The organism is Microbacterium sp. NPDC055357 (assembly GCF_053644835.1).
In genome coordinates this window covers 115,344-171,787 of sequence record NZ_JBSHLZ010000001.1, presented here as the reverse complement: position 1 = coordinate 171,787, position 56,444 = coordinate 115,344, and the positions used below count along the sequence as shown (strand labels likewise).

The following is a 56,444-nucleotide window of genomic DNA, read 5'->3' as shown; positions in this document are numbered from 1 at the left end:
CTCAGCGGTGCTCGTCGGAGCATGGATGCTGGCGCTCGCGCTCGCTGACACCCGCAGTCCACGAGTGATGGGCGTGGGAAGCACCGAGTACGTGCGCGTAGCCGACGCCAGCCTGCGGCTGTTCGGTCTCGTGGCGATCCTGGCCTTCCTGCTGCGGATCGACGTGGCCCGCGGCTTCCTGCTGATCAGCCTTCCCCTGGGTATCGTCGTGCTCACGCTCGAGCGCTGGCTGTGGCGCAAATGGCTCGTCGCCCATCGCGTGACGGGCCGATATTCGGCCCGCGTCGTGCTGGTCGGTTCCGAGGGGACCGTCGCGCAGGTCGGCCGGGAATTCGAGCGGTCGCCCGGCGCCGGTTATCGCGTGGTCGGCGCGTGCACCGCTTCCACACGACGAGGCGGCACCGTCGAAGGCACCTCGATCCCTCGGCTGGGCGACGTCGACGACCTCTTCGAGGTACTCACGAAGACCGGTGCCGACACGGTCGCGGTCACCAGCACCGACGATCTCCCCGCAGAGAAGGTCAAGCAGATCTCCTGGCGGTTGGAGAGCGGCCGGCAGCATCTGGTGCTGGCACCGAACATCCTCGACATCGCCGGTCCCCGCATCCACACCCGTCCCGTCGCGGGGCTGCCGCTCATCCACGTGGAGACACCGCGCTTCACTCGGGGACAGCGGGTGACGAAGCGCACGTTCGACGTCTGCGCGAGCCTCGGTCTCATCGTCGTGCTGTCGCCCCTGCTCGTCGCCGTCGCCGTCGCCGTCGCGGCGACGAGCGCAGGCGGAGTGCTCTATCGCCACCGCCGTGTCGGGATGCAGGGCCAGTCCTTCGACATGCTGAAGTTCCGGTCGATGCGAAAGGACGCCGACCGCGAGCTCGCACGCCTGCTCGCTCGTCAGGGCACGAGCGACCGGCCGCTCTTCAAAGTCACCGACGACCCCCGCATCACCGCGGTGGGCAGGTTCATCCGCAAGCACTCCCTCGACGAGCTCCCTCAGCTCTTCAACGTCCTCGGCGGGTCGATGAGCATCGTCGGCCCCCGACCGCAGATCGCGGCCGAGGTCGCCCTCTACAGCCCCAGTGCGCGTCGGCGACTGCTCGCACGGCCCGGGATGACGGGACTGTGGCAGGTCAACGGCCGCTCCGCGCTCTCTTGGGAGGAAGCCGTCCGCCTCGACCTGTACTACGTCGAGAACTGGTCGTTCCTGGGCGACCTCGCCATCCTCCTGCGGACGGTCAAAGAGGTGATCGCGCCCGGCGACAGGGCCCACTGAGTCACCCTGCCCTTCCCCATCCCCACTCGGAGAGCAATGTTGGACATCCTGACCATCGATCGATTCACCCTCCTCCCCCAGGTGACGGCGATCGCAGAGACGACCCGGCGGCACGGGCTCTCGAACGTCTTCAACGCCAGCACGGCGCAGCATGGCGGGTCGACCTATGTCGCCTTCCGCGCCGAAGCGACCCCGGGTGAGCGCCCATTCCGCGCCTATGTCGCCGAGTACGGGGACGACGGCGAGCGAGCGCTGATCGACCTCACCGATCTCGCCGCGGAGCACGGGATCGCGAAGACCGCCGACCCGAAGCTCGTCATCCTCTTCGGAGAGCTGTACGCGACCTACAACACCGGCAACGTGCACTCCGGGACGAACGACATCTTGCTGCAGAGACTGACCCCGCACGTCGGCCCACCGCAGCGCTGCCTGTATGCCGACCGCCGGATGGTGGAGAAGAACTGGGGCTTCGTCGAGCTCCCCGACGGATCGCTCGGCGCCCTGTACTCTCTCGCGCCGACGATCATCCTCCGCCACGTGGCGGGCGAACCGGGGTCATCGGGACCGTTGACCTTCGCCGCGGGCTCGAGACAAGCCCCCGCGGGACGGTTCCCCCGTCTGCACATCGGCTCACAGCCGTTCGCACGCTCCGCGACGACGGTCCTCGTCGCCGCCAACCAGCAGCGGCCGCTGCCGGGACTGCCGCGGAAGATCTACTTCGGTCGACTCGCCGAAGTGGATGTCGTCTCGGGTCGTCTGGCGCGACTCAGCCGGCGCGGCCTCATCCATTCGTGGCGTGCGATGCTGCCGCAGCGCACACGGCACAACCCCGGCCTGTTCTCGGCCACCTACTTCTCGGGACTCGGCATCGAGGGGGACCAGCTCACGTTGGCCTACGGGATCAACGACCTTTCGGTGGGAGTGGCACGCATGCCCGAGGATCTCGCGTGGAAGTAGTCAGGGAGTGAGCGCGGACAGTCTGGGGAGGCGCTTCGCCGGATCCGCTGGCTGGGTGCTCATCGAGCAGTGGTCGACCAAGGGGCTGTCGCTCCTGCTCTTCGCGATCCTCGCGCGGCTGCTGACTCCCGCCGACTTCGGTCTCGTCGCGCTCGCCACGGCGATCCTCGCGATCCTTCAGGTGCTCGTCAACTCGGGTTTCTCCAAGGCCCTCATTCAGAAGCGCGCTCTCGATCCCGAGGACGCATCGACAGCCTTCTGGACCTCTGCCCTCCTCGCCGTCGCGATGTACGGGCTCCTCGTGCTCATCGCCCCCCTCCTCGCCCGCGCGTTCGATCAACCCGACCTGCATGCCGTGCTCATCGTGCTCGGCGCGATCCTTCCGTTGTCGGCTCTGTCCCGGGTGCCGGCGGCTCTGCTGTCCCGCGAGTTCGCGTTCAAGACGCTGTCGCTGCGCACGATGATCGCAACCCTCGGCGGGGCGGTGATCGCGCTTCCGCTGGCGATCTGCGGCTTCGGCGTCTGGGCCCTGGTCGCGCAAGCGGTCGCCGAGGCGGCGATCGCGGTCGTCGTCCTGTGGACCTCGACGACGTGGCGCCCGCGCTGGGAGTTCTCGGTCCGGTCCCTGCGATCCCTGTGGCGCACAGGGATCAGCCTGCTCGGCATCGAGTTCCTCGATGTGATGCAGTCCCAGGTCGACAAGCTCGTCGTGGGTGCCCTCTTCTCCACCACCGAGCTCGGCATCTACTCGCTCGCGCAGCGCCTCGGCGTCATGATCCAGGAGCTCGTGAGCTCCGTCATCACACGAGTGTCACTGACCACCTTCTCGCGCACCCAGGACGACCTCGGCCGGGTGAACCGCATCTTCCGGCAGCTCACCTTCGCGACGGCGACCGTGAGCTTTCCCGTCTTCGCCATCGTCGCGGTCCTGGCGACGCAGATCGTGCCGTTCCTCTTCGGCAGCGGGTGGGATGCGGCGATCCCCCTGATCTGGATCATGGCGGGCGGGTGGGCCTTCGCCGCCGTCGCGATGTTCGACCGGTCCGCCTTGGTAGGGACCGGTCACGCCGACGCGGCCTTCTGGCTGGCGCTCGTGCAGAACGTCATCTCGATCGCACTCGTGTTCGCACTCGCCCCGTTCGGCGTTGTCGGGATCGCCTTCTCGCGCCTGGGTCGCATCCTCACCTGGCCGGTGCGACTGTGGACGCTGCGGCGACACATCGGCCTGGCGGTGTGGCGATATGTCGGGCAGGTATCGACGTCGGTCATCGCGGTCGCCCCCGCAGTCGCCGGCATCGGCGTCCTCCAGACGACCGCCTGGGCCGGCATGGACGGGTCCTTCTGGGTCTTCGCCCTACCCCTGGGCACCGTCGGATTCGCCGTGAGCATCGCCCTCGGCCTGATACTGGCCAGTCGCGAGAATCGGCGGGCCTTTCGCACTCAGATCACATCGATACGCAAAAGACGAGGAGACGCGCGTGCCTGACATCGTGCATTGGAACCCCCGGCGCTGGCGACGGCTCGGACGCGGCCCGGTCACCAGATGGATCCCCGCCCGACGTGGCTTCGGCAACTTCGGTGATCTGCTCGGGCCGTGGATCGTGCGGCGCATGGTCGGTCGGCTGGGTCTCGGACGTGCCCTGTCGCGCTCGCCGCGGCTCCTCGCGGTGGGCTCGATCATGCGGCTGGGCTTGGAAGGCGATGTCGTCTGGGGGGCGGGCATCAACGGCAAGACCGTTGACGGCGCCGTCTTCCCGCGCCTGGACGTCCGCGCCGTCCGCGGGCCGCTGACCGCCCGCGTGCTGCGGACGTTCGGCAACGACGTGCCCGAGGTCTTCGGCGACCCGGCACTGCTCATCCCCCATCTGTGGACCGACGACGAGCTCGGGATCCGGCGCCGGACGACCGGAGTCGTCCTGATGCCGAACTACAACGACATCCGGCATTGGCCTTCGCACGCGATCGATCCGCGCGGCGACGTTCTCGAGCGCGTCCGCCTGCTCGCCTCGGCCGAGCTCGTGGTCGCCAGCTCTCTGCATGCTGTCGTGATCGCTGAGGCGTATGGGGTGCCGGCTGTGCTCGTCACCTCCACGCGCGAGAAGCCCTTCAAATACGAGGACCATTACGAAGGGACGGGTCGACGCGCCCCTGCGCCGGCGCCGGACTGGGAGCAGGGGCTGCAGACCGCCCCCGCACCGCCGATCACCGGCTGGAGCCCCGCCCCGCTCATGGATGCCTTTCCGCGCGACCTCTGGCGGTCCAAGAGATGACCGATGCTGCGTCCCCCGCTCCCGCCGTCTTCGCCTGGATCACGGGCGAACGCACGAATCTCGGCGATTCGCTCCTGCGACGCCCGTACATCGCGGCCCTGCGTCGCATCGGTCCGACCCGCCTGTGGGTGAACCGCAGCGAACGCGACTTCCTGTCCGGCCTGGGCCTCGACGGCTCCGAAGTCTGTTTCGCCAGCTTCCCGCGCTGGTATGGCGGTCTCCTCGCCTCCGCGCTGCGTCGACGGACGATCCTGGTGCTGAACGCCGGGGAGTTCCGCGTCCACGCCAGTCGCGTCGCCCTGCTCATCGTGCTGCTCCTCGCCTCGGTGCTCGTGCGCATCCGTGGCGGCTCGACCGTCTGGATCGGTGTCTCGGTGCCGCCGACTCCTCATCGGATCCTGGGTGCGCCGGTTCGGTGGGCGGCGCGCTATCTGGACTATCTTCAGTGGCGCGACGACGTCTCGCGGTCGACGGGCGGGCCGCGGCAGGTCGGCCCCGACTGGGCGTTCGCCACGGGGACCCCGACTCCGCACTGGCCGAGCACCGACCGAACCCGCTGCGCTTTCGTCCTGCGCGGAGACCGAGCGGAGCCGTCCGCCGCCTGGATCACGTGGGCGAAGGGCTTCTGCGGAGACCATGGGCTCCAGCCGATCGCCGTGGTCCAGGTGCGACAGGACGAACTCCACGCCCGCCGGCTGGCGGCGGCACTCGGGGGCGAGGTCTTCGCGTGGCCACCTGAGTCGTCGCACGCGCAGCACGAGGACCAGCTGCGTGCTCTCTACCGCACCTGCCGCGTAGTCATCGGCGATCGTCTGCACGGCGTCGTCGTGGGTGCGACCGAGGGCGCTGTGCCGCTCGGGTGGGTCGAATCCTCTTCGGGGAAGATCGGCCGTCACCTCGGCGTGGTCGGGATCGACTATGCGGGCGAGCATGAAGGCCGCGGGGGCGTCGACCTGCCCCGGGTCCCCGTGGAGCTCACCGACCGACGAGCCTCCGGCCTCGCCGAGGCGATCGGCGGTGCCCGCATGCAACTGGCCGGTCTCACCGAGAGGCTCGGGTCGCTGCGAAGCGAGCAGCATCCCGCGTCGCTCACGGACCTGGGTGCTCCTCAGCGCTCCCGCGCACGGCGCCGGGCGGCACGGAACGCCTCGGAGTAGAGCCGCCCCACGTTCTCCCAGTCGCGGTCCTGCATGTGCGGGCGCTCCGCGCGCTCCGCGGCCCGCGCTCCGACCAGCGCCCGCCTGATCGCCGCGCCGTCGAGCTCGCCCTCGAAAGTCATCACCCACCCCGGCCCGACTTCGTCGGCGAGGGCGCGCGTCGACGGCGTGGCCGGCACGAGCACGGGTCGATCCAGCGACAGCGCAACGAGCAGGATGCCGGAATTGTGGAGGTCCCGATACGGGAGGCAGACGAGCTCGGCTGCGCTGACCTCCGCCACGAAGTCCTCGTCCGGCACGAACTCCAGTCGCGCGGAGATCCGTCCCCGCGAGGATGCCTCAGCTGTCTCGACGACGTCCCGCAGTGCCGCCGTCGGCTTCCCGACGACCCGGAGGTGGAGGTCATCCCCCGGGCATTCGGCGAAAGCGCGCAGGAGCACGTCCACCCCCTTGTACGGGCGGATGAGCCCGGCATAGATCAGCCGGCCGGGCACGACGTTCTGACGACGGTGGGGGGCGAACCGGTCCCGATAGTGACCGTGCGGGATGTAGTGGGCGCCGGCCGGCCTGCTCCCGGTCGTGTTGATCACGACGTAGAGGTCGGTCGCGGCGTCGAGACGGTGCAGCGAGCGCATGACGGCTGCGCTCTCGTCCTCATGCGGACGCTCGTTGTGCATCGTCCGGACGATCGCGGTCCCCCGGCGTCCGAGCACCCTCACCCAGGTGTCGAAGGCGAAGCACTTGAGCCTCTCGACGATGGTCCGTCTGCTGCGTACGACCATCTCCGGCCAGTGGAAGTGGGCGACGTCGTACCGACCGAACAGCATGTTCCGCAGCGAGATGAAGGAGAACTCCACGGTGGGGTCTGCGAAGGTCACGACCTGATCTATGTAGCGAGTGGAGCCGTCGGGTGCCTTCACGACCTCGAGCACCCGGAGCGTGCGATCACGAGTACTGGACGACATTGTTCTCCTGTCTACTCGTGCGAGGCTCCTGCGCTGGCGGGACGACCGCCCGCTGCGCGCCGATCAGATAGCCGACCGCGAAGAAGAGCAGTATCAGGTACTGCTCACGCAGCATCCCCCAGCCTGTTCCGGCGATCACGACGATCCCGGGGATCGCCCCGATCAGGACCACGCCGTACCCGCGCACCGCCGGCGCGCCCACAGCCGCGGACCTCGCCGAGACGGCGATCGCCCCGATGATCGGGATCAGCAGGAGAACGATGCACAGCAGACCAAGCTCCGCGAGTGCGAGGAGGAACGCGGAGTGCACGGGCAGCCCCCCCGCGGCGAGCGGGTCGTACCTGCCCACCACTTCGAGATAGCTGTTGGGCCCGACGCCGAACCACAGCGTCTCGCCGATCTGTCGCAGCGCAGTGGCCAGCAGCTGGGGCCTGGATCCGCCGTCAGGGTCGTACTCGTTGCGCAGAACGAGCAGATCGATGATCGGGAACGCGACGAGAAGCGCCACGGCGGGAATGAGCAGGCGCTTGGCCAATCCGATCCCCGGCCCCAGGATCAGCCACAGTCCGATCAGGATGGCGACGGCGACGGTGTTCGCACGACTGAAGCTGAGCCCGGTGAGCAGCGCCCCGGCGGCGATCGCCGCGAAGGCCCACCGGCGGGCGACACGGTCGGCGGAGCGGGTGACCGGAAGCAGCAGCATGATCACGACGAACATGATCTTGCCGAGATTCCCCGAGTGCCCGGCGACCCCGCTGGCACGCGTCACCTCGAGCGCACCGACCTCGATGGCGCTGACCGAGCGCAGACCGGCGAGCTGCAGCAGGACGGCAGCACCGTGCCAGCCGACGATGATCGCTCCTCCGAGGGCTATGACGCGCTCCGTCGGCTTGCCCTCCCCGCGTGCCGAGAGGGCGACCGCACCGCCGACACCCCATGCCAGGACGCTGCTCCACCACTGCAGCACACCGCTGGCCACGTGAGACGACCACAGGTCGCGCACCGAGACCAGCACGATGAGGGTGATGATGAAAAGCACGAACCACGGGGGCGTGCTGCGGATCGTCTGGAGCGGCAGCGCGAGCAGACCGGCCACAAGGGCCAGGTGGAAGGTCGCGACCGAGACGACAGCGGGCGCCGTCGCCGTCGGGACCAGGGACTGGCCGAACGTGAGCAGATCGATCGTCGGTGACGCGCACGCGAAGAGGACAGCGAGGAAGGCGGCTGTCCCGGCTCCCTTCCGCTGCCAGATGATGAAGAACGCGAGAACCGCGGCCCCGGTGAGGGCCAGTCCGGTCACGAGGCGGCCTTCGCGCCCGACCCGTCGTCGGCCCGGTCCATCGGGCCCGCACCCGCCGTCCGACGGGTCATGAGTCGCTCGAGGCGGTGACGCGGCATGAACCCGGCGAGCCCGAGCACGACGGGCCCCCAGGCGGGGAGCCGCCGGCGATCGAGAATGCTCCGAAGGATGCGGCGCACACCGACGGAGGATCGCGCGTTCAGCGCGTACCGCAGCGTCTGTCCGCTGACGAAGTCGACGAAGACGGCGTCGTCATCGAGGGCCTGCTCCGCCCAGGCGAGCGAGGTCTCCCAGTCCGCGCTGGCCGAGATCGAGCTACTGGATCCGGTCTGGATGCGCGTGACGACCGTCGGCGCTTGCACGAAGCAGATGCCGTCGACATCACCGAGCCGCACGAGCCAATCCCAGTCCTGGTGCCGGCGGAGGTCCTCCCGCCAGGGCACCTGCTCGGCGAGCGCACGATGGCACAGCAGCGTCGAAGTGTACATCGACGCTCGACCGATCGAGGGCCTGCGGCGTCGGAACAGGTACTCGGCGACGCCCTGCTGCGCGGCGATGAGTTCGACGGGACCGGGTGCGGAGGTCGTCGATGCATCCGGAGCCACGTGGACGTGCCTACCACCCACGACGACCCGTCGGTCGTCGGGTGCCTTCCGGGCGAGAGCGAGCTGGTCGTCCAGCTTGTTCGGCGTCCACTCATCATCGTCGTCCAGGAACGCCACGAAGCGTCCTGACGCCGACTGCACTCCGCGATTACGGGCATGACCGCCGCCGCGCCGTCCGCCCGTCCAGACGATGATGTCGGCGTCCACTCCGTCGGTGTCGTCCACGTCCGGACTGTCGTTGACGACGACGATCTCGACGGCATGATCGCCGTCCTGTCGACGTGCGCTCTGAACGGCTCGCGCGAGTTCGCGGCGACCGGTCGTCGGAATGACGACCGACACGGAGGGCAGGGAAGTCACCGCTCACCTTTCCATGACTGCATCCCTTGTGTCCGGTCGCATGATCTGGCGTACATACCGATCACGCGACCCCAGCCGGTCACGAGCGAAGTGGCTTCCGGACGACTCTACCGGAGGCGTCGGCCGCCGACGACGGCAAGCCGTGTCGGCCGCCCTGCGCATAGGCTGTGCGGGTGAGCGACTCCGCGACGACCCCACTCATGCGCAAAGTCGGGATCATCTTCGCTGTCACGCTCGGCGCGATCCTTGTCCTCGCACTACTCGCCGCCGCGTGGGTGGCCGTTCGAGGAGCGACCGCGTACGCGCACCTGCGCACGGCGCAGGACATCGCGCAGCACGCACGGGCAGACCTCGCCGATCCCGACGCCGCCGCCTCGCTCATCGCCGACCTGTCGAACCAGACGCGACAGGCCCGTTCACTCACGAGCGACCCGGTCTGGACCCTCGCGGAAGGTCTCCCCTGGGTGGGCCCGCAGTTGACCGCCGTGTCGGCTGTATCGCGCGCCGTCGACGAGACGGCCTCCACCGCACTCGCGCCACTCGTCGATGTCGCCGCCGCGTTCTCGCTCGACACGATCCGTCCCGTGGAGGGCCGGATAGACATCGAGGGATTCGTCCAGGTGCAGCGCGCATCGACGGCGGCGTCGGAGAGGATGACGCGCGCCGCGGCCTCGGTCCGGGAGCTCGACCGAACCGGTCTCCTGGCCCCGCTCCGCGAGGCCATCGATGACGTCGGCGGCCTTCTCGACGAAGCATCCGCCCTGGCCGGCGCGATCTCGCGCACCACGACGCTGTTGCCCGCGATGCTCGGAGCCGACGGACCCCGCGACTATCTCGTGCTGTTCCAGAACAATGCCGAATGGCGCTCGCTTGGCGGGATCCCCGGCGCGATGGCCCTCGTGCACACGCAGGACGGCGCTCTCGAACTCTCCGCTCAGGACTCCGCAGGCAGCTTCCCCCGGTACGACGAGCCCGTCCTCCCGCTCGACGCCGAGGTCGCCGCGCTCTTCGGCGACCGACCAGGGCGGTGGATGCAGAACGTCACCCAGGTGCCCGATTTCGGGGTATCCGCCGCGCTCGCTCGGGAGATGTGGCAGCGGCAGCACGGGCACGCCGTCGACGGAGTCGTGTCTGTCGATCCGGTCGCCCTGTCCTACCTCCTTGAGGCGACGGGACCGGTCGTGCTGGCCTCCGGCGACATCCTCGATGCCGAAAACGCCGTGAGCTTCCTGCTCAACGACGTCTATCTGCGCTTCCCGTCGCCCTCCGCTCAAGACGAGTACTTCGCGGATGCCGCGGCGGCCGTCTTCGCCGCCGTCGCGGGGGGCGCCGCCGAACCGCGCGCCCTCGTGGAGGCGCTCGCCCGTGGTGCAGCCGAGCGGCGGATCCTACTGTGGAGCGCGCACGAAGCCGAGCAGGCGCTCATCGCCGAGACCACACTCGCGGGCGGTCTTCCACCGACCGCCCGCGATGCAGCGCGCTTCGGCGTCTACCTCAACGATGCGACCGCGTCCAAGATGGACTACTACCTCGTGGCCGATACGAGTGTCGAGTGGGCTTCGTGCGCCTCAGGGCCGGCCGGCTATTCCGGCGATGCGCGGTTGACCGTGATGCTGACGAACACGGCACCAGCCGATGCCGGATCGCTTCCGATCTACATCACCGGTGGCGCGGGGCTCGACCTCGCTCCCGGCACGGCTCGCACGCTCGTATACGCGTACCTGCCACGCGGCTTCGAGCTCGTCGGCGCGAAACTGTCTGCGGGTGGCGGCTTCGGGGGTGGGATGCACGATGGTCGACGCGTCGTGAGCTTCACGGTCGACCTCGCTCCCGGCGAGTCGACGACCGCCACGGTAACCGCCCGGTCCGACGGCCGCTCCTCGGACACACTCGCCGTCCAGTCCACTCCGACGCTCCACGTCTCCGACGCGGTCGACGCCGTCTGCGGAACTTCGACGTCGCGCGGTTAGGATCGCTGGGTCACGCGACGTCGACGCGGCGCTGCTGCTCGGCGACCCGCGCCGTCACGAGGATGGGCAGATGGTCGCTGAGACCCTGCGGCAGTGTGCGCACGTGCTCGATCTCGAATCCGATCGACGTCGCGAAATCGTAGTGGCCGCGGAAGAAGCGATAGCGCGTGTAGGTGCGTGAGTCGCTCAGGCTCAGTTCGTACCCCTGCTCGCGCACCTGCTGGCCGAGGTTCTCCTTGAACACCGGGTAGTTGTAGTCGCCCACCATGAGTGCGGGAAGTCCCGCACCCAACTGCCCCAGCTCGGTCAGGGCTGTGCGGATCTGATGCCGGCGCAACGAGTTGAGCGCCGTGAGCGGTGCCGCGTGGAACGAGGCCACGATGATCTCGCGGCCGTCGTCGATGTCATGCAGCCTGACCCCCAGCATCCGCTCTTCGGCGGGCTTGAGCACGCGGTCGTGCAGCGACTTCTTCAGCGCCAGCGAGCGCACCTCGATCGCGCGATAGGTGTTCTCGCGGTAGTAGACGGCGAGCCCCAGGCGGTTGCGCGACGTCGCGTCGGCCAGACGCAGGCCGCCGATCGCGTCGGGGATGTCGGTCGTGTCGGCTTCCTGCAGGCAGAGGACGTCGGCGCCGTGGTGCTCGACGAGCTGCACGAGCTCACTCGCGGCGCGATGCTTGCGCAGGTTGTACGAGATCACCTTCATGACTGCTCCACCCTAGGCCCGGCACCTGAACAGCACGTGAGCGACGAGGACTTCCGCGTCATTCGCGGTCACGGCGGGCCCGGGTCTGCTCGGCACGCGTCGCAAGCAGGTCATCGGCGGGGTATCCGACCTCGGTCAGGGTCAGCCCGCGCGCGGCGAGCACCTTCACCTCGGGCACGCGCTCTCGGGCGTCGCGGATGTCCGCCACGTCCTCGACATCGAGCCTGCCCTCGCCGACCGCGACGCACGCCCCCACGAGGGCGCGCACCATGCTGTGGCAGAAGGCGTCCGCGCGAACGTGCGCGATGAGCACGCCGCGGTCATCTCGATGCCATCCGAACTCGAGCAGCGTGCGGATCGTGGTGGCCTCGTCACGGGGCTTGCAGTAGGCGGCGAAGTCGTGCAGCCCCAGGAGAGACCGGGCCGCGGCATCCATCTGCTGCTCGTCGAGCGCGGACCGCACGGTCGTCGTGCGCAATCGGTCGAGGGGGTCGTAGCCGGCCGTCCGATCGGCGATGCGGTACTCGTAGCGGCGCCACACGGCCGAGAACCGGGCGTCGAAGCCCACGGGAGCGAGCGTCGAGCGGTGCACGGCGACGTCGGAGTAGGCCCCCGTGACACCGGTGATCCTCGCCGCGAGGGCGTCGACGGGCGTCGTCGACGCGCGTCTCGCCTCGAGTCGCGCGCGCTGTGCGTCGTCGAGGTCGAGGTGCGCGACCTGGCCCGCGGCGTGGACGCCGGCGTCGGTGCGACCGGCGACCACGAGCCGCGGCTCGCCACCCAGGATGCGGGCGAGGGCGTCTTCGAGCGTGCCCTGAACGGTACGCAGACCCGGCTGCCGCGCCCACCCGCGGAAGTGGGTGCCGTCGTAGGCGATGTCGAGACGTATCCGCACGGGAATCAGCCTACTGACGCCCGGCGTTCTCCCGGCCTGCTGTCGGAGGCCGGACGTAGACTGTCCGTCTCGCCCGGAAGAAGTCATGACGTTCACTGCGCCCGCAACCGCCACCACCCGCTATGCGGGACTGGATGGGCTCCGTGCGATCGCGGTGGGGCTCGTCGTGGTCTACCACCTCTTCCCGCCACAGCTGCCGGGTGGATTCATCGGCGTCGACGTGTTCTTCGTCATCAGCGGCTTCCTCATCACGACGCTGCTGCTGCGCGAGCACGCGGCCGCCGGTCGCATCCGCCTGCGGGCCTTCTGGCGGCGTCGCGCCAGACGCCTGCTCCCCGCCCTCGCCCTCGTCGTGACGGTCTGCGCGACCGCCGCCTGGGTCATCGGCGGCGATGTGCTCGTGCGTCTGGGCGCCCAGGTCCTCGGAGCGTTCACCTTCAGCTACAACTGGCTGTCGATCGCGGGAGGCGACGGCTACTTCAGCGCCGCGGCGCCCGAACTCTTCCGCAACTTCTGGTCGCTCGCCGTCGAAGAGCAGTTCTACGTCCTGTGGCCGATCCTGCTGCCCCTGTTCCTGCTGATCCCGCGGGCCTGGGGGCGGATCGTCGCCGTCCTCGCCCTCGCCGCGGCCTCGGCCGTGTGGATGGGCGTCGTCGCATCGACCGGCGGCATCACCCGCGGCTACTTCGGGACCGACACGCACGCGTTCGGCATCCTGCTCGGCGTCGCCCTCGCCTTCGCGCTGTTCGGCGTCGTGCACCGAGCGAGGCCCACGCCGGCCGACGTGACGCTCGCGGACGGCTGGACCGTCGTGCAGCCCCGGATCGCCGGCCGTCGGATGCCGAGCCGCGCCGCCGTCGTCACCGCCGTCCTGGGCGGTGCGTCACTCATCGCAATCGCAGCGCTCGCGCTCGTGCCTCCGACCATGACCGCGGCAACCTTCCCCGGCGCCGTGCTGGCGGCGAGCCTGCTGAGCGTCATCGCCATCGCGGCGGGGATCTGGCCGGGCTCGGTCTTCGGTCCCGCGCTCGACCAGCCGGTGCTGCGCTGGATCGGCGACCGGTCGTACGGCATCTACCTCTGGCACTGGCCGCTGCTCGTCCTCGTCGTCGCCGGCGTGCAGGGCACGGCCCCCGACGCCGGCTTCTCGCCCTGGATCGGCGTGGGCGTGCTCGCCCTCACCCTGGCCTCAGCCGAATTGTCGTACCGCTTCGTCGAGACGCCGGTACGTCGCCACGGATTCCTCGGATCATTCCGGATGCTGCTCACCAGACTGCGCGGCACGCCCGCTGCCCGGCTCGGGGCACTCGCGACGATCGTCGCGGGAACGCTCGTGGTGGGCGGCACGTCGGCGGCGATCGCCATGGCGCCTCTGACCGCCACAGGCGAAGACGTCGTCGCGGCCGGAGCCGCGGCCCTCGAGCGAGCCAAGGAGGCGCCCGCTCCTGCGGCCACAGACGCGCCGACCCCCGCGCCCCCCGCCACTCCCCGACCCGTCGCCCCGCTCACCGCAGAACCGCAGCCCACCGTCGCACCGGTCGTGGTGACCGGCGACCAGGTGACCGCCGTCGGCGACTCCGTCATGCTCGCCTCCGCACCCGCGCTGCTCGAACGGCTGCCGGGCATCCACATCGACGCGGCCGTATCGCGCTCGGCGTGGGCGGGGCCCGGCATCCTCGAGACCCTCGCGGCGAGCGGCACGCTGCGCCCGTACGTCGTCATCGCGCTCGGCACCAACGGCCCCGTCGATCCGTCCTCGCTCGAGGGGATGGCCGCTGCCGCCGGCGACGACAGGCTCGTCGTTCTCGTGAACGCCTATGCTCCACGCGACTGGATCCCCGGCGTGAACGCCGACCTCGCCGCGTTCGCACAGGGGCGGCCCAACGTCGTCGTCGCCGACTGGTCGGCCGCGATCGCCGACCGCACGGACCTGCTCGCGGGCGACCACGTGCACCCCGGAACCGAGGGCAGCCGGATCTTCGCCGACGTCGCCGCCGGCACGATCGAGCAGGTGCTGCAGGAGCGCGCCGAGCGCCGCTACTCGATGAAGCAGCGCCTGTATGACGACCTCACCCCTCCGCCGTCGCCCCGCGTCCGCACGGACTGACGACAGCGGATGCCGCGACCACCGGCATCCGCTCGGGAAACGCCGAGACCCGCACACCCCAGGGGGTGTGCGGGTCTCGTGATGCGACTCGGTCGCGTCAGGCCTTGTCGGCCTCGACGGCGTCTTCGGCAGCAGCTTCGGCGGCGGCGCCCTCTTCGGGCGACTCCGCTCCGGCGTCGGCCGCGGCGTCCTCGGCGGGAGCCTCCTCGGCGACCTCGGCCTCGGCGGCGGGCGCCTCAGCGGCGGGGGCCTCGGCGGCAGCGGACTTCTTCGCCGACTTCGGCTTCTTGGTCACGGGCTCGAGGACGAGCTCGATCACGGCCATGGGTGCGTTGTCGCCCTTGCGGTTGCCGACCTTCGTGATGCGGGTGTAACCGCCCTCACGATCGGCGACGAGCGGTGCGATCTCGGCGAAGAGGACGTGCACGACCTCTTTGTCGCCGATGACCGACAGCACACGACGGCGCGCGTGCAGGTCGCCGCGCTTGGCGAACGTGATGAGGCGCTCCGCGAGCGGACGCAGGCGCTTGGCCTTGGTCTCGGTCGTCTTGATCGACTTGTGCGTGAAGAGCGCGGCGGCGAGGTTCGCAAGCAGCAGACGCTCGTGTGCGGGGCCGCCTCCGAGGCGGGGACCCTTCGTGGGCTTAGGCATTCTCAGTTACTCCAGGGTGAGTGTCGATCGATCAGACGGTTTCGTCTTCGTAGCCGCCGTAGAAGTGCGCGCCGTCGAACCCGGGAACCGAGTCCTTGAGCGACAGTCCGAGCGAGACGAGCTTGTCGCGCACCTCGTCGACCGACTTCTGGCCGAAGTTGCGGATGTTCATGAGCTGGGTCTCCGACAGGGCGACCAGCTCGGACACCGTGTTGATTCCCTCGCGCTTGAGGCAGTTGTACGAGCGGACCGACAGATCCAGGTCCTCGATCGGCATGGACAGCTCGTTCGAGAGGACCGTCTCGACCGGCGCGGGGCCGATCTCGATGCCCTCGGCCTCGACGTTCAGCTCGCGGGCGAGCCCGAACAGCTCGGTCAGCGTGCGACCGGCCGATGCCACCGCGTCACGCGGAGCGATCGACGGCTTCGCCTCGACGTCCAGGACGAGCTTGTCGAAGTCGGTGCGCTCCCCGGCACGCGTCGCGTCGACGCGGTACGAGACCTTCAGCACGGGCGAGTAGATCGAGTCGACCGGGATCTGGCCGGCCTCGGCGTACTCGTTGCGGTTCTGGGTCGCCGAGACGTAGCCGCGACCGCGCTCGATCGTCAGCTCGAGCTCGAACTTCGCGGTGTCGTTCAGCGTCGCGATGACCAGCTCGGGGTTGTGCACCTCGACACCGGCGGGCGCGGAGATGTCGGCGGCCGTGACCTCACCGGCGCCGGTCTTGCGCAGGTAGGCGGTGATGGGCTCGTCGCGCTCGCTCGAGACGACGAGCTGCTTGATGTTGAGGATGATCTCGGTGACATCCTCCTTGACCCCGGGGATGGTGCTGAACTCGTGCAGCACTCCGTCGATGCGGATCGACGTGACGGCGGCGCCGGGGATCGACGAGAGAAGGCTGCGACGCAGCGCGTTGCCGATCGTGTAGCCGAAGCCGGGCTCCAGCGGCTCGATGATGAAGCGGCTGCGGAACTCCCCGATCTTCTCCTCGGTCAGGGTGGGACGCTGTGCAATGAGCACTATGTGTTCCTTTCGATCACGTGCCCGCTATATGACACGTGCGGTGTGTGAGGTGTTGAGTTCTACTCGGGGGATGCCTGGGGCCCAGGCATCCGATGTCTCGAAGCGGCCGACGCGCGGCCTACTCGACAACCGGCACGGTGCGAGCAGGCCACGCGCGGCGCGTGAGTGGGATCAGACGCGGCGGCGCTTGGGCGGGCGGCACCCGTTGTGCGCCTGCGGAGTGACGTCCTGGATCGAACCGACCTCGAGACCAGCGGCGGTGAGCGAACGGATCGCCGTCTCGCGACCCGAGCCCGGGCCCTTCACGAAGACGTCGACCTTCTTGACGCCGTGCTCCTGCGCCTGACGGGCAGCAGCCTCGGCCGCCATGCCGGCGGCGTACGGCGTCGACTTGCGCGAGCCCTTGAAGCCCACGCCACCCGACGACGCCCAGCTGATGACGGCGCCCGACGGGTCGGTGATCGAGACGATCGTGTTGTTGAACGTCGACTTGATGTGGGCGTGGCCCAGCGCGATGTTCTTCTTCTCCTTGCGGCGCGGCTTGCGCGCGGCGGACTTGGCCTGTGCCATGTGCGTGTTCTCCTGAACCTTCGGGGCCGCGCTTAGCGCGCCTTCTTCTTGCCGGCGACCGTGCGCTTCGGACCCTTGCGGGTACGCGCGTTCGTCTTCGTGCGCTGCCCGCGCACCGGGAGGCCGCGGCGGTGACGCAGACCCTCGTAGGAGCCGATCTCGACCTTGCGGCGGATGTCGGCGGCCACCTCGCGGCGGAGGTCACCCTCGACCTTGTAGGTGCCCTCGATGTGGTCGCGGAGGGCGATGAGCTGGTCGTCGCTGAGGTCCTTGACGCGGACGTTCTCGTCGATGCCCGTCGCGGTGAGGATCTCGCTCGAGCGGGTACGGCCAACGCCGTAGATGTAGGTAAGGGCGATCACCACGCGCTTATCGCGCGGGATGTCGACGCCGGCAAGACGTGCCATGCGGCTCTCCTAAGGAGTAGGTGGAGGTATGGAGCAGGATCTGTGCTCGGGCCTCCGCCCGAGGTGTCCCCTGCGCCGAAGCGCCGGTTCCGAACCTGCCTGTGTGATGTGTTCAGTTGTGTGTCAGATCTCGATACGCGTCGCCTGCGGCGGCGCTACTCGATCTTGAGTCGAATCGCGTGAGTTCCGCTTCGCGAAAGTCACCCGACTCGACTCAACCCTGGCGCTGCTTGTGACGTGCGTTCGACTTGCAGATCACCATGACGCGACCGTGGCGACGGATGACCTTGCAGTGGTCGCAGATGGGCTTGACGGAGGGATTGACCTTCATGATTTCCTGTTTCGCTGTCTTCGCCGCGCGCGACCCTTCGACGAGCTCAGGGACGAGCGGGCGTTACTTCTCGACCGGTCTAGCGGTAGCGGTAGACGATGCGGCCGCGCGTGAGGTCGTAGGGCGAAAGCTCTACGACGACGCGGTCCTCGGGGATGATGCGGATGTAGTTCTGTCGCATCTTGCCCGAGATCGTGGCGAGGACCTTGTGTCCGTTGCTGAGCTCGACGCGGAACATCGCGTTGGGCAGAGCCTCGGAGATCACGCCCTCGATCTCGATGACACCGTCTTTCTTCGCCATACGCTCGCTAACACTCGCAGCAGACCGGTCGGTCTGCGGATGGATGGGATTGCGGTTCCCGACACGCCAATAAAGGCGCAAGGCACCAACACTCAAGCATACGTGATAGTGGGGCCGGCGGCAAACCGCGGTGCCGCGGCCCCGCGATCAGCGCAGCGGCGCGAGGAGGTCGGCCGCGGGGTCGCCCGTCAGGGTCACGAAATCGCCGTTGAGGACGATCGTCGGGGTGCCGGCGCCTCCGCCGGGGCCCTCGGGGATCGAGTTGGTCTGCTTCCGCACGAAGTCGACGTACTCGCGCTCTTCGACGCACGTGTCGATGCCCGTCGCTCCGGCCTTCTCGGCTTCGGAGATCAGCTGCTCGTCGGTGAGCCCTCCACCCGTGGGGCCTGCACCGAAGACGGCCTGCATGAAGGGGTAGGACGCGTCCGGTGCGGCCTCGGCGACGCAGTACATGGCGTTCGCCGAACGCTCCGAGAAGTCCGTTCCCGATGCGGCGTTGAGGTTCGCGAGCGCGACCGGGAAGAGGTTCGCGGTGATCGTGCCCTCGTCGAGCAGATCGTCGACCGTCGGGCCGTACGTCTTCTCGAAGTTCTGGCAGTGCGAGCAGTAGAAGTCGAACCACACATCGAGCTCGTCGGATCCGGTGCCGACCTGGATGGCGCCGGTCTCGGAGTTGATGCCCGAGCTCTCCGGCCGGGGACCCGGGGCGTTCGCGGTGTTGTTCATCCAGACGACCAGCACCGTCACGAGGATGAGCGCCACGACGACGCCGATGCTGATCCAGATCGCGAACGGGTTGACCTTGCGTGCCTGTGCCATGACTTCCTCTCCGGCCTCAGCCGATGGGTCGGGGGGTGATGCCGAATGGCGCGAGTCCCTCCGCGCCGCCGTCGGGTGCCGTCAGCACCCAGATGCCGTCGTCGTGCACCGCGACGCTGTGCTCCCAGTGCGAACCGGCGGTTCCGTCGAGGGTCGAGACGGTCCAGCCGTCATCTTCGATGAAGGTCTCCTGGTCGCCGATGACGACCATGGGCTCGATCGCGAGCACGAGTCCGGGGCGGACTTCGGGCCCGGGGTCGGAGACCCGGTAGTTGAACACCGACGGCGACTCGTGCATCTTCCGGCCGATGCCGTGCCCGACGTAATCGCGCAGGATGCCGTACCCGCCCTCGGGGGCGTTCGCCTCGATGTGGTCCTCGATCGCGGCGCCGATCTCACCGAGGTGCTTCGCTCCCGCGAGCGCGGCGATGCCGGCCCACAGCGACCCCTGCGTGACGTCGGACAGCCGCTGCCGCGCGGCGACGACGTCGGGTCGCGAGGGGTCGGGCAGCACGACGCTGAAGGCGGAGTCGCCGTTCCAGCCGCGGAACTGCGCGCCCGCGTCGACGGACAGGATGTCACCGGGCTGCAGAACGCGCTCGCCCGGGATGCCGTGCACGACCTCTTCGTTGACCGAGGCGCAGATCGTGTGGCGATAGCCCCGCACGAGCTGGAAGTTCGATTCCGCGCCGCGCTCGGTGATCGCAGCGGATGCCGCGGCATCCAGCTCGGCGGTCGTGACACCGGGTGCCACGAGCGCGCGAACGGCGTCGAGCGCAGCCGCCGTGATGCGACCGGGCTCGATCATCGCCCGCAGCTGGGCGGGCGTCTTGTAGATGGAGCGGCGCAGCACGTCAGGAAGCGGTCGGGACGATCCCGCGGGCGCGGAGCGCGCCGATGACGCGTGCCGTCACCTCGTCGAGCGAGCCGACGCCGTCGATCGAGTCGACGATGCCCCGGTCGCGGTAGACCTCGAGGATCGGTGCCGTCTCGCGCTCATAGATCGCCAGGCGGTTCTCGATGACCTCTTCCGTGTCATCCGTGCGGCCCTGTTCGAGCGCGCGACGGCGCAGGCGATCGACGCTCACGGCGCGCGCCACGCCCAGTTCGAGCACGGCGGTCAGCGGCTCGTCACGCGTGACGAGGTACTCGTCGAGCATGCCGAGCTGGCCGAGGTTGCGCGGAAATCCGTCGAGCAGGAAGCCGGTCGCCGCGTCGGGCTCACCCAGACGATCGCGCACGACCTCGAAGGTCAGCGCGTCGGACACCAGATCCCCCGCCTCGATGACGGCCTTCACCTGGCGACCGAGGTCGGTCTCGTCCTTGATGTTCTGACGGAAGACGTCACCGGTCGAGATCGCGGCGATGCCGAACAGCTCAGCGATGCGCGCGGCCTGCGTGCCCTTTCCCGAGCCCTGCGGACCCACCAGCACGAGTCGCGCCGGCTGAAGCGGCACCTCTTCGTCGCGGCGGTGCGCCGCGCCTTCGCGGTGCTGCTCGTGCTCGCCGAACGCGAGGTGTCCCTCGTGGCGGTCGTGGTGGGGGTGCTGAGGCGTGTTCGTCAACGGAGGAGCCCTTCGTAGTGACGCTGCTGGAGCTGAGCATCGATGTCCTTCACCGTCGCCAGTCCGACGCCGACGATGATGAGGATCGATGCGCCGCCGAACGGGAAGTTCTGGTTCGCGCCGACCGTCGACAGGGCGACAAGCGGAATGAGGGCGATGAGACCGAGGTACATCGAGCCGGGCGCGGTGATGCGCGTGAGCACGTAGTCCAGGTATTCGGCGGTCGGACGCCCGGCACGGATGCCGGGGATGAACCCGCCGTACTTCTTCATGTTGTCGGCGACCTCGACGGGGTTGAACGTGATCGCGACGTAGAAGTACGTGAAGCCGACGATGAGCAGGAAGTACAGCGCCATGTAGAGCGGGTGGTCGCCCGTGACGAGGTACTGCTGGATCCAGGTCACCCATGCCGGAACCTCTTCGCCCGGCTGCGGCTGGTTGAACTGCGCGATGAGCGCGGGGATGTACAGCAGCGACGAGGCGAAGATGACCGGCACGACGCCGGCCTGGTTGACCTTGATCGGGATGTACGTGTTCGTGCCGCCGTACGTGCGGCGCCCGACCATGCGCTTGGCGTACTGGACGGGGATGCGGCGCTGCGACTGCTCGACGTAGACGACGAGCGCCATGACGAGGATGCCGACGGCCAGCACGAGCAGGAAGACCTCGAAGCCACGCGCCTGTGCGATGGCCCACAGCGAACCGGGGAAGGTCGCCGCGATCGAGACGAAGATGAGCAGCGACATGCCGTTGCCGATGCCGCGCTCGGTGACGAGCTCGGCGAACCACATGATGAGGCCGGTGCCGGCGGTCATCGTGATGATCATGAGCAGCTGGGCCCACCACACGTCGTTCGTCAGCAGCTGCTCGCACTCGGGGATGCCGGTGAAGCCGAACAGCTGACCGCTGCGAGCCACGGTGACGAGAGTTGTCGACTGCAGCAGCGCGAGGGCGATCGTGAGGTAGCGGGTGTACTGCGTGAGCTTCGCCTGGCCCGCCTGGCCCTCCTTGTGGAGCGCCTCGAAGTGCGGGATGACGACGCGCAGGAGCTGCGTGATGATCGTCGCGGTGATGTAGGGCATGACGCCCAGCGCGAAGATCGACAGCTGCAGCAGGGCGCCGCCCGAGAACAGGTTCACGAGCGAGAGGAGGCCCTCGGTCCCCGCCGAATCTCTCAGGCAGGACTGCACGTTCGGGAAGTCCACGAACGGAGTCGGCACGTGCGCGCCGAGCCGATAGATGGCGATGATCGCGAGCGTGAAGGCGATCTTCCGCCGCAGGTCGGGTGTACGGAAGATCCGCGCAATGGCGCTGAACAAGACGATGCCTCCAGGGGGATGCCGGTGCGCTCGCAGCGCACACGAAACCCAGGTTAGCCCAGAGAGGGCCGGAGGATGTCCTCCGGCCCTCTCCGTGCGTGTTACTTGACGGTGCCGCCTGCCGCGACGATCTTCTGCTCGGCGGAACCCGAGACCTTGTCGACGGACACGGTGAGCTTGACCGAGATGTCGCCGGTGCCGAGCACCTTGACCTTCTCGTTCTTGCGGACGGCTCCCTTTGCGACGAGGTCGCTCACGGTGACGTCTCCACCGGACGGGTAGAGCTCGGCGAGCTTCTCGAGGTTCACGACCTGGTACTCGACGCGGAACGGGTTCTTGAACCCGCGCAGCTTCGGCGTACGCATGTGCAGCGGCATCTGGCCGCCCTCGAAGCCGACCCGCACGGTGTTGCGGGCCTTCGTGCCCTTGGTGCCGCGACCGGCTGTCTTGCCCTTCGAGCCCTCACCGCGACCCACACGGGTCTTGGCGGTGTGGGCGCCCGGGACGGGACGCAGGTGGTGCACCTTGAGGACGCCGGGCCGGGATGCCGGGGCATCCTTCTTCGGCGCGGCCTTGGTGGCGGCCGGCTTCTTGGCGGCAGCCTTCTTGGGCGCGGCCGTGACGGCCTCGTCCTTCTTCTCGGCCTTCTCAGCCATTAGTCGATCTCCTCAACCTTCACGAGGTGGGCGACGGTCTTGACGTAACCGCGCGTCTGCGCGTCGTCCGGACGGACGACCGAGTCGCCGATCCGCTTGAGACCGAGCGAACGCAGCGTGTCGCGCTGGTTCTGCTTCTCGCTCACCTTGGACTTGACCTGTGTGACCTTCAGACGTTCGGCCATCATGAACCTGCCTTCGCTGCCTCAGCGGCCTTGGCCTCGTTGCGGAGCAGGATCGCCGGTGCAACCTGGTCGTAGTCCAGGCCACGGCGCGCGGCGACCGCACGGGGTTCCTCGAGCATCTTCAGCGCCGTGACCGTCGCGTGCACGATGTTGATCGTGTTCGACGAGCCGAGCGACTTCGAGAGGACATCGTGGATGCCGGCGCACTCGAGCACGGCGCGCACGGGACCACCGGCGATGACACCGGTACCCGCGGCGGCGGGGCGAAGCAGCACGACGCCTGCGGCGGTCTCACCCTGCACGGGGTGCGGGATGGTCTTGCCGACGCGGGGCACGCGGAAGAAGTTGCGCTTGGCCTCTTCGACACCCTTCGAGATGGCCAGGGGCACTTCGCGGGCCTTGCCGTAGCCGACGCCCACGAGACCGTTGCCGTCACCCACGACGACGAGCGCCGTGAAGCTGAAGCGACGGCCGCCCTTGACGACCTTCGACACGCGGTTGATGGTGACGACGCGCTCGAGGAACTGGCTCTCGTTGCGGTCGCGACCACGGTCGCGCTGGTTCTGGTTGCGCTCACGTCCGCCGCGGCGCGGCTCGCGCTCGCGCTCGGCGGGCGCCTCCGTGGCGGGTGCCTCGGTGGCCGCAGCCGGCTCAGCGGTCGTGGTCACTTCGTTCTCCTTGTTCTCACTCACAGGTTCAGACCTCCCTCGCGGGCGCCGTCGGCGATCGCCGCGACCCGGCCCGCGTAGCGGTTGCCACCGCGGTCGAACACGACGTCTTCGACGCCGGCGGCCTTCGCACGCTCGGCGACGAGCTCGCCGACCTTGCGCGCCTTGGCGGTCTTGTCACCGTCGAACGAACGCAGATCGGTCTCGAGCGTCGACGCCGAGGCCACGGTGTGACCCTGGCTGTCGTCGACGAGCTGGACGAACACGTGACGCGAGGAACGCGTGACCACGAGGCGGGGACGCTCGGCAGTGCCGACGACCTTCTTGCGAAGGCGGGCGTGACGACGCGCGCGGGCGTCGGACTTCGACTTCACAGCCATGCTTACTTACCAGCCTTTCCGGCCTTGCGGCGGACGACCTCGCCCGCGTAACGCACACCCTTGCCCTTGTAGGGCTCGGGCTTGCGGATCTTGCGGATGTTCGCAGCCGCCTCACCGACGGCCTGCTTGTCGATGCCGGTCACGGTGACCTTGTTGTTGCCCTCGACCGAGAACGTGATCCCGGTGGGCGGGTCGACGAGCACGGGGTGCGAGAAGCCGAGTGCGAACTCGAGCGAGCTGCCCTTCTGCGCGACGCGGTAGCCCGTGCCGACGACTTCGAGGCCCTTCGAGTAGCCCTGCGTGACACCGATGATGTTGTTGTTGATCAGGGTGCGGGTCAGGCCGTGCAGCGAGCGCGATTCGCGCTCGTCGTCGGGCCGGGTCACGATGACCTGGTTCTCCTCGACCTTGACCTCGAGGGGGCGAGCCACGGCGAGCGTCAGCTCGCCCTTGGGGCCCTTGACGGTGACGTCCTGACCGGAGACCGAGACGGTCACGCCGGCGGGGATGTCGATGGGAAGGCGTCCGATACGCGACATGTCAGATCACCACACGTAGGCGAGAACTTCCCCGCCCACGCCCTTCTGCTCGGCCTGACGGTCCGTGAGAAGACCGGAGGAGGTGGACAGGATCGCGACGCCGAGACCACCGAGCACGGTGGGCAGCTCGGTCGAGCGTGCGTACACGCGCAGACCGGGCTTGGAGACGCGCTTGATGCCGGCGATCGACCGCTCGCGGTTGGGGCCGTACTTCAGCGAGATGGTGAGGGTCTGGCCGACGCGTGCGTCGCTGATCTCCCACCCCGCGATGTAGCCCTCTTTCGTGAGGATCTCGGCGATGTTCGTCTTGAGCTTCGAGTTGGGCATGGCCACGGAGTCGTGGTGTGCCGAGTTCGCGTTGCGCAGACGGGTCAGCATGTCTGCGACCGGGTCTGTCATCGTCATGGTTGTTTTCCTTTGTTCATGAGGTTTCGACACACCGTTACACGCCGGCCGACCTTCGATGATTCAGCAGTATTCAGTTGTGGGAACGGATGCCGCGGGCAGGCGCCGTGCGCCGAACCCGCGGCATCCGAAGATCAGGCCTGTGCGTTCTCGGTGCGGAACGGGAAGCCGAGGTGGCGCAGGAGTGCGCGGCCCTCGTCGTCCGTCTTCGCATCGGTGACGATCGTGATGTCGAAGCCGCGCACGCGATCGATCCGGTCCTGGTCGATCTCGTGGAACACGGACTGCTCCTGGAGACCGAACGTGTAGTTGCCGTGACCGTCGAACTGCTGGGGCGAAAGCCCGCGGAAGTCGCGGATACGCGGCAGCGCGAGGTTCACGAGGCGGTCGAGGAACTCCCACGCACGGTCACCGCGGAGGGTGACGTGTGCGCCGATGGGCTGGCCCTCGCGCAGCTTGAACTGAGCGATCGACTTGCGTGCCTTCGTGACGATCGGCTTCTGGCCGGTGATCTGGACGAGGTCCGAGACCGCGCCGTCGATCACCTTGCTGTCGCGCGCGGCTTCGCCGACGCCCGTGTTCACGACGATCTTCACGAGACCGGGGATCTGCATGACGTTCGCGTAGCCGAACTCTTCCTGCAGCTGCTTCTTGATCTCGTTCCGGTACTTCTGCTTCAGGCGGGGCTGGATCTTGCCAGCCTCCACGGCAGTGGCGTTGCTCATGTTCAGAGGTCCTTGCCTGACTTCTTCGCGTAACGCACGCGGACGGTGCGCTTGACGCCGTCCTTCGTCTGCTCCTCGACGCGGTGACCGACGCGGGTCGGCTTCTTGCTCGAGGGGTCGACGAGTGCGACGTTGGAGATGTGAATCGGGGCTTCCATCGTCTCGATGCCGCCCGTCTTGGCTCCGCGCTGGGTCTGGCCCACGCGGGTGTGCTTGGTGACGTAGTTCACGCCCTCGACGATGACGCGGTTCTGCTCGGACAGGATCTCGAGGACCTTGCCCTGCTTGCCGCGGTCGCCGCCGCGTTCGGGCTTGGCGCCCGTGATGACCTGAACCAGGTCGCCCTTCTTGATCTTCGCCATGATCAAATGACCTCCGGGGCGAGCGAGACGATCTTCATGAACTTCTTGTCACGAAGCTCACGACCGACCGGTCCGAAGATGCGGGTGCCGCGAGGCTCCCCGTCGCTCTTCAGGATGACGGCGGCGTTCTCGTCGAACTTGATGTAGGAACCGTCGGGACGACGGGTGGACTTGACGGTGCGGACGACGACAGCCTTGACGATGTCGCCCTTCTTGACGTTTCCGCCGGGGATCGCGTCCTTGACCGTCGCGACGATGATGTCGCCCACGCCGGCGTAGCGACGTGCGGAGCCGCCGAGCACGCGGATGGTGAGCAGCTCCTTCGCGCCGGTGTTGTCGGCGACCTTGATGCGGGATTCGTTCTGAATCACTTGGCCTTCTCCAGAATCTCCACGAGGCGCCAGCGCTTGGTGGCGCTCAGCGGGCGGGTCTCGTTGATGACGACCAGGTCGCCGATGCCGGCGGTGTTGCCCTCATCGTGTGCCTTGACCTTGGACGTGCGACGGATGACCTTGCCGTAGAGAGGGTGCTTCACGCGGTCCTCGACCTCGACGACGATCGTCTTGTCCATCTTGTCGCTCACGACGTAGCCGCGGCGCGACTTGCGGTAACCGCGGGCGTCCACGTCGCGCACGTCGTGCTCAGCCGATTCGTGACCGGTCACGACGGCTTCTTCAGCCTTCTTGGTGGCCATCACTCAGCCTCTTCCTTCGTCGCCTCGTCAGCGGCATCCGCCTTCTTGGCCTTGGTCTTCTTCGCCTTCGTCGCCGTCTCCAGCGGTGCGGGCGTGGCACGGATGCCGAGCTCGCGCTCACGGATGACGGTGTACAGCCGCGCGATGTCGCGCTTGACCGCACGGATGCGGCCGTGGCTCTCGAGCTGGCCGGTGGCCGACTGGAAGCGCAGGTTGAACAGCTCTTCCTTGGCCTTGCGCAGCTCTTCGACCAGGCGCTGGTCTTCGAACGTGTCGAGCTCGCTCGGGGCGAGCGTCTTGGTGCCGATCGCCATTACGCGTCGCCCTCCTCGCGCTTGATGATGCGTGCCTTGAGCGGCAGCTTGTGGATTGCCCGGGTGAGGGCTTCGCGAGCGAGTTCCTCGCTGACACCGGCGACCTCGAAGAGGACGCGGCCCGGCTTGACGTTCGCGACCCACCATTCCGGCGAGCCCTTACCCGAACCCATGCGGGTCTCGGCGGGCTTCTTGGTGAGCGGGCGGTCGGGGTAGATGTTGATCCACACCTTGCCGCCGCGCTTGATGTGACGGGTCATCGCGATACGAGCGGACTCGATCTGACGGTTCGTCACGTACGCGGGCGTGAGCGCCTGGATGCCGAACTCACCGAACGACACCTTGGTGCCGCCGGAGGCCTGGCCGGAGCGACCCGGGTGGTGCTGCTTGCGGTACTTGACCTTGCGGGGAATAAGCATCAGGCAGACGCTCCTTCTGCGACGGGGGCCTCGTTGCGGGGGCCACGGCGACGGTCGCCGCCACGGTCGTCACGACCGCGGGGTGCCTTCGGCGCATTCGCCTGCTCACGCGCGAGTTCCTTGTTGGTGAGGTCGCCCTTGTAGATCCAGACCTTCACGCCGATGCGGCCGAAGGTGGTCTTGGCCTCGTAGAAGCCGTAGTCGATGTTCGCGCGGAGCGTGTGCAGCGGCACACGGCCTTCGCGGTAGAACTCCGAACGGCTCATCTCGGCGCCGCCGAGACGGCCCGACACCTGGATGCGGACACCCTTGGCGCCGGCGCGCTGCGCGCCCTGCAGACCCTTGCGCATCGCGCGGCGGAACGCCACGCGAGCCGAGAGCTGCTCGGCCACGCCCTGGGCGACCAGCTGCGCGTCGGCCTCGGGGTTCTTGACCTCGAGGATGTTGAGCTGGATCTGCTTGCCGGTGAGCTTCTCGAGGTCGGCGCGGATGCGCTCGGCCTCGGCGCCGCGGCGGCCGATCACGATGCCCGGGCGGGCGGTGTGGATGTCGACGCGAACGCGGTCACGCGTGCGCTCGATCTCGATGTTGCTGACGCCCGCGCGGTCGAGGTTCTTCTGCAGCAGCTTGCGGATCTTGATGTCCTCGGCCACGTAGTCCGCGTAGCGCTGGCCGGGCTTCGTCGAGTCGGAAAACCAGCGCGACACGTGGTCGGTGGTGATGCCGAGGCGGAAGCCGTACGGGTTGACTTTCTGGCCCATTACTTGCTCGCCTTCTTCTTACCGGTCGTTGAGCTTGTCGACGCTGCCGGAGCCGCGTCTGCGACCTCGGGCGTGGAGAGCACGACCGTGATGTGGCTCGTGCGCTTCTTGATCTGGAAAGCGCGACCCTGAGCGCGGGGCTGGAAACGCTTGAGCGTCGTGCCCTCGTCGACGTACGCGTTGGCCACGTACAGGTCCTGCTCGTCCAGGAACTCGCCGTCCTTGTCCGCCTTCACGCGAGCATTCGCGATGGCAGCGGCGACGAGCTTGTAGATCGGCTCACTGGCGCCCTGCGGAGCGAACTTCAGGATGGCCAAGGCCTCCTGAGCCTGCTTGCCCTTGATGAGAGCGACGACACGGCGAGCCTTCTGAGGGGTCACGCGGATGTGCTTCACGCGTGCGATGGAATCCACCATTGCTTCTCCTCCTAATCTCTGTCGAGAGCGCCCCGCGTCAGCGGCGGCGACCCTTCTTGTCGTCCTTCTCGTGGCCGCGGAAGGTGCGGGTGGGCGCGAATTCGCCCAGTTTGTGACCGACCATGGTCTCGCTCACGAACACAGGGATGTGCTTGCGACCGTCGTGCACGGCGATCGTGTGACCCAGCATGGCCGGGATGATCATCGAGCGACGGGACCAGGTCTTGATGACGTTCTTGGAACCGGCTTCGTTCTGGGAGACGACCTTGCGAAGCAGGTGCTCGTCGACGAAGGGGCCCTTCTTAAGGCTGCGAGGCATCCTCTACTCCTACTTGCGCTTCTTGCCGGCGTTGCGACGGCGGACGATGTACTTGTCGCTCTCCTTGTTGGGGTGGCGGGTGCGACCCTCTGCCTGACCCCAGGGGGAGACGGGGTGGCGTCCACCGGACGTCTTGCCCTCGCCACCACCGTGCGGGTGGTCGACCGGGTTCATCGCGACACCGCGGACGGTCGGGCGGATGCCCTTCCAGCGGTTGCGGCCGGCCTTGCCCCAGTTGATGTTCGACTGCTCGGCGTTGCCGACCTCGCCGATCGTCGCACGGCAGCGCGCGTCGACGTTGCGGATCTCGCCCGACGGCAGACGAAGCTGCGCGTAGGGGCCGTCCTTGGCGACGAGACGCACCGACACACCGGCCGAACGCGCCATCTTCGCGCCGCCGCCGGGGCGGAGCTCGATCGCGTGGATCACGGTACCGGTGGGGATGTTGCGCAGCGGCAGGTTGTTGCCGGGCTTGATGTCGGCGCCGGCACCCGACTCGACGATGTCGCCCTGCTTCAGCTTGTTCGGCGCGAGGATGTAGCGCTTCTCGCCGTCGAAGTAGTGCAGCAGCGCGATGCGCGCGGTGCGGTTGGGGTCGTACTCGATGTGAGCGACCTTGGCGTTGACGCCGTCCTTGTCGTTGCGACGGAAGTCGATCAGTCGGTACTGGCGCTTGTGACCGCCACCGATGTGACGCGTCGTGATGCGGCCCTGGTTGTTGCGGCCACCGGTCTTGCTCAGCGGGCGAAGGAGCGACTTCTCAGGCGTCGATCGGGTGATCTCGGCGAAGTCAGCCACCGACGAGCCGCGGCGACCCGGGGTCGTGGGCTTGTACTTGCGAATAGCCATTGTTCTCTAGTCCTCTATCCCGACCGTCAGCCGACTGCCGTGAAGATGTCGATGGTGCCCGACTTGAGCGTCACGATGGCGCGCTTGGTGTCCTTGCGCTTGCCCGTGCCGAAGCGGGTGCGGCGGGACTTGCCGACGCGGTTGATCGTGTTGACCGCGGCGACCTTGACGCCGAAGATCTTCTCGATGGCGAGCTTGATCTCGGTCTTCGTCGAGCGGGGGTCCACGAGGAACGTGTACTTGCCCTCGTCGATGAGCCCGTAGCTCTTCTCGGAGACGACCGGCTTCAGGATGATGTCGCGCGGGTCCTTGTTCACGGTGCTCATGCCGAGACCTCCTCGGTGCTCACGGTGGTGGCGCCGGACTTCGCAGCGGCACTTGTGTCGAGCTTGGTCGAGACAAACGCGTCGAAGGCGGCCTTGGTGAAGACGATGTCGTCCGAGACGATCACGTCGTAGGCGTTCAGCTGGTCGAAGGTCAGCACGTGCACGTATGCGAGGTTGCGCAGGCTGCGGATGCTGAGCTCGTCGTCACGGTCGATGACGACCAGGACGTTCTTGGCCGCGCCGAAGCCGGCGAGGACGGCGGCAGCGGCCTTCGTCGAGGGGGCGCCTTCGATGCCGAAGGACTCCACGACGTGAAGACGCTCGCCGCGGACGCGGTCGCTCAGCGCACCGAGGAGCGCGGCGGCGATCATCTTCTTGGGCGTGCGCTGCGAGTAGTCACGCGGCTGCGGGCCGTGGACGGTGCCACCGCCGCGGTGCTGCGGCATGCGCACCGAACCCTGACGGGCGTTACCGGTGCCCTTCTGCTTGAACGGCTTGCGGCCCGAGCCCGAGACGTCGCCTCGGGTCTTGGTCGCGTGCGTGCCCTGGCGAGCCGCCGCGCGCTGCGCGACGACGACCTGGTGGATCAGCGGGATGTTCGTCTTGACGTCGAAGATCGCGGCGGGCAGCTCCACGGAGCCGGCCTTCTTGCCGTCGGACTTGCGCACGTCGAGCGCGAGAGTCGAGTCAGCCATGAGTTCAGGCACCCTTCACTGCGTTGCGGACGTAGACGATGCGGCCACGCGCGCCGGGGACGGCGCCCTTGACGAGCAGCAGACCCTTCTCGGCGTCGACGGCGTGCACCGTGAGGTTGAGGACGGTCACGCGCTCGCCACCCATACGGCCGGCCATGCGCATGCCCTTGAAGACACGGCTCGGGGTCGACGAGGCGCCGATCGAACCGGGCTTGCGGTGGTTGCGGTGTGCACCGTGAGATGCCGAGACGCCCTTGAAGTTGTGGCGCTTCATGACACCCGCGGTGCCCTTGCCCTTGCTCGTGCCGACGACGTCGACGAGCTGACCGGCTTCGAAGACACCGTCGACCGTGAGCTCCTGACCGAGTGAGTAGTCAGCAGCATCCGCCGTGCGGATCTCGGTGAGGTGGCGACGCGGCGTCACGCCGGCGGCCTCGAAGTGGGCGGTCTGCGGCTTGTTGACCTTGCGGGGGTCGATCTGGCCGTAGGCGATCTGGACGGCCTTGTAGCCGTCCTTCTCGGGCGTGCGCACCTGGGTGACGACGTTGGGTGCCACCTCGATGACGGTGACGGGAACGACCTTGCCGTTCTCGTCCCAAACCTGGGTCATGCCGAGCTTCGTGCCCAGCAGGCCCTTGGAAACCTTGGAGTTGATATCAGCCATGTCGACCTCAGAGCTTGATCTCGATGTTGACGTCGGCCGGGAGGTCGAGACGCATCAGCGAGTCGACGGCCTTGGGCGTCGGGTCGATGATGTCGATGAGGCGCTTGTGGGTGCGCATCTCGAAGTGCTCGCGGCTGTCCTTGTACTTGTGGGGCGACCGGATGACGCACACGACGTTCTTCTCGGTCGGAAGGGGCACGGGGCCCACGACGGTCGCGCCCGCACGGGTCACGGTGTCGACGATCTTGCGGGCCGACGAATCGAGGCCGGCGTGGTCGTACGACTTCAGGCGAATGCGGATCTTCTGTCCCGCCATTGTCTGCTCACTCTCTATCCGCGTCTTACCGGCCCGGGGACCCCGGGGGCATTGGACGCACTGCGGCGCTTGCACGCCCTGGCACTGGTGCACCACTGTTCTCGTGTCAAACCGGCGGCCTGCGCCTCCGGCTCCCTCCCCGACCGCACGCATACGTGCAGTTCGATCTCCGGGCATCCCGGTGCTCGAACCTGTCGAGGGAGTGGATTGGTGTTCTGCTGCCCGCGGCCTAGGACTCTGCGCTCTCGCGCCGCCTATGCACTGCCCTGGCAGTGATCCGACCTGCACAGCGAAGGCACGTCGGAATGTGGAACCTCACTAGTGTACGTGCAGCCCGGGCGTGTCGCAAACTCGGGCGTGTCGCGACAACAGGTGCGCGGCGCCCCGGTTCCCACGGCCCCCGAGTACCGTTCCGCGCGGGCGGGAAGTGGCATCCCTGCTCAGCGGAAGACCTCGTCCACGACAGCCGCCAGCATCTCATCGACGTCACCGAGACGGTGCCGCCCGTTCGCGACGAGGGGCCGGCCCGCGACGACGACGTCGCGCACGTCGGATGCCGCGGCGCTCAGCCAGACCTGATCCGGCAGAGCCCCCGCGGTGCGCACGCTCCGCGTGTCGATCGTCACGAGATCGCACACCGCGCCGCGCTCGATCCGGCCGCCGTTCCACCCCAGTGACGCGTAGCCGTTCGAGCCGCCGATGCGCTGCAGCTGCGACGGCGAGAAGTTGCTGCGTCTGCCCGAGGCGAGCCGCTCGTGGCCCTCGAGGGCGCGCAGCTCGTCGAAGGGATCGACGATGACGTGCTGGTCGCTGCCGATCGCGAGCCTGACCCCCGCCTCTACGAGCACGCGTGCGGGGCCGATGCCGTCGGCGAGGTCGCGCTCGGTGGTCGGACAGAAGCAGACCGTGCTCCCGCTCGACGCGAGCGCCTGCACATCCTCGTCGGTGAGGTGGGTCGCGTGGACGGCGGTGAAGGCGGGACCCAGGAGACCGGCTTCTTCGAGAGCCTGCACGGGCGTGCAGCCATACGCCGCGAGCGCCTGCTGGTTCTCCCGGGGCTGCTCGGAGACATGCGCGTGCACGGGACGCTGCTGCAACCGGGCGGCGATCCGTCCGAGTCCGCGCACATCCACGGCGCGGACGGAGTGGATCGCTGCGCCGATCTGCACGAGCGGACCCGCCGACAGCCCGTCATGTCGCGCGAACCATCCCTCGATATCGCGGTCCGAGAACCGGCGCTGCGCCGGCTCCAGCGGCACGGAACGGCCGTCCTCGTCGAGTCCTCCGCGCAAGTACATGGTGTCCAGGAGCGTGAGGCGGATCCCGGCATCCCGCGCGGCCTCGATGAGGGCGTGCCCCATCGCGTTGACGACGTCGTGCGGGCGCCCGTCGGGCCGATGGTGCACGTAGTGGAACTCGCCCACCACGGTGTAGCCGGCGAGCACCATCTCCGCGTAGACGGCCGTCGCCGTCCGCCGGTAGAGGTCGACATCCAGTCGCGTGACGGCGTGGTACATGAGCGTCCGCCAGCTCCAGAAGTCGCCGGCGTCGTGACTGAGGCGCCCCCGCAGGACGCGGTGGAACGCATGGGAGTGCGCGTTGGCGAACCCCGGCACGGTCAGACCGCGCAGCTGCGCATCCCCCTCGCGGGGGGATTCCTCCACGACGTGGTCGACGATGATGCCGTCCCGCTCGATCAGTCGCACGCCGGCGACGACGTCGTCGCCGATGGCCGCGTGCTCGAGCCAGAAGGTGCCCATCGTCTCAGGCGGCGCGCGCGGTCATGAGCGAACGCAGAGCCTGCACCGCGATCGCCGCGTCGGAGTCGTCCACGTGTTCTTCGGGCGAATGGGAGACACCCGTGACATTGCGCACGAGGATCATCGCCGTGGGGATGCCGGCGAGCGCGAGGACCCCCGCGTCGTGGCCCGCACCGGACGGCAGCCGGGGCAGCGCCCGCCCCACCGCGGCGTCGATCGTCTCCGCCACCCCCGGATCGAAGAAGACGACGGGCGTCCAGCTCTCTTCCACGACGGGCTCCCCCATGCGGTGCTGGATGCTGCGGGTGAGGGCGCGCACGCGCTCCGCATCCGCGCCCCGGGCGTCGATCCACAGCCGCGCACGCGACGCGATGGCGTTGACCGCGCCGGGCTCGACGTCGACGCGCCCCACCGTGGCGAGCACGCCGAGCTCCTCTGCCGCCGACCGGACGGCCAGGATGCCCTGCGCCATCTTGAGCACCGGGTCGGTGCGCGCGTCGAGCGGTGTCGTTCCCGCGTGATTGGCCACACCCGCGAGATCCATGCGCCAGCGGCCGTGGGGCCAGATCGCCGTGGCGATGCCGAGCGGCTGTCCGAGCGATGCGAGACCGGCGCCCCGCTCCGACTCCACGGGCATATGACCCTGCTCGACATGGACCTCCACGAATTCGCCGATCCTGGCGAGGAGGGCGTGGTCGGCTCCGATGTGCTCCGGCGTGTGCCCGTTCCTGCCGAGCACCTCGGCGAGCGTCGTCCCGTCGGCGTCCGAAAGTCGCAGCGCACGGTCGGCCGTGAGCGATCCGGTCATCAGGCGCGAGCCGAGGCATGCCGTTCCGAACCGTGAGCCCTCTTCGTCCGAGAACGCGACGACGGCGATCGGACGCCGCGGACGGATGCCGGAGGCCATCAGCTCGCCGACGGCGGCGAACGCCGCCGCGACACCGAGGGGGCCGTCCCACAGGCCACCTTCGGGAACGCTGTCGAGATGCGACCCGCACACGAAGGCCTTTCCGGGGAGGTGCGCATCCCACCACGCCCAGAGGTTTCCGTTGCGGTCGACGTCGACGTCGAGCCCGAGATCGCCCGCACGGCCGACGAACCACTCGCGTGCCGCGAGCTCGGATGGACCCCACGCGAATCTGTTGTAGCCGCCGGTCGCGCCGTTGCGGCCGAGCGGTGAGAGGTCGGAGAGCAGCACGCTGGTCCTTTCGTTTGGATGGAGCACGTAGATGGACGTCGGCGACGACGACGTGGGACGCGTCACGGCCCCATGAACACCCGCCGGGCGACGACGGACTCCTCGAAGGACTCCAGGCGGTGCTGAGTCGACTCCGGGCTGACCTCGACGATCGCCTCGAGCAACGACATGCACAGCATCGTCGGCACGACGTGGGAGTCGAACACGAGCTGATTGCCCACCGGTGCGACAAGTCGATCGTCGGCCAACTCGGTGAGGGCCGTGTACGGCGAGTCGGTGATCGCGAGCACACGGAGCCCGATGGATTTCGCGAAGCGCGCGACCTCGACGATCTCAGCCGGATAGCGCGGCAGCGCCAGCAGGATCGCCCACGTGGCGCCGGACATGCGGGCCTGTTCCAGCGAGTCCTGCGTCGCACTGTCGAAATGCGTGAAGACGCGGACGTCCGCGAGGACGATCGCCGCGAAGTATCCGAGCGTCTGCGCGAGTCCCGAGGACGCGCGCAGACCCACGACGACGAGGGGTCCGGAATCCACGAGTCGACCGGCGACCGCGCGGAGCGGCTCGGGGTTCGCGAGATCGTCGCGCAGTTTCAGGAGGTTGCGGACTTCGGCGCTCGCCGCGCGCTGGTAGATGTTGAGGTCTTCGCCGGCACCGGAGGCGGGCTCGGACGATGCCGTGCCGGCGCTGCGGCGCAGGAACTGCGAGAACTCCTGGAAGCTGCCGAAGCCGAGCGTCCGCACGAATCTGCTCACCGACGGCTGGCTGACATCCGCGAGGGCGGCGAGTTCGCTCGCGCTGCGGTAGGCGGCGTCGGTCCGGTCCGACATGATCCGGTGCGCGATGCGCCGCTGGATGGGAGTGAGTCGCCTGTCCTCGATGAGCGCCGCGAGCGCGTCGGCCGGTTTCGTCATCTTCCTCCCCCTTGATCGAGGCGGACGTGCCCCGGCCGTTGCCGGGACACGTCCGCCTCACTTCCCACCGCGATCAGTCCGCCGGATAGGCCGCATAGGACGCCTTCGCGACATTGACGGTGATCTCGCCGTTCATCTCGACGGTCGAGACGACCGTCGCCTCCCCGGCCGGGACCGCGTTCAGGCGCGAGTTGACCGAGACGGCGACCGTCGTGCCGGGCGCGACGTTCGTGAACGTCTTGCTCCCGTATGCGGTGGTGACCTTGATGTCGGCAGGCACCCGCGCGAAGTTCGTCGCCGACACCGACAGGTAGACCTTGCCGCCGAGCGCACGCGCCGTGGTCTCCGCGGTCACGGGGTCGGGTGCGCACTCGGCCATCTCGACCTCGGCGATCTGGCCCAGGTCGACGTTCACCTCGACGGTCTGCGTCGCACCGTCCGGAGTGGTGCAGGTCAGCAGCCACGGCTCATCCGTGACGAAGGCCTCTTCGGCCGGAAGCTGCGAGACGTCGCGCACTCCTTCGGCCGTGTAGGCACCGGCCGGCCGCACCGACGGGTTGACCGCCCAGGTGAAGGAGCCGTCCGCGTTCGTGACGACCATCTCGCTCGTGAGCGACTGCTCGAAGCTCACGGGGGCGACCGTGCCGTCGGGCTGTGCGTGGGGTCGCGTGTACATGGGGAACGCCTTGCTCAACTCGAGCGTCGTCCCGGGTACCGCGACGCCGGTGATCCTCGAGTGCTGAGCCGGGTTGGCGGTCTCGCGCAGCGCGACGAGCACGGCGTTCTTGAACGTCGGGTAGTAGTCGCCGACCTCGAGCTTGTAGTTGTGACGGCTGTTGTTCACGCCGGGGTGGCACGTCTCGGTCGTCACCGACAGGGCGCGGGTCGCGTAGTACGTCCAGTCGATCGCCTCGCCGTTGGTCTCGTAGTCCCATCCGGACGGAAGGGCCGTGTAGGTCGGGCCGAGGGCAGCGGCCATCTCGGCCGCGAGCGCGTGCAGACGGTCGTTGTCCTGGGTCAGGCCGGCGGCCTTGAGCAGGGGCGGGTAGAGCACGACCTGGATGCACGTGTGCTGCGTGTTGAACACCGTCGCCTGCCGCGTCGACATCAGCCACTGGATGTTGCGCGTCTCGGGCTCGGACCACGCCGCCGTGCCGTTGCCGGAGCCGCGGGCCGACGGGATCCAGCCGTAGCCGTAGTTGCGGTTCATGTCGACGCCGGTCTGCGTCGCGCGGGTGTGCGCTTCGAAGCCGTCCGGGTTCACGAGCGGAACGATGACGACGCGCGTCGAGTCCAGAAGGTCCGCGTACTCGGGAGAGTCGGCGTTGGTGAGCAGATCCCACGCGAACTCCCACGTGAGCTCCGTGCTCGTCCACTCGTTGCCGTGGTGGGTGCCGACCTGGACGAAGACCGGCTTGCCGTCGGGGACGTCGACGTCACGCGTGATCTCGAGCCCCCAGATCGGGGTGCCCTTCGACGATGGCTCCGGCAGCTCGACGACACGAGCGAGATCCGGATAGGTCGCCACGAGGTGGTCGCGCTCCGCGACGTACTCGGCGACGGTGGTCTTGTAGTCGTCGTTCCCGCTCGGAACGTCTGCGAGCGCAGGTGTGGCCCCGACGGCGAGAAGACTCACCGCGAGCGCGAACACCCCCGCGACACCAGCGCTCCGTCTGATGTGGTTCGGCATTGCTCTCCCCTTGCATTCGTAACTTCGCTGTGCCGCGGGCCGAACGACGGAACGACGTCATTCAGTTCCATTCATTGACCTAGGGCTTGAATGGCGCCAATCTAGGGGAGGGCCACAGGACGCACAAGCCCCTCTCTCCGGCAGGCTTCGGGAAGCCGCACCGGGAGTCGAGTGCGCGTGGCGCTCTGCGTCAGACTCCGCCGGCGTCCTTGCCGTCGTTGCCGATCATGCCGTCGAGCTTGTCGCGAACGCCGTCGACGTGCTGGTCGACGCTGTCCGGTGCGACCTTCTTGACGAAGTCTGCGGCGGCGCCGAGGGCGTTGTCGCTGACTTCTTCGGCCTTGTCGCTCTTCAGCGCGTCGCCGATCTTGTCCTTGTTCTGGTCGAGGAACTGCTTGCCCTGGTTGACGAGGTCATCGATGCCCATGCGCGGTCTCCTTCGAAGTGCTCGACGGGCCGGTGCCCGTCGAACTCATTGTGACGCGGATCCCCCGCCGTCGGAAGGTGCGGCGACGCGCGCTTCGGTCGGTGTCGCAGCGGCGCGGCGCGGCCGTGACATGACCCAGACGTAGGTGGAACCGGCGATGACGACGCCGCCGAAGACGAGTGCCCACCACGGGAATCCCGGCACTGAGGGATGCTGCCCCGCAGCCTCGATGTCGGCCAAGGGCGTCGGCAGGATGCGTTCGGCGGTGAGAAGGATGCGGTGACTGTTGATGCCGAGCGGCGTGCACGTCACGAGCGTGACGAGGTCCTCGCCGCGCGTCGGATACAGGGTCTCGGTCTGGTCGGGCTGCACGACCTTCTTGTCGCGCACCTGATAGGTCAGGACCTCGCCGAAGACCTCGATCGTGAAGGTGTCGCCGAGTTCGACCTCGTCGAGCCTCGTGAAGAGCTCGGCACCGGCGAGACCACGATGCCCCGTCAGGATGGAGTGCGAGTCAGTCCCGCCGACGGGGAGTGCGGTGCCCGCGAGGTGCCCGATCCCCCGCTCCAGGGTGTCGTCGCTCGTGCCGTGATAGATCGGCAGATCGAGGTCGATGACGGGGATCTTGATGCGCGCCATGAGCCCTTCCGCGTCGGCGCGGAGGAGCCGGTCGTAGTCGTCGGCGGCGGTGCCGCCTTCGGCCTGCGGCTTGCGCTCACCGGCGGCGACGACGGACGTGCCGTCGACGAGGGCGCTGTTGTAGGCGAGAGCATCCTGGATCGCCTGGTGACGCGACTCGGCGTTGAGATCGCGGACGGTGTTCGAGTAGCCGTCGATCCGCTGCGTCTGCTGGTACTGCGTGAGCCAGGCCGCGGCGCTCGGGTAGAGGAAGACCGCGACACCCAGGATGAAGCCCAGGGCGATGATGGCCGGCACCCAGGGAAACCTCCGCCGGGATCGGCGGTTCGAGCGGTCGCGCAGCGCGGGCGGGCGCGGATCGGCGGTGAGAGTCATGGCTGCTTCCGGTCACGTGAGACGACAGCGGCGGGGGACGCGATATCCCCCGCCGCTGCCTGGGTTCATCGCCGGGCGACGAACCCGGCGTATCAGGCCTGGGCCTTCTGGCGACGTGCCACGAGGACGGCCGCACCGGCTGCGACCGCGACGAGCGCGATTCCGCCGACGCCGAACCACAGGGCGCCGTCACCACCGGTCAGCGGCAGCTCCCACGCGGGAACCTGCTCGTTCTCGACCTCGACGTAGTTGACCGTCGTGGTGGTCGCACCGGCCACGATCGTGACCTCGCGCGGCGTCGCGTCGAGCACGTAGCCCGCGGGCGCCGCCGTCTCGACGAGCCAGTAGGTGCCCGGGCGCAGAGCCGGGATGCTCAGCAGGCCCTCGGCGTCGCTCGTCCACTCCGACTCGCCGGCGACCGTGACCGGCTGGGTCAGGTCGGCGTCGCGGTAGAGCGCGAAGGTCGCGCCCTCGAGCGGCTGCTGGGCGCCGCCCGCGGTCACGGCGTACTTGAACACACCGAGCTGACCCACGGTCGTGGTCGTGCTGGTCTCGTTCTCACCGTCGTTGACGACGCTCACGGCGTCGTTCGTCAGGATGCCGTCGGCCGGCACGGAAAGGACACGCGTGAGGACCGTGAAGGTCACCTGGCCGCCCTGGGCGGACGTCTCGAACGCAGCGCGGCCGGACTCGGTGAACGTGACCGTCAGCGTGTCGCCCGCTGCGGGGCTCGGAGTGATCGTGAAGTCCGTGCCCGCCGTCAGCGACACAGCGGCACCGGACGCGTCGGTCACGACGACCGTCGTGGGCTGGACACCCAGGTCGCCGGCCTCGGCGTCGGTGACGAACGCGAGCTGCGCGGAGTCGACGACGTCGCTCACCGTGAACGTGTCGAACGACTCGTCCGCGCCGAGGACGGGGACGTCGGCCTTGATCGCCCAGCGAACCAGGTCGCCGTGGGCGAGCTCACCCTCGGTCGGGGCGACGACGTCCTTCTCGAGGCCGGTGACGGCGTTCTTCGGGTAGACGTGGACGTCGTAGATCCACTCGTTCGGGTTCTGCGCGTCCGGGCCCGTCGGGAACGGGATCGTGACGAGGAACGGCGCGGCCACGCCGGTGATCGTCGACGGGGTGTTCGCGGTCGCGGTCTCGGTGACGAGGTAGAGCGCGTAGGGCAGAGTCGCGGTCGCGACGCCACCACCGGACGTCGTGACGCTTCCGGCCGCGGTGAGGCCCGCGGCGGTCGCAGCGGCGATGGGGTCGGCTGCGTCGGCGATCGCCTGGACGTCGTTCCACCCGCCCGCGGTCAGCAGCGAACCGGTCTGGACGCGCTGGATCGTGAAGGTCACGTCGTCGAGGCCCTCACCCGTGAAGCCGGGGATGGCCTGACCCGTGCCCGGGTCGAGCGGGCTGTCGACGGCGCGCTCGTACTTGTGGATCGTCAGCGTTCCCTGCGTGCCGGTGATGTTTCCGACGCCGTTGTCTGCAGCCGCCGGCGCCGAGATGGCGACCGCGCCGGTCAGACCGAGCGCAAGCGCGACCGCCCCTGCGGCGAGTCGTTTGGTGATGGATGTACTCATGTTTCCTTTTTCTCCCCCAGTTGTGTACTGCGTGGTGTGGCCGTTGATCCTGCTCGGCCGGGTCATGATGCGCTCTTCGCGCGTCGGGTCGCGTGCCAGACTCCGAGTCCCGCGAGGGCTGCCATGATGGCGGCGCCCAGCATCAGGAACATGTCGGCCGACGTGCCACCCGTGAGAGGAAGCACGACCGCCGGAATCCGGTCGTTGACGAAGCGGTAGGTGGCGTGCTCGCCGGGTGCGATCGTGATCGCGGCGGCGTCGACGTCGGTCCAGTCGGCGTCCACGGCCGGGTCGCCGCCCGGCGTGAGTCGCTGCAGCGCCAGGTTTCGGTAGGCGATCGTCGCGGAATCGGTCGACTCGGCGAGCGTGTACGCGTGATCGGGGCGGACCTCGAACGTGTCGGCATCCGCGATGGAGGCCGTGCCGCGAGTGATCACCGGCTCGAGCGCGGGGCCGGCGGCGGGTGTGGCGGTCAGCGTGAAGTCGGCCGGGTCGAGCTGCGATCCGTCGACGACGTGCTTGAGGATGGTGAGGCGCGCCGTGGCGTTCGTGATCGTGCAGGTGACCTGGTCGCCTGCCTCGCGGATCGTGACGGTGTCGCCGTCGACGGCGACGAGGACATCGTCCTGATCGAGACAGGTCCACTCCCCGTGTCGCACGTACGTCGCCACCGGGTCGTCCTCGGACAGCGCGTACGGGACGCCGGCCGTCACAGCGGCCGTCGCGGCGTCCGTTCCGGAGCTCCCGCTCGGGCCCGGGAGCGCACCCGACGGCGCGAGCGCCTGCGCCGTGAGCGTCCAGGTGGCGGGATCGGCGTCGCCCTCGACCTTCTTGACCAGTGTCAGCGAGGTCGGCTTGAGCCTGTTGACGTAGGCGCACTGGACCGTCGAGCCGGGTGCGACATCGCCGATCGCCTGGGCGGCTTCACTCGTCAGCGTGATGGTCGAGGATGCGCCCGACGGTGCAGTGACGGTGCACTGGCCGCTCACGAACTCGTGGCCGGCCTGCTGCGTCTCGGACACCGACAACGTCGCGCGCGCCGCGCTCGAGCCGTAGCGGAGGGTCCAGGATGCCGCGCCTGCGGCATTCGTCGTGCCTTCGGGGGTGTTGCCCGCGACCTTCGTCACGGTGCCGCCCGTCGCCGTCGCGGACAGACCCATCGTCCAGCCGGCACCCGGCCGCGGGTTCTCGCCGCGGTCGTCGAGGACCGTCTTGGTGATGGTCACGGGCGTCACCAGCGGAGCGTTGGTGAACACGCACGCCACGCTCGCGCCGTTGACGCTCGGGATCCTGATCGTGCCCGAGGCCCCCTGGCCGGATGCCACGACGGCGCCGTCGCGCGTGCAGGTCCAACTCGACGCGTAGTCGGTCGCCGAGCCCGAGGCCATCGTCTCGGCGATGCGGTACTCCGCCCCGGCGACGACCGGGATCGGACCAATCTGCTCGGATTGGATGCCCGTGCTGGTGCCGACGGTCGTCGCGGTCGCCACGACCGTGTTGCCGGAGCCGACCTCGAGCCGGAACTGGTCGGTGGGAGCGGCGCGGCCGACGACGTTCTTCTGCACCGTGAGGTTGGCGGGCGAGTTGCAGCCTGCGAGGTCCGTGCTGCTGCTCAGCGATGTCGTGACGCGCTGCAGACGCTGCCACGTGGTCGGGTTGTAGCGCTCGATCGTCGTGCCGTTACCGAGGTAGATCGTGCCGTCCGCCTCGAAGGCGATGCCGTTGACGGCCGAGATCTGGATGCCGTCCGATGCGTTCGTCTGCGACCGCGTGAGCAGTCCGCCCTGAGCAGCGGCGAGAGTCGCCGCCGTGACCGAGAAGATGTTCGTCGTGCCGGAGTCATCGCTGCGGACGACGTAGAGGTTGCCCGAGGAGTCGAAGGCCATGTCGCCGTTCTGCTGCCCGGTCGTGGCGCCGGTCCAGAAGTAGCCGAGCGTGCGATACGCCGTCGCGGGGTCCGCCGCATAGCGGACCGGGTCGAACTCGTAGAGCATGAAGCGGTACTCGTTGCGGAAGTACGGCATGCCGCGGTACTCCGAATCGAACCCGCCGATGAGGAAGCGGCCGTTGGAGAGGTTCACGGCACCGGCCACCAGCGACGTGCTGTTGCCGGTCGTGAGCCCCGTGTTCGGCAGCGTCTCCCAGACTCCGGTGGCCTGCGTGTAACGCAGGACGTTGAGGACGTCGGCGGCGTTGTTGTTCGCCGACCGGTTGATGGCGTACATGACGCTGCCGTTCGGGCCGATCGCGAGGCTGTTGACCCCCGTGAAGCTCCCCGGCCAGCTGCCGAAGGTGGTGACGGCGGCGGTGTTGTTCCCGCTGCCGTTGACGATCTGACGGACGGTGCCGGAGCTCGAGACCGAGTACACGTAGTTCGACTGGCACATCGGCATCGGTCCCGCAGCGAACGTGCTCACCGCGCCGGACGCGCCCGTCTTCGCGGCCGCGGCCTCGGGGGCGACCGCTTCGAGGTCGGTCTCGGGGACCACGGCGTCGTCCGTCGACTCGGCGATCGCCGCCTCGTCCGCCGCAATGGCGATGCCGGCGTCATCGGCGGGCGGCGCAGCCTCGGGCTGGGCCGCACCGGTGTCGGCGACCTCGAGGTCGGTGACAGTCGCGACCACCGGAGCCTGCTCGGGATCGAGCGTCGTCGCGATGGCCGGCGTGAAGCCGCCGGCGACCGTTCCCGCGACGACGACCGCCGCGAGGATCATGGCCGTCGTGTGGCGCGCGCGTCGATTGATCCGCGATCGCGTACGTCGCTGACGGCGCGTTGGAACCTCGTTGTGCATGCTGCTCCCCAAAAGCGCGTTGCACGGGAAGCAGGCCAAGACTCGATCCCACCCCCACGGTGGACGAGCTCTACTCCCCAGTGATGACCCTTCGACATCGTGCGGCGCCGGCCCCCCGGATCCGCGTCGACGAGACACTGACGATGACACTAGGACATCGAAGCGCAAACGCCAAATCGAGCGCCGGCGGGGATGCGAAAGGCCCCTCGGACCGGAGTCCGAGGGGCCTTTTACGGTGCTGCGACGTTACTTCAGGATCTTCGTGACCGTGCCGGCGCCGACGGTGCGGCCACCCTCACGGATCGCGAAGCCGAGGCCCTCTTCCATGGCGATCGGCTGGATCAGCTCGACCGACATGTCGGTGGTGTCGCCGGGCATGACCATCTCGGTGCCCTCGGGCAGCGTGATGACGCCGGTGACGTCCGTGGTGCGGAAGTAGAACTGGGGGCGGTAGTTCGTGAAGAACGGGTTGTGGCGGCCGCCCTCGTCCTTGGCGAGGATGTACGCCGTGCCCTCGAAGTTCGTGTGCGGGGTGACCGAACCGGGCTTCACGACGACCTGGCCGCGCTCGACGTCGTCACGCTTGGTGCCGCGCAGGAGCAGACCGCAGTTCTCGCCGGCCCAGGCCTCGTCGAGCTGCTTGTGGAACATCTCGATACCCGTGACGATCGTCTTCTGCGTCGGACGCAGACCGACGATCTCGACCTCGGAGTTGATCGCGAGCGTGCCACGCTCGGCGCGGCCGGTGACGACCGTTCCACGACCGGTGATCGTGAAGACGTCCTCGACGGGCATGAGGAAGGGCTTGTCGCGGTCACGCACCGGGTCGGGCACGTTCTCGTCGACGGCTTCCATGAGCTCGACGATCGACTGCGACCACTTCTCGTCGCCCTCGAGCGCCTTGAGCGCCGAGACGCGGATGACCGGCGCGTTGTCGCCGTCGAAGTCCTGGCTCGAGAGCAGCTCGCGGACCTCGAGCTCGACGAGCTCCAGGATCTCTTCGTCGTCGACGGCGTCGGACTTGTTCAGCGCGACGAGCAGGTACGGCACGCCGACCTGCTTGGCCAGCAGCACGTGCTCACGCGTCTGCGCCATGGGGCCGTCGGTCGCGGCGACCACGAGGATCGCGCCGTCCATCTGGGCGGCACCGGTGATCATGTTCTTGATGTAGTCGGCGTGACCGGGCGCATCGACGTGCGCGTAGTGACGCTTCGGGGTCTCGTACTCGATGTGCGAGATGTTGATCGTGATGCCACGCTGACGCTCTTCGGGAGCCGAGTCGATGGTGGCGAAGTCACGCTGCACGTTGGTGGCCGACGGGTACTTGTCAGCGAGCACCTTAGAGATCGCGGCCGACAGCGTGGTCTTGCCGTGGTCGACGTGCCCGATCGTTCCGATGTTGACGTGCGGCTTGGTCCGCTCGAACTTGGCCTTGGCCACTGGGTCCTCCTCAGGACGTTCATGTAGAGCGTCCGGGCACTGGTTTGCGACCGGTTCTCTACGGGGATGGTGATCAGTCTAATGACTGGTTCGATATGAAGTTGTGCGGATGCCGACCCGGCCCTTCGACGAGCTCAGGGACCGGGGCGGCATCCGTAGGGTTATTCGCCCTTGGTCTTCTGGACGATCTCGTCCATGACGTTGCGCGGAACCTCGGCGTAGCTGTCGAACTCCATCGAGTAGACGGCGCGGCCCGACGTCTTCGAACGCAGGTCGCCGATGTAGCCGAACATCTCGGACAGCGGCACCTGAGCGCGCACGACCTTGACGCCCGCGGCATCCTCCATCGACTGGATCTGGCCACGACGCGAGTTCAGGTCGCCGATGACGTCGCCCATGTACTCCTCGGGCGTGCGCACCTCGACGGCCATGATCGGCTCGAGGATGACGGGGTTCGCCTTGCGGATGGCCTCCTTGAAGCCCATCGACCCGGCGATCTTGAACGCCATCTCGGACGAGTCGACGTCGTGCGCGGCACCGTCCATGAGGGTCGCCTTGACGCCGACCATCGGGTAGCCCGCGAGCACGCCGACATTCATCGCGTCCTGGAAGCCCGCGTCGACCGAGGGGATGTACTCGCGCGGGATGCGGCCACCGGTGACCTTGTTCGCGAACTCGTACGTCTTCTCGGCCGTGACCTCGAGCGGCTCGATCGCGAACTGGATCTTGGCGAACTGGCCCGAGCCACCCGTCTGCTTCTTGTGGGTGTAGTCGTGACGCTCGACGGTCTTGCGGATCGTCTCGCGGTAGGCCACCTGCGGCTTGCCGACGTTGGCCTCGACCTTGAACTCCCGCTTCATGCGGTCGACCAGGATGTCCAGGTGCAGCTCGCCCATTCCCTTGATGACGGTCTGGCCGGTCTCGGCGTTCTGCTCGACGCGGAACGTCGGGTCCTCCTCAGCGAGCTTCTGGATCGCCAGACCCAGCTTCTCCTGGTCCGCCTTCGTCTTCGGCTCGATCGCGACCTCGAGCACGGGCTCGGGGAACGTCATCGACTCGAGGACGACCGGGTTCGCGGCATCCGAGAGCGTGTCACCGGTCGTCGTGTCCTTCAGACCGATGACGGCGTAGATGTGGCCTGCCGTGACGGAGTCGACCGGCATCTCCTTGTTGGCGTGCATCTGGAAGATCTTTCCGATGCGCTCCTTCTTGCCCTTGGTCGAGTTCACGACCGCGGCGCCGGAGTCGATCGCACCCGAGTACACGCGGATGTACGTGAGGCGGCCGAAGAAGGGGTGCACGGCGATCTTGAAGGCCAGCGCCGCGAACGGCTCGTCTTTGTTCGCGTGGCGCTCGATGACGATCTCTTCGTCCTTGGGGTCGTGCGCCTCGATGGCGGGCACGTCCAGGGGCGAGGGGAGGTAGTCGACGACGGCGTCGAGCATGGGCTGCACGCCGCGGTTCTTGAACGCCGAGCCGCACAGCACGGGGTAGATGTCGCCGGCGACGGTGAGCTTGCGGATCGCGCCCTTGATCTCGGCGAGCGTGAGCTCTTCGCCGCCGAAGTACTTCTCGAGCAGCGCGTCGTCGGTCTCGGCGACGGTCTCGAGCAGCTTCTGACGGTACTCGGCGGCCTTGTCAGCGAGGTCGGCGGGGATCTCCTGGACCTCGTACTTGGCGCCCATCGTCACGTCGCCCTTGGCGTCGCCGGGCCACACGAGCGCGCGCATCTCGACGAGGTCGACGACCCCGAGGAAGTCGCTCTCGGCGCCGATCGGCAGCTGCAGCACGAGGGGCTTCGCCTTGAGGCGGTTGATGATCGTGTCGACCGTGAAGTAGAAGTCGGCGCCCAGCTTGTCCATCTTGTTGACGAAGCAGATGCGCGGAACGTCGTACTTGTCGGCCTGACGCCACACGGTCTCGGACTGGGGCTCGACGCCCTCCTTGCCGTCGAAGACGGCGACGGCGCCGTCGAGCACGCGCAACGACCGCTCGACCTCGACCGTGAAGTCGACGTGGCCGGGGGTGTCGATGATGTTGATCTGGTTCTTGTTCCAGAAGCAGGTGACGGCGGCGGAGGTGATCGTGATGCCACGCTCCTGCTCCTGCTCCATCCAGTCGGTGGTCGCACCGCCGTCGTGCGTCTCACCCATCTTGTGGTTGACGCCCGTGTAGAACAGGATGCGCTCGGTCGTCGTCGTCTTGCCGGCATCGATGTGCGCCATGATGCCGATGTTGCGGACCTTGTTCAGGTCGGTGAGCACTTCTTGTGCCACGGGGTGTCCTTATCTTGTGGAGCGGTCGGGTTGTGTCGTGGAGTCCGACCCTTCGACGGGCTCGGAGCCGAACGGGTTGCGTCCGGCCCCGAGCCTGTCGAGGGTTTACCAGCGGTAGTGCGCGAACGCCCGGTTCGACTCGGCCATCTTGTGGGTGTCTTCGCGGCGCTTGACCGCGGCACCCAGGCCGTTCGAGGCGTCGAGGATCTCGTTCTGCAGACGCTCGGTCATCGTCTTCTCACGACGACCCTTCGCGTAGCTGACGAGCCAGCGCAGGGCGAGCGTGTTGGCACGGTGAGGCTTGACCTCGACCGGCACCTGGTAGGTCGAGCCGCCGACGCGACGCGACTTGACCTCGAGGGTCGGGCGGACGTTGTCGAGCGCCTTCTTGAGCGTCGCGACGGCGTCCTGGCTGTTCTTCGCCTCGACGCCGCGGAGGGCGTCGTAGACGATCGACTCGGCGAGCGACTTCTTGCCGTCGACGAGGATCTTGTTCACCAGCTGCGTGACGATCGGTGCACCGTAGACCGGATCGTTGACGACGGGGCGCTTCGGGGCGGGTCCCTTGCGAGGCATTTAACTCAACCCTTCTTCGCGCCGTAGCGGCTGCGAGCCTGCTTACGGTTCTTGACGGCCTGGGTGTCCAGGGCGCCGCGGACGATCTTGTAGCGCACGCCGGGAAGGTCCTTCACACGACCGCCGCGTACGAGCACGAGCGAGTGCTCCTGCAGGTTGTGGCCCTCGCCGGGGATGTAGGCGGTGACCTCGGTCCCGTTGCGGAGCTTGACACGGGCGACCTTGCGCATCGCCGAGTTCGGCTTCTTGGGGGTCGTGGTGTACACGCGGGTGCAGACACCCGCCTGCTGCGGGTTCGCCTTCAGCGCGGGAGCCTTGGTCTTCGAGACCTTCGGCGTCCGCCCCTTGCGAACCAACTGCTGAATGGTTGGCACGTTCTCTCCTTGTTGTGCTGCACGGTGACAGCGTCGTGGTCTCAACCCGCGGCATCCGGATCTTTCGATTCGTGACGCTGCGGACTCACGCGGACCCACCGCGCGCCAGAATGGTCTGACGCGAGTCGTTGGTGGATATGCCGTGGGGGCGACCTGTTCGCAGGTCGGTCCCTGAGATGCGGCACGTCACCCGCCGCCATCCGCGCCGAGGCACAGTGGACGGCGCGCAATGCGCACACCCGATCAATGATACGCGGGATGCCGGGGCTCGGCAAACAGCGATCTCAGTCGGCCTCCGCCTCGATGCGGAAGGACTCGGGCACGCTGTGCATCCCGCGCAAGGCCCAGGACCGTGCGCACCTCCTCGGGTGCGGCATCCGGCTTCGACTCCGTGTAGCGCTCGGTGACGTCGGCTTCCCGCTCCGCGACGTCCGGAAACCGGCTCGTGGGGAACCCCGTGGGAATGTGCAGCCGAATTCGCTGCTCGGCCCCGCAGACGATCCTCACGACGTGTGCCAGACGAGGGTCGAGACGATGGCGTCGGTCAGGTCGACCATCGGCCGCACGAACGGCGTCTCGAGGTCGACCGTGTCATCGGCCGGCGCGGCGACGACGGCGGTGAACTGCAGCGCTACGGTGCGCCGCCCACAGGGACGGGCGTGAGGTACGCCGGAGAGAACTGCTGGACATATCCCGCAACGTGCCCCAGGGTCGAACGGGAGCGTCACCGGACGGAGCGCTTGTCGTCAGCAGAGCGCCAGCTCGGTCTGCGCGGCGTCGGTGCGCACAACCGGCCTCCCTCCGCGCGCGTCGCCGACTCAGCCGGTCAGTTGCCGGCGAGTGCCTGGTCGGTGTCCTTGATGGCCTGCATCATCTTGCGCAGCGACTCGCCCATGTCGCTGATGCCCTCGATGGCCTTCTCCAGACCCGTCGTCAGCTCGTTATAACCCTCGCCGAACTTGCCCGACGCGTGCTCGGTCTTGAAGTCATCGCCCAGGAGACGATCGACATCGGCCTTCAGGCGACGCAGCACGTCGCCGATCTCCTCGCGACCGGTCTCGAGCTTGCCCGCCATCGAGTCCATCTCGCCATAAGAAGCCTTGAAATCAGCCATCATCCACCTTTTCGGTCACTGGGACCGAGCACCCCCCGGTCGACAATCAGGGTAACCGAGCTGCTCCCCCGTGCCCTATGGGGAGGAATCCCCATAGGGCTCAGTCGGTGACCAGCGGCAGCTGCACCGTGACGAAGCGTCCGTTCTCGACGAAGAGCCCCCGGCCGGGCGGGAACTCGTGACGCTGCACCTTCGGGAAGCCCACCTTGAAAAGCGACTCGCCGTCGTAGGTGTCCGGACGCAGGGCGATGCCGTGGCGCCCGGCCTTGAGCTCGCCGATGAGGCCGTACCCGCTGCTGAGCTGCGAGACGTCGCCGTCGGCGACGAGGAAGTGGTCGCTGCGGTTGATCGCCTGGAAGAGCTCCTTGAGGGGCCGCTCGGCATCGGTGTCGCCGAACTCCGTGACGTTCTCGACGACGATCGCGATGCGCGTGGGGATCGTCTCGTCGGAGACGACCTCTTTGAGCTCCTTCGCGAGAGTGCGCACGTCGTCGATCCCCGTCGCCGCGCGCCGCCACGGGCGGAACGATCGCAGCGCGGCTCGCCGGCCGCCGATGTGGAAGAGCTCGACCGCCGGGTCGAAGCGTTCCAGCGCCGCGACGATCCCGCGCAGGGCCGTCGTCTTTCCGCTCTGCGGGGGCCCGGCGACGACGAACGTGCCGACGGGCTCGAAGCCGGTGGGCCCCAGGGTGTCGTCGCCGATGCCGAGGGTCGGCAGCTCGCCGACGCGTTCGGGAAGCTCGGCCGCGTCGAGCTCGGTGGGCAGCGCCCCGATGTTCTTGGCCTCGGGCGCCCCCGCCTGCCGCAGCGCCGCCGCGAACGCCTCGGCCGCCGCGTTCTGCTCGGCGACGTTCGACGTGCCCCCGATGACGGCGACCTGCGTCTCGAGCCCGTCGACGATCGCGCGCCCGGGCGCGCTGCGCTCGTTGAGGACGTCCTTGGCGACGCCGAGGATGGCGTAGGCGCTCTCGTCGGACATGCGCAGGACGATGCGCTTGGTCACGTTCGCGCTCACCGCCGTCGGCACGGCGCCGTAGCGATCGGCCGTCGCGACGACGTGCACGCCGAGCGGGCGACCTTCGCCGAGGAGCCGCATGAAGATCGCGTAGAACGGCGCACGGGCCGACGTCGTCTCCCAGTCCTGCTTGAACACGCCGAAGCCGTCCAGCAGCAGGAAGATGCGCGGCTCGGCCACGTCGCCCGTGATCTGGCGGTATTCGGTGATCGTCGCGGCGTTGACGGCGGAATAGCGCTTGGCACGGTCGTCGAGGATGCCGCGCAGCGTGCGGAACAGTCGCTGCACACGCTCGGCGTCGTCACCCGAGACGATCGAGCCGACGTGCGGCATGATCTCGAGCGAGCGCAGCGCGCCGGTTCCGAAATCGATGCCGTACACGGCCGTGCGGGCCAGATCAGGACGCGCGCCCGCCGCGATCCCGACGGTGCGCAGCGCGGCGCTCTTGCCCGCGCCGCTCGTGCCGTACACGAGCATGTGCCCGTCGGTGTCCGGTGCGAAGAACACGGCCTCCTGCAGCTGCCGCTGCGGGATGTCCGCGAGGCCGAGGGGAATGCGCTCGTCGCCGTCGAGCGGCAGGTCCCGCAGGTCGATCGTCGTCGTGAGGTCGTCGAGCCATGGTCGACGCGGAACCGGGATGCCCGCCTCGGCGGCGCCGCGGACGAGGTTCGCGACGAGCCGCTTCTGGTCGTTGGGGCCGAGGTCTTCGTCGTGCGTGTCGGATTCGCCCTCGGCATCGGACTCCCACAGGGTGACCGAGCCGAAGCGCAGGTCGGCCACGCGCACCTGCGCGCGATCGGGCTCGTCGGTGGTCCAGCCTCCCGCGTATCCCGACTGGAAGGGCACGAGCCGGCCGGGTCCGGTCTTGGCGATGCCGCGCCCGGGGATCGAGGGATCGAAGGTCGACGCGACGACATCGCCGACGACGTCGTTCGAGTCCGCAGCATCCGCCATGCGAAGCGCCACGCGCAGGTTGGTGTTGGCGCGCAGGTTGTCCTTGATGACGCCCGCGGGCCGCTGCGTCGCCATGATCAGGTGGATGCCGAGCGAGCGACCGCGCTGGGCGATGTCGACGACGCCGTCGACGAACTCGGGAACCTCGGTCGCGAGGGCGGCGAACTCGTCGATGACCAGGACGAGGGCGGGGGGCGTCTCGGGGTCCTGGCGCTTCTCGAGCTCGAGCAGGTCCTTCGCCTTCTTACGGTTGAACAGGTGCTCGCGGTGATGCAGCTCGGCGCGCAGGCTCGTCAGCGCCCGCCGCACGAGGTGCGGGCTGAGGTCGGTCACGAGTCCCACCGTGTGGGGCAGCTCGACGCAGTCGGCGAACGCGGATCCGCCCTTGTAGTCCACGAACAGGAACGTGACGCGGTCGGGGCTGTATTCGGCCGCCATGCCGAGCACCCACGCCTGCAGGAACTCGGACTTCCCCGAGCCCGTCGTGCCGCCGACGAGGGCGTGCGGACCCTGCGTCCGCAGATCCAGCGTCATGGCGTCGGGGCTGCCCTGACCGACGTAGGCCTTCAGCGTGCCCGCGCGCTTCAGGCGCGGTCGCGGACCGCGCGTGCGGTCGATGATCGAGTTGTTCTGCCGCCAGCGCTCGACGACCGCCTGCGGCTCCTGTGCGAGGTCGCTCCCGATGAGCCGCAGCAGCGAGACGCTCGCCGGCAGGTCGGACGAGTCCGCCGCGACGGAACTGGAGTCGACGACGGGCGCGAGCCGCTTGGCGAAGATCTCGGCGTAGTCGCGCGAGACGCCCTCGATCTCGACGTCGACGGCGCGCTCACCCGCGCGCACCCAGCCGACGTGCGCGCGCTCGAGACCCTCGGTCACGTCGATGAACGTGCGACAGGCCGCCGGCAGGGATTCCACCGTCGGGGCGACGAAGATCGTGTACACGCCGGCATCCGGTCCGCGCTCGATCACCTGCGTCAGTCGCGGACGGTCGACGGGTGCGTCGTGCGTGACGAAGAGCACGAGCGACACGTCGCCGATCTTGTCCGATCCGCCGCTCTGCTCGCCGACGTGCTGACCGAGCGCCATCGACGTGTCCTTCGCCGAGAGCGGTCCGCGTCGCGTCGCCGAGCCCGAGAGCCGCTCGAGGATCGCCTCTTCGAGACCGTTCAGCAGCGCCGTGCCGGCGGACTGGCTGTCGGCGAGCGCCATCTCGGCGAACGGCGATCGCGGGCTCGTCGTGTGCGGGAGCCACTTCATCCACTCCATGTCGGCCGTCCAGCTCGGGTCGACGATCGCGGCCGTGATGACCTCGTTCGGCGCGTGCAGGCCGAACAGCTGCACGCCCAGGCCGCGCACGACGTCGGCCGCCAGTTCGCGCGTGCCGGCGATGCCGATGGCACCGGCCGACGGCAGCAGCTCGATGACGGGCACGTCGTCGATGCGCGCGAAGCGCTGCCGCACGACCTCGACCTGGTGCGAGTAGTGGGCGATCCCGCGCTGGTCGTTCGGCTGCCCGACGGTGTTGCGGCTGTCTCCCGTGCCGACGCCCAGCCGCAGGCCGAGGAAGTTCCAGTGCTCCGGACGACGCGTCCACAGCATGGGGCCGAGCGAGATCGCGTTCTCGTACACGGCCGCCGTCGCGGGGGCCTCGGCGCGCCGGCGCTCGCGTTCGACGAGCTCTTCGTCGGCGAGATTCTCGTCGAGCTCGTCGAGCTGCGTCTCGAAGGTCTCGATTTCGAGCTTGAGCTTCTTGCCCTGCTGCGTGCGCTGCCCGATGAAGTTGCCGAGCATCATGAGCGGCGCCATCGCGACGATGAGCAGCGACGTCGGACGCTGCGTCATGGCGTACATCGCGAGTCCCAGCAGCACGGGCGCCATGATCATCGGCCACGGGAACATCCGCGGGTCTGCTTCATTGGGGATGATCGGATGCCGGAACTCCTCGCCCGCGTAGCGGTCTTCGACGCGCGGGGAGCGGTTGAACATGAGCGCGCCGCCGCGCTCGAGCACGAGGGCGTCGTCGGTCGCGACGCGCTCGGCGAGCGTGAAGGACACGTCGGTCGCGCCGATCGTGATGCGCTGACCGGGGATGACCCGCACGCGCTGCACGAGGCCGCCGTCGACGATGAGGCCGTTGGCCGAGTTGAGGTCGACCAGCTCGATGCCCTGGTCGACGTCGACGCGCGCGTGGCGCTTGGACACGAGGGGATCGTCGAGCAGGAGCTCGGCGGGCGCCGCGCGGCCGATGACGGTGCTGCCGGCGGCGAGCGGCACGGTGCGTCCCGCGTCGGGTCCGTTCAGGATGTGCATGACCGCGGCCGTCGCGGTGCTGCCGTCGGCACCGGGCGCGGCCGGCACGACGGACGCCGCGAAGCCCGATCCGATCGGGGCGTCGCCGATGGGCGTCGCGGGGTCGAGGTGCACGGGCTCGCCGGCGGGCGGGGCGACGAGAAGCGTCGGCACGGCGCTCGCGTTGACGGCGCTTCCCTGGGCGAGCGAGTCGCCGTCGGAGAGCTCGCGCGCGACGTCCTGCACGGTCGCGGTGGAATCCGCCGTGACGAGCACGTCGACCGACGTGCCCACCCCGCGGCGCAGGCTGAGCTTGAGTTTCACGAATCGGCACCTCTCGCGACGACGTCGAATGTGCGTCCACCCACGTGCACGGTCCAGCCGAGCGGCACGCGCATGGCCTCGCCGACCGGCACCGGGACGGTGTCGCCCCCCGGCGAGCGCAGCTGCGTGCCGTTGCGCGACCCGCGATCGGCGATCCAGACGCCGTCGGCGTCCTGACCGAACGCGGCGTGCGTCTTGGACATGAGTCGCTCGGGATCGTCGAGCTGGACGATCGCGTCGACGTGCTCGCCCGCGGCGGCTTCGGGATCGCGGCCGATCAGCGCGAGCGCGGGGACCCGCATCGTCGAACCGTCGTCGAAGCGCACGGTCGGTCGCCCCCGACGACTGCCGACCGCCTCTGCGGCGGCGGGCGGAGCGGCAACGGGCGGCGTCGCGGCGGGGGGCGCCACGGCGGCCGAAGTCACGGCGGGCGAAGTCGCGACGGGCGGTGCCACGGCGGGCGAAGTCGTGACGGACGGCGCCGCGACGGCTCGGTCGCGGGACGGTTCGGCGGGCGCGGGCCGGGACACGTCGGGGACCGCGTCGATGACGCCGACCGGAGCCGAGTCCCGCGCCGCCCACTGCGCACCGGTGCTGCCCGAGCCCACGACGCCCGCGCGCGAGCGGGCCCCGAGGATCCGCAGCGCATCGGCGGCGCCGACTCCCGTGGCCATCGAGGGCAGATCCTCGCTGTCGTCGGGGCGCCCGCGCAGCGTGCGGCGCGCGTGACGCATCGCCTTGGCGTCGAACGGGTCGATGCCGGCGCGGGTGTCGACCACCCAGCATCCGCCGACACGATCCAGGATGCTGCGCCCGCGAGCCTGCGGATCCCACAGCGCGGACGCGAAGAGGATCGCGGGTCCGATGAGCACCGCGATGTTGCCGACGCACAGGACGAGCGCGCGCAGCACGACTCGCCAGAAACCGGGAGGACCGTAGTCGACGGCCGAAACCGAACGCAGGCGCAGCATGGCCTTGCCCGCGGTGACACCGCGACGCCCGTGCACGATGAGCTGGATGACGACGAAGAGCGTCGTGAGGAACCCGCCGGCGGCGAGCAGGATGATCGGCACGAGCGGCGCGGTCCCGGTCACCAGCAGCACCGCGCCGGCGACGGGAACCGCGGCGGGAATCGCCCACAGCGCGACGTCGATCGCGAAGGCGAGCGAGCGGATGCCGGCGCCGGCGGGCACGAGCCCGAGGGCCGCAGCGACGGCGGGATCGGAGTCGTCGAACTCGCCCGTGGGCACGTCAGCCTGTGTCATCGTCTTCCTCGCATCACGGCAGCATCAGGTCGCGGTGCGCACGATGCGGGCGCACGGACCGCCCCACACTCTCACGAAGCGCGCCGACTTCGGAAAACCGGCGGGCGGTCATCCCGCGCCCGCCAGCAGGATCACGCCCAGGGTGACGGCCGCGGCGAGTGCGACGAACCCCGCCACGACGATCGTCCCGACGAGACGTCGGCGTGCCAGACGCCGCCGCCGCGTCGTCAGCGAGTCGGTGTCGACGGGCTGCTGCGGGGTGCGCACGGGTGCCGCCGCGCGCGTCACGCGTGCGGGCTCCGCGGCGCGCGGACCGTACGTCACGGCAGGCGCGGTCTCCTCGCGGCGGGGCGCCGACCGGACGGCGCCTCCCGGCACGGACGGGCCGTGTCCACGTGTGAGCACGGTGTCCTCGATCGCCTCGTGGCCCGCTGCGGCGAGGTCGGCGCGACGCCGCGACTCGCGTCGCACGACGACGGTCGATCCCTCGTCGGGATCGACCTCGGGCAGGTCCCCGGCTGTCGTCCGCCGGGGGCCGGCGATCTCAGCCTCCGCACGCGCGGCGCGGCGCGAGAGCCGGGTCGCGTCATCGAGGTCGGTGTCCGCTCCGGCCTCTCCTGAATCGACCGGTGCGGCCGCTTCGGCCCCGCGCCGGGCGACCAGCCGTGTCGCCTCGAGGTCGTCCTCGGGATGCGCGTCCGGGCCCGTTCCGCGTCGCCGCGCGACGCGGGTCTGGTCGTCGGGTTCGTCGGTCACTCCACGCTCCGGGCCAGGCGGATCTCGGCATCGCCGAGCAGGAAGCGGTCACCCGCCTCGATCGCGACGCCCGGCGTCGCCTCGACCTCGGTGCCCAGGAGCGTCGCGAAGACCACGCCGTTCGTGGAGTTCAGGTCGGTCACCCACCACGTGTCGCCGCGCAGTTCGAGCCGCGCGTGCGTCTTGGAGACGGTTCCGTCGTCGATCGAGATGAGCTGAGCGCTCGGATGCCCGGGATCGGGCTGGGGACGCCTGCCCAGCAGCACGACCTCGGCGCCGATCGGGACGGGGTCGCCCGAAGGCGTGACGAGCGACCAGTCGGTGCGACGGCGTCGAGCGATGATCGTCTCATCGAACGCGTCGTCCGGGATCTGCGGGCGTCTGTTCTGCGCCGAGACCGACGACAGGGCCGACCGGGGGGAGCCCGCGTCGGGGGCGCCGGCGATCGCCGAGACCGCGCCGGAGCTGTCGGAGAAGGCGTCGGTGTCGAAGTGCGGCGACCGCGTGGGGGCCCACGGCTCGGGAGCCATCGGCTCGTCGTCCGCCGGGCCGGCGTCCGCCTGCTCGGGCTCGGGCCCGGGCGAGGGCCTGGCGGCCGCGGGCGCGCGCGTGACGGGCGCGGGGTCGGGCAGCGACCACGGTGCGGCCGGCATCGGTTCGGGCGCACCCGGGATCGCCCCCGTCACCTCGACGCTGTCCTCCGGGACGGGCGGCGGCCGCAGTCCGTCGAACTCGTCGCGACGGTGCGTTCGGCTCGCGTCGCCCGGGACCGACGGAGCCCAGCCGCCGGGGGGCGGCGAGACCGGCGACTCCGCACGACCGGCCACGGGGCCGACCGGCTCGTCCTCGTCGGGAGCCGTGCGCGCAGATGGGGCGAAGGGCGTCGGTCGTCCCGGGGCGGGCGCGGGCGGAGCGACCGCTTCGGATGACGTCGCGAACAGCGGATCTTCGGGCGCGACGAGCGTCGAGCGTCCGTGGAAGGTCTCATCGGCGCCGGGCATCGGCGGAATCGGGCCGGTCTGAGGGAACACCGGCGTCGCTTCGGGCGCAGGAACGCCGATCCGTCGCGGACCGGCTTCTTCTTCGCCGACCCAGCGTGCGCTGCCGAAACCCAGGATCGACGCCCACACGGGGAACACGAGTGCCGCCAGCACGGTCATCCCCGTGCCGAGCGTGAACGCGGCGTTGATGCGGTGGCACGCGATGATCTGCAGGATCCACACGGCGACGGCCCCCGCGCCCGGAACGAGATACAGCAGCAGGAGGAACGGCGAGACGCCGCCGAGGCGGAACAGCACGACCTGGTTGTAGACGGGAACCCATCCCGCCCACGCCGGCTCTCCCGACTTGCGGAACACCGCGGCGAGGGCGATCGCCGTCCAGACGTAGAGCGCGAGGGCGACGAGGGACCAGGTCAGGCCGGCGGCGGCGACGGCAGAG

60 protein-coding genes (2 of these 60 cut by a window edge) are annotated in these 56,444 nt (G+C 68.8%); 7 read left to right on the top strand and 53 right to left on the bottom strand.

Going from position 1 to position 56,444, the window contains the following annotated elements; translation table 11 throughout:
• The 5 genes in view from ACWICD_RS00795 to ACWICD_RS00775 are tightly spaced (at most 36 nt apart) and all read left to right on the top strand, a layout consistent with a single transcriptional unit that may run on beyond the window.
• Window positions 1–1,273, top strand: the 3' portion of a protein-coding gene (locus ACWICD_RS00795) for a sugar transferase (RefSeq protein ID WP_454139003.1). Its footprint begins 242 nt before the window's first position; only the last 1,273 of its 1,515 coding nucleotides appear in the window; its start codon lies beyond the left edge, outside the window; its stop codon occupies window positions 1,271–1,273.
• 36 nt (window positions 1,274–1,309) lie between these two features.
• On the top strand, window positions 1,310–2,230 hold the full coding sequence (locus ACWICD_RS00790) for a hypothetical protein (RefSeq protein ID WP_454139002.1): 921 nt from the start codon (window positions 1,310–1,312) through the stop codon (window positions 2,228–2,230).
• A 7-nt stretch (window positions 2,231–2,237) separates the two neighbouring features.
• Entirely contained in the window at window positions 2,238–3,716 is a 1,479-nt protein-coding gene (locus tag ACWICD_RS00785) for a lipopolysaccharide biosynthesis protein (RefSeq protein ID WP_454139001.1), read from the top strand.
• Window positions 3,709–4,500, top strand: coding sequence for a polysaccharide pyruvyl transferase family protein (locus ACWICD_RS00780; protein WP_454139000.1), 792 nt, complete (start codon window positions 3,709–3,711; stop codon window positions 4,498–4,500). Before ACWICD_RS00785 ends, ACWICD_RS00780 begins: the two co-directional genes overlap by 8 nt.
• Window positions 4,497–5,657, top strand: a complete 1,161-nt coding sequence (locus tag ACWICD_RS00775; protein WP_454138999.1) for a polysaccharide pyruvyl transferase family protein — start codon at window positions 4,497–4,499, stop codon at window positions 5,655–5,657. Before ACWICD_RS00780 ends, ACWICD_RS00775 begins: the two co-directional genes overlap by 4 nt.
• Here the strand turns inward: ACWICD_RS00775 and ACWICD_RS00770 are convergent.
• From ACWICD_RS00770 to ACWICD_RS00760, 3 genes are read right to left on the bottom strand one after another with little or no spacing between them, the layout of a single operon-like run.
• The gene (locus tag ACWICD_RS00770; protein ID WP_454138998.1) at window positions 5,609–6,622 is read right to left on the bottom strand and encodes a glycosyltransferase; all 1,014 of its coding nucleotides are present in this window, start codon (window positions 6,620–6,622) and stop codon (window positions 5,609–5,611) included. The genes ACWICD_RS00775 and ACWICD_RS00770 overlap by 49 nt on opposite strands.
• Window positions 6,603–7,922: an O-antigen ligase family protein gene (locus ACWICD_RS00765; protein ID WP_454138997.1), complete on the bottom strand. Its 1,320-nt coding sequence runs from the start codon at window positions 7,920–7,922 to the stop codon at window positions 6,603–6,605. The genes ACWICD_RS00770 and ACWICD_RS00765 overlap by 20 nt, the downstream gene beginning before the upstream one ends.
• Window positions 7,919–8,887 carry a glycosyltransferase family 2 protein gene (locus ACWICD_RS00760; protein ID WP_454138996.1) on the bottom strand — a complete coding sequence of 323 codons (969 nt, stop codon included), beginning with the start codon at window positions 8,885–8,887 and terminating at the stop codon, window positions 7,919–7,921. Before ACWICD_RS00760 ends, ACWICD_RS00765 begins: the two co-directional genes overlap by 4 nt.
• Window positions 8,888–9,060: 173 nt before the next feature.
• Between ACWICD_RS00760 and ACWICD_RS00755 the strand changes: the two genes are divergently transcribed.
• Window positions 9,061–10,857 (top strand): DUF4012 domain-containing protein, encoded by a 1,797-nt coding sequence (locus tag ACWICD_RS00755; protein WP_454138995.1) that lies wholly within the window; start codon window positions 9,061–9,063, stop codon window positions 10,855–10,857.
• Between the two features lie 10 nt (window positions 10,858–10,867).
• On the opposite strand, the gene ACWICD_RS00750 is transcribed toward ACWICD_RS00755, so the two are convergent.
• Together ACWICD_RS00750 and truA are read right to left on the bottom strand one after the other, a co-directional pair.
• Window positions 10,868–11,563 (bottom strand): endonuclease/exonuclease/phosphatase family protein, encoded by a 696-nt coding sequence (locus ACWICD_RS00750; protein WP_454138994.1) that lies wholly within the window; start codon window positions 11,561–11,563, stop codon window positions 10,868–10,870.
• Between the two features lie 58 nt (window positions 11,564–11,621).
• On the bottom strand, window positions 11,622–12,458 hold the full coding sequence (gene truA / locus ACWICD_RS00745) for a tRNA pseudouridine(38-40) synthase TruA (protein ID WP_454138993.1): 837 nt from the start codon (window positions 12,456–12,458) through the stop codon (window positions 11,622–11,624).
• 85 nt (window positions 12,459–12,543) lie between these two features.
• Here truA and ACWICD_RS00740 point away from each other — a divergent pair, with 85 nt between their 5' ends.
• Complete coding sequence (locus ACWICD_RS00740) at window positions 12,544–14,565, top strand: acyltransferase family protein (protein WP_454138992.1); 2,022 nt, start codon at window positions 12,544–12,546, stop codon at window positions 14,563–14,565.
• Between the two features lie 97 nt (window positions 14,566–14,662).
• On the opposite strand, the gene rplQ is transcribed toward ACWICD_RS00740, so the two are convergent.
• From rplQ to ACWICD_RS00500, 48 genes are all read right to left on the bottom strand, one after another.
• Window positions 14,663–15,217, bottom strand: a complete 555-nt coding sequence (rplQ, locus tag ACWICD_RS00735; RefSeq protein WP_376129453.1) for a 50S ribosomal protein L17 — start codon at window positions 15,215–15,217, stop codon at window positions 14,663–14,665.
• 31 nt (window positions 15,218–15,248) lie between these two features.
• Window positions 15,249–16,238, bottom strand: coding sequence for a DNA-directed RNA polymerase subunit alpha (locus tag ACWICD_RS00730; RefSeq protein WP_376129455.1), 990 nt, complete (start codon window positions 16,236–16,238; stop codon window positions 15,249–15,251).
• A 174-nt stretch (window positions 16,239–16,412) separates the two neighbouring features.
• On the bottom strand, window positions 16,413–16,811 hold the full coding sequence (gene rpsK, locus ACWICD_RS00725) for a 30S ribosomal protein S11 (RefSeq protein ID WP_376129457.1): 399 nt from the start codon (window positions 16,809–16,811) through the stop codon (window positions 16,413–16,415).
• Between the two features lie 32 nt (window positions 16,812–16,843).
• Window positions 16,844–17,218: a 30S ribosomal protein S13 gene (rpsM, locus tag ACWICD_RS00720; RefSeq protein ID WP_376129460.1), complete on the bottom strand. Its 375-nt coding sequence runs from the start codon at window positions 17,216–17,218 to the stop codon at window positions 16,844–16,846.
• A gap of 214 nt (window positions 17,219–17,432) precedes the next feature.
• Window positions 17,433–17,549, bottom strand: coding sequence for a 50S ribosomal protein L36 (gene rpmJ, locus ACWICD_RS00715; protein ID WP_376129462.1), 117 nt, complete (start codon window positions 17,547–17,549; stop codon window positions 17,433–17,435).
• Window positions 17,550–17,628: 79 nt separating this feature from the next.
• Entirely contained in the window at window positions 17,629–17,850 is a 222-nt protein-coding gene (gene infA, locus ACWICD_RS00710) for a translation initiation factor IF-1 (protein WP_017201569.1), read from the bottom strand.
• A 147-nt stretch (window positions 17,851–17,997) separates the two neighbouring features.
• On the bottom strand, window positions 17,998–18,669 hold the full coding sequence (locus ACWICD_RS00705; protein ID WP_376129465.1) for a DsbA family protein: 672 nt from the start codon (window positions 18,667–18,669) through the stop codon (window positions 17,998–18,000).
• Between the two features lie 16 nt (window positions 18,670–18,685).
• Window positions 18,686–19,522, bottom strand: a complete 837-nt coding sequence (gene map / locus ACWICD_RS00700; protein ID WP_376129468.1) for a type I methionyl aminopeptidase — start codon at window positions 19,520–19,522, stop codon at window positions 18,686–18,688.
• A gap of 1 nt (window position 19,523) precedes the next feature.
• Entirely contained in the window at window positions 19,524–20,126 is a 603-nt protein-coding gene (locus ACWICD_RS00695; protein WP_376129567.1) for an adenylate kinase, read from the bottom strand.
• Between the two features lie 104 nt (window positions 20,127–20,230).
• A complete protein-coding gene (gene secY / locus ACWICD_RS00690) occupies window positions 20,231–21,553 on the bottom strand; it encodes a preprotein translocase subunit SecY (RefSeq protein ID WP_376129471.1) in 1,323 nt (440 codons plus the stop codon).
• 101 nt (window positions 21,554–21,654) lie between these two features.
• Complete coding sequence (rplO, locus tag ACWICD_RS00685; RefSeq protein WP_376129474.1) at window positions 21,655–22,209, bottom strand: 50S ribosomal protein L15; 555 nt, start codon at window positions 22,207–22,209, stop codon at window positions 21,655–21,657.
• The gene (gene rpmD / locus ACWICD_RS00680) at window positions 22,209–22,394 is read right to left on the bottom strand and encodes a 50S ribosomal protein L30 (RefSeq protein ID WP_045275468.1); all 186 of its coding nucleotides are present in this window, start codon (window positions 22,392–22,394) and stop codon (window positions 22,209–22,211) included. Before rpmD ends, rplO begins: the two co-directional genes overlap by 1 nt.
• A complete protein-coding gene (gene rpsE, locus ACWICD_RS00675; protein WP_376129476.1) occupies window positions 22,394–23,086 on the bottom strand; it encodes a 30S ribosomal protein S5 in 693 nt (230 codons plus the stop codon). The genes rpmD and rpsE overlap by 1 nt, the downstream gene beginning before the upstream one ends.
• Window positions 23,083–23,442 (bottom strand): 50S ribosomal protein L18, encoded by a 360-nt coding sequence (rplR, locus tag ACWICD_RS00670; RefSeq protein WP_376129479.1) that lies wholly within the window; start codon window positions 23,440–23,442, stop codon window positions 23,083–23,085. The genes rpsE and rplR overlap by 4 nt, the downstream gene beginning before the upstream one ends.
• A gap of 2 nt (window positions 23,443–23,444) precedes the next feature.
• Window positions 23,445–23,981, bottom strand: a complete 537-nt coding sequence (rplF, locus tag ACWICD_RS00665; protein WP_376129482.1) for a 50S ribosomal protein L6 — start codon at window positions 23,979–23,981, stop codon at window positions 23,445–23,447.
• A 6-nt stretch (window positions 23,982–23,987) separates the two neighbouring features.
• Window positions 23,988–24,386: a 30S ribosomal protein S8 gene (gene rpsH, locus ACWICD_RS00660; protein ID WP_376129485.1), complete on the bottom strand. Its 399-nt coding sequence runs from the start codon at window positions 24,384–24,386 to the stop codon at window positions 23,988–23,990.
• Window positions 24,387–24,520: 134 nt separating this feature from the next.
• Complete coding sequence (rplE, locus tag ACWICD_RS00655) at window positions 24,521–25,111, bottom strand: 50S ribosomal protein L5 (protein WP_376129487.1); 591 nt, start codon at window positions 25,109–25,111, stop codon at window positions 24,521–24,523.
• Window positions 25,112–25,113: 2 nt separating this feature from the next.
• Complete coding sequence (gene rplX, locus ACWICD_RS00650; protein ID WP_376129489.1) at window positions 25,114–25,473, bottom strand: 50S ribosomal protein L24; 360 nt, start codon at window positions 25,471–25,473, stop codon at window positions 25,114–25,116.
• Window positions 25,474–25,475: 2 nt separating this feature from the next.
• On the bottom strand, window positions 25,476–25,844 hold the full coding sequence (rplN, locus tag ACWICD_RS00645) for a 50S ribosomal protein L14 (protein WP_376129491.1): 369 nt from the start codon (window positions 25,842–25,844) through the stop codon (window positions 25,476–25,478).
• The gene (rpsQ, locus tag ACWICD_RS00640; protein ID WP_376129494.1) at window positions 25,841–26,167 is read right to left on the bottom strand and encodes a 30S ribosomal protein S17; all 327 of its coding nucleotides are present in this window, start codon (window positions 26,165–26,167) and stop codon (window positions 25,841–25,843) included. The genes rplN and rpsQ overlap by 4 nt, the downstream gene beginning before the upstream one ends.
• Window positions 26,167–26,481 carry a 50S ribosomal protein L29 gene (gene rpmC, locus ACWICD_RS00635; protein ID WP_159846875.1) on the bottom strand — a complete coding sequence of 105 codons (315 nt, stop codon included), beginning with the start codon at window positions 26,479–26,481 and terminating at the stop codon, window positions 26,167–26,169. Before rpmC ends, rpsQ begins: the two co-directional genes overlap by 1 nt.
• Window positions 26,481–26,900 carry a 50S ribosomal protein L16 gene (rplP, locus tag ACWICD_RS00630; protein WP_376129497.1) on the bottom strand — a complete coding sequence of 140 codons (420 nt, stop codon included), beginning with the start codon at window positions 26,898–26,900 and terminating at the stop codon, window positions 26,481–26,483. Before rplP ends, rpmC begins: the two co-directional genes overlap by 1 nt.
• Window positions 26,900–27,661, bottom strand: coding sequence for a 30S ribosomal protein S3 (gene rpsC / locus ACWICD_RS00625; protein WP_376129499.1), 762 nt, complete (start codon window positions 27,659–27,661; stop codon window positions 26,900–26,902). Before rpsC ends, rplP begins: the two co-directional genes overlap by 1 nt.
• A complete protein-coding gene (rplV, locus tag ACWICD_RS00620; RefSeq protein WP_376129501.1) occupies window positions 27,661–28,077 on the bottom strand; it encodes a 50S ribosomal protein L22 in 417 nt (138 codons plus the stop codon). Before rplV ends, rpsC begins: the two co-directional genes overlap by 1 nt.
• A gap of 37 nt (window positions 28,078–28,114) precedes the next feature.
• Window positions 28,115–28,396, bottom strand: a complete 282-nt coding sequence (gene rpsS, locus ACWICD_RS00615; protein ID WP_248170013.1) for a 30S ribosomal protein S19 — start codon at window positions 28,394–28,396, stop codon at window positions 28,115–28,117.
• Between the two features lie 9 nt (window positions 28,397–28,405).
• Complete coding sequence (gene rplB / locus ACWICD_RS00610; protein WP_376129504.1) at window positions 28,406–29,245, bottom strand: 50S ribosomal protein L2; 840 nt, start codon at window positions 29,243–29,245, stop codon at window positions 28,406–28,408.
• 26 nt (window positions 29,246–29,271) lie between these two features.
• On the bottom strand, window positions 29,272–29,571 hold the full coding sequence (rplW, locus tag ACWICD_RS00605) for a 50S ribosomal protein L23 (RefSeq protein WP_454138991.1): 300 nt from the start codon (window positions 29,569–29,571) through the stop codon (window positions 29,272–29,274).
• Window positions 29,568–30,266, bottom strand: coding sequence for a 50S ribosomal protein L4 (rplD, locus tag ACWICD_RS00600; RefSeq protein WP_454138990.1), 699 nt, complete (start codon window positions 30,264–30,266; stop codon window positions 29,568–29,570). Before rplD ends, rplW begins: the two co-directional genes overlap by 4 nt.
• A 4-nt stretch (window positions 30,267–30,270) precedes the next feature.
• Window positions 30,271–30,930, bottom strand: a complete 660-nt coding sequence (rplC, locus tag ACWICD_RS00595) for a 50S ribosomal protein L3 (RefSeq protein WP_376129512.1) — start codon at window positions 30,928–30,930, stop codon at window positions 30,271–30,273.
• A 7-nt stretch (window positions 30,931–30,937) separates the two neighbouring features.
• On the bottom strand, window positions 30,938–31,246 hold the full coding sequence (gene rpsJ / locus ACWICD_RS00590; protein ID WP_013584016.1) for a 30S ribosomal protein S10: 309 nt from the start codon (window positions 31,244–31,246) through the stop codon (window positions 30,938–30,940).
• Between the two features lie 440 nt (window positions 31,247–31,686).
• Window positions 31,687–33,006 (bottom strand): formimidoylglutamate deiminase, encoded by a 1,320-nt coding sequence (locus ACWICD_RS00585; protein ID WP_454138989.1) that lies wholly within the window; start codon window positions 33,004–33,006, stop codon window positions 31,687–31,689.
• Window positions 33,007–33,010: 4 nt separating this feature from the next.
• Window positions 33,011–34,204, bottom strand: coding sequence for an allantoate amidohydrolase (locus tag ACWICD_RS00580; RefSeq protein ID WP_376129517.1), 1,194 nt, complete (start codon window positions 34,202–34,204; stop codon window positions 33,011–33,013).
• A gap of 62 nt (window positions 34,205–34,266) precedes the next feature.
• Window positions 34,267–35,118 carry a MurR/RpiR family transcriptional regulator gene (locus ACWICD_RS00575; protein ID WP_454138988.1) on the bottom strand — a complete coding sequence of 284 codons (852 nt, stop codon included), beginning with the start codon at window positions 35,116–35,118 and terminating at the stop codon, window positions 34,267–34,269.
• Window positions 35,119–35,191: 73 nt separating this feature from the next.
• Entirely contained in the window at window positions 35,192–36,808 is a 1,617-nt protein-coding gene (locus ACWICD_RS00570) for a M14 family zinc carboxypeptidase (protein ID WP_454138987.1), read from the bottom strand.
• 190 nt (window positions 36,809–36,998) lie between these two features.
• On the bottom strand, window positions 36,999–37,235 hold the full coding sequence (locus tag ACWICD_RS00565) for a hypothetical protein (protein ID WP_376129525.1): 237 nt from the start codon (window positions 37,233–37,235) through the stop codon (window positions 36,999–37,001).
• A gap of 45 nt (window positions 37,236–37,280) precedes the next feature.
• Entirely contained in the window at window positions 37,281–38,249 is a 969-nt protein-coding gene (locus tag ACWICD_RS00560) for a class C sortase (RefSeq protein WP_376129528.1), read from the bottom strand.
• Window positions 38,250–38,341: 92 nt separating this feature from the next.
• Complete coding sequence (locus tag ACWICD_RS00555) at window positions 38,342–39,829, bottom strand: SpaH/EbpB family LPXTG-anchored major pilin (RefSeq protein ID WP_454138986.1); 1,488 nt, start codon at window positions 39,827–39,829, stop codon at window positions 38,342–38,344.
• 62 nt (window positions 39,830–39,891) lie between these two features.
• Window positions 39,892–42,543, bottom strand: coding sequence for an LPXTG cell wall anchor domain-containing protein (locus ACWICD_RS00550; protein WP_454138985.1), 2,652 nt, complete (start codon window positions 42,541–42,543; stop codon window positions 39,892–39,894).
• Window positions 42,544–42,867: 324 nt separating this feature from the next.
• Entirely contained in the window at window positions 42,868–44,061 is a 1,194-nt protein-coding gene (gene tuf / locus ACWICD_RS00545) for an elongation factor Tu (RefSeq protein WP_376129536.1), read from the bottom strand.
• A gap of 161 nt (window positions 44,062–44,222) precedes the next feature.
• Window positions 44,223–46,337 (bottom strand): elongation factor G, encoded by a 2,115-nt coding sequence (fusA, locus tag ACWICD_RS00540; RefSeq protein ID WP_376129539.1) that lies wholly within the window; start codon window positions 46,335–46,337, stop codon window positions 44,223–44,225.
• A 105-nt stretch (window positions 46,338–46,442) separates the two neighbouring features.
• Window positions 46,443–46,913 carry a 30S ribosomal protein S7 gene (gene rpsG / locus ACWICD_RS00535; protein WP_150893261.1) on the bottom strand — a complete coding sequence of 157 codons (471 nt, stop codon included), beginning with the start codon at window positions 46,911–46,913 and terminating at the stop codon, window positions 46,443–46,445.
• A 5-nt stretch (window positions 46,914–46,918) separates the two neighbouring features.
• Window positions 46,919–47,287: a 30S ribosomal protein S12 gene (rpsL, locus tag ACWICD_RS00530; protein ID WP_067194597.1), complete on the bottom strand. Its 369-nt coding sequence runs from the start codon at window positions 47,285–47,287 to the stop codon at window positions 46,919–46,921.
• Between the two features lie 503 nt (window positions 47,288–47,790).
• Window positions 47,791–48,015, bottom strand: a complete 225-nt coding sequence (locus ACWICD_RS00525; RefSeq protein WP_454138984.1) for a hypothetical protein — start codon at window positions 48,013–48,015, stop codon at window positions 47,791–47,793.
• A gap of 98 nt (window positions 48,016–48,113) precedes the next feature.
• The gene (locus ACWICD_RS00520; protein WP_376129556.1) at window positions 48,114–48,401 is read right to left on the bottom strand and encodes a WXG100 family type VII secretion target; all 288 of its coding nucleotides are present in this window, start codon (window positions 48,399–48,401) and stop codon (window positions 48,114–48,116) included.
• A 100-nt stretch (window positions 48,402–48,501) separates the two neighbouring features.
• Window positions 48,502–52,983, bottom strand: coding sequence for an FtsK/SpoIIIE domain-containing protein (locus ACWICD_RS00515; protein ID WP_454138983.1), 4,482 nt, complete (start codon window positions 52,981–52,983; stop codon window positions 48,502–48,504).
• Complete coding sequence (locus ACWICD_RS00510) at window positions 52,980–54,248, bottom strand: RDD family protein (RefSeq protein WP_454138982.1); 1,269 nt, start codon at window positions 54,246–54,248, stop codon at window positions 52,980–52,982. Before ACWICD_RS00510 ends, ACWICD_RS00515 begins: the two co-directional genes overlap by 4 nt.
• A 108-nt stretch (window positions 54,249–54,356) precedes the next feature.
• Window positions 54,357–55,004: a hypothetical protein gene (locus tag ACWICD_RS00505; protein WP_454138981.1), complete on the bottom strand. Its 648-nt coding sequence runs from the start codon at window positions 55,002–55,004 to the stop codon at window positions 54,357–54,359.
• Window positions 55,001–56,444, bottom strand: the 3' portion of a protein-coding gene (locus tag ACWICD_RS00500) for a DUF5684 domain-containing protein (RefSeq protein ID WP_454138980.1). The gene runs 14 nt beyond the window's last position; 1,444 of the gene's 1,458 nt are visible here — the last part of the coding sequence; the start codon falls outside the window, past its right edge — the gene reads right to left on this strand; its stop codon occupies window positions 55,001–55,003. Before ACWICD_RS00500 ends, ACWICD_RS00505 begins: the two co-directional genes overlap by 4 nt.

Bases quoted from the DNA above. Each gene is read 5' to 3' on its own strand.
- rplP (WP_376129497.1), bottom strand. From the start codon at position 26,900: ATGCTTATTCCCCGCAAGGTCAAGTACCGCAAGCAGCACCACCCGGGT.
- rplC (WP_376129512.1), bottom strand. From the start codon at position 30,930: ATGGCTGATATCAACTCCAAGGTTTCCAAGGGCCTGCTGGGCACGAAG.
- ACWICD_RS00560 (WP_376129528.1), bottom strand. From the start codon at position 38,249: ATGACTCTCACCGCCGATCCGCGCCCGCCCGCGCTGCGCGACCGCTCG.
- ACWICD_RS00585 (WP_454138989.1), bottom strand. From the start codon at position 33,006: ATGGGCACCTTCTGGCTCGAGCACGCGGCCATCGGCGACGACGTCGTC.
- rplF (WP_376129482.1), bottom strand. From the start codon at position 23,981: ATGTCGCGTATCGGACGCCTTCCCATCGACATCCCCGCCGGCGTGACC.
- ACWICD_RS00705 (WP_376129465.1), bottom strand. From the start codon at position 18,669: ATGGCACAGGCACGCAAGGTCAACCCGTTCGCGATCTGGATCAGCATC.
- rplR (WP_376129479.1), bottom strand. From the start codon at position 23,442: ATGGCTGTGAAGTCGAAGTCCGACGCCCGCGCGCGTCGTCACGCCCGC.
- rplQ (WP_376129453.1), bottom strand. From the start codon at position 15,217: ATGCCTAAGCCCACGAAGGGTCCCCGCCTCGGAGGCGGCCCCGCACAC.
- ACWICD_RS00510 (WP_454138982.1), bottom strand. From the start codon at position 54,248: ATGACACAGGCTGACGTGCCCACGGGCGAGTTCGACGACTCCGATCCC.
- infA (WP_017201569.1), bottom strand. From the start codon at position 17,850: ATGGCGAAGAAAGACGGTGTCATCGAGATCGAGGGCGTGATCTCCGAG.
- ACWICD_RS00740 (WP_454138992.1), top strand. From the start codon at position 12,544: ATGACGTTCACTGCGCCCGCAACCGCCACCACCCGCTATGCGGGACTG.
- rplO (WP_376129474.1), bottom strand. From the start codon at position 22,209: ATGGCTGAGAAGGCCGAGAAGAAGGACGAGGCCGTCACGGCCGCGCCC.
- ACWICD_RS00565 (WP_376129525.1), bottom strand. From the start codon at position 37,235: ATGGGCATCGATGACCTCGTCAACCAGGGCAAGCAGTTCCTCGACCAG.
- ACWICD_RS00750 (WP_454138994.1), bottom strand. From the start codon at position 11,563: ATGAAGGTGATCTCGTACAACCTGCGCAAGCATCGCGCCGCGAGTGAG.
- rplV (WP_376129501.1), bottom strand. From the start codon at position 28,077: ATGGTGGATTCCATCGCACGCGTGAAGCACATCCGCGTGACCCCTCAG.
- ACWICD_RS00575 (WP_454138988.1), bottom strand. From the start codon at position 35,118: ATGACGAAACCGGCCGACGCGCTCGCGGCGCTCATCGAGGACAGGCGA.
- ACWICD_RS00520 (WP_376129556.1), bottom strand. From the start codon at position 48,401: ATGGCTGATTTCAAGGCTTCTTATGGCGAGATGGACTCGATGGCGGGC.
- rpsM (WP_376129460.1), bottom strand. From the start codon at position 17,218: ATGGCACGTCTTGCCGGCGTCGACATCCCGCGCGATAAGCGCGTGGTG.
- rpmD (WP_045275468.1), bottom strand. From the start codon at position 22,394: ATGGCCGAACGTCTGAAGGTCACACAGGTCAAGTCCAAGGTGAGCGAG.
- ACWICD_RS00770 (WP_454138998.1), bottom strand. From the start codon at position 6,622: ATGTCGTCCAGTACTCGTGATCGCACGCTCCGGGTGCTCGAGGTCGTG.
- rplX (WP_376129489.1), bottom strand. From the start codon at position 25,473: ATGGCGAAGATCAAGAAGGGCGACCTGGTTCAGGTCATCACGGGCGCC.
- ACWICD_RS00550 (WP_454138985.1), bottom strand. From the start codon at position 42,543: ATGATCCTCGCGGCGGTCGTCGTCGCGGGAACGGTCGCCGGCGGCTTC.
- ACWICD_RS00790 (WP_454139002.1), top strand. From the start codon at position 1,310: ATGTTGGACATCCTGACCATCGATCGATTCACCCTCCTCCCCCAGGTG.
- rplB (WP_376129504.1), bottom strand. From the start codon at position 29,245: ATGGCTATTCGCAAGTACAAGCCCACGACCCCGGGTCGCCGCGGCTCG.
- rpsK (WP_376129457.1), bottom strand. From the start codon at position 16,811: ATGGCACAGGCCAAGTCCGCCGCGCGCAAGCCGCGCCGCAAGGAGAAG.
- rpmJ (WP_376129462.1), bottom strand. From the start codon at position 17,549: ATGAAGGTCAATCCCTCCGTCAAGCCCATCTGCGACCACTGCAAGGTC.
- rpsG (WP_150893261.1), bottom strand. From the start codon at position 46,913: ATGCCTCGCAAGGGACCCGCCCCGAAGCGCCCCGTCGTCAACGATCCG.
- rplD (WP_454138990.1), bottom strand. From the start codon at position 30,266: ATGGCTGACTCGACTCTCGCGCTCGACGTGCGCAAGTCCGACGGCAAG.
- rpsJ (WP_013584016.1), bottom strand. From the start codon at position 31,246: ATGGCGGGACAGAAGATCCGCATTCGCCTGAAGTCGTACGACCACGCC.
- rpsS (WP_248170013.1), bottom strand. From the start codon at position 28,396: ATGCCTCGCAGCCTTAAGAAGGGCCCCTTCGTCGACGAGCACCTGCTT.
- rpsC (WP_376129499.1), bottom strand. From the start codon at position 27,661: ATGGGCCAGAAAGTCAACCCGTACGGCTTCCGCCTCGGCATCACCACC.
- rpmC (WP_159846875.1), bottom strand. From the start codon at position 26,481: ATGGCGATCGGCACCAAGACGCTCGCCCCGAGCGAGCTCGACACGTTC.
- rplE (WP_376129487.1), bottom strand. From the start codon at position 25,111: ATGAGCAACGCCACTGCCGTGGAGGCTGGCAAGATCCAGCCCCGCCTG.
- rpsQ (WP_376129494.1), bottom strand. From the start codon at position 26,167: ATGGCCACCAAGAAGGCTGAAGAAGCCGTCGTGACCGGTCACGAATCG.
- rpsH (WP_376129485.1), bottom strand. From the start codon at position 24,386: ATGACGATGACAGACCCGGTCGCAGACATGCTGACCCGTCTGCGCAAC.
- ACWICD_RS00570 (WP_454138987.1), bottom strand. From the start codon at position 36,808: ATGCCGAACCACATCAGACGGAGCGCTGGTGTCGCGGGGGTGTTCGCG.
- ACWICD_RS00775 (WP_454138999.1), top strand. From the start codon at position 4,497: ATGACCGATGCTGCGTCCCCCGCTCCCGCCGTCTTCGCCTGGATCACG.
- rplW (WP_454138991.1), bottom strand. From the start codon at position 29,571: ATGAGCACCGTGAACAAGGACCCGCGCGACATCATCCTGAAGCCGGTC.
- ACWICD_RS00555 (WP_454138986.1), bottom strand. From the start codon at position 39,829: ATGAGTACATCCATCACCAAACGACTCGCCGCAGGGGCGGTCGCGCTT.